54 protein-coding genes and 2 pseudogenes (2 of these 56 running past the window's edge) are annotated in these 56580 nt (G+C 62.7%); 35 read left to right on the top strand and 21 right to left on the bottom strand.

Annotation, left to right across the window (positions count from 1 at the left end; all coding sequences use genetic code 11):
* The 5 genes and pseudogenes from IFT75_RS04585 to gatC form a co-directional block, all read right to left on the bottom strand.
* On the bottom strand, window positions 1-940 hold the 5' portion of the coding sequence (locus IFT75_RS04585) for a calcium/sodium antiporter (protein WP_122479736.1). It extends 86 nt beyond the left edge of the window; the window shows 940 of its 1026 coding nt (coding positions 1-940); its start codon is at window positions 938-940; its stop codon lies off the left edge, out of view.
* A gap of 57 nt (window positions 941-997) precedes the next feature.
* A pseudogene (locus tag IFT75_RS04590) lies at window positions 998-1368 on the bottom strand (septal ring lytic transglycosylase RlpA family protein).
* 143 nt (window positions 1369-1511) lie between these two features.
* Window positions 1512-2957 (bottom strand): Asp-tRNA(Asn)/Glu-tRNA(Gln) amidotransferase subunit GatB, encoded by a 1446-nt coding sequence (gatB, locus tag IFT75_RS04595; protein ID WP_185794057.1) that lies wholly within the window; start codon window positions 2955-2957, stop codon window positions 1512-1514.
* Window positions 2958-2968: 11 nt separating this feature from the next.
* Entirely contained in the window at window positions 2969-4420 is a 1452-nt protein-coding gene (gene gatA / locus IFT75_RS04600; RefSeq protein ID WP_192053576.1) for an Asp-tRNA(Asn)/Glu-tRNA(Gln) amidotransferase subunit GatA, read from the bottom strand.
* A 16-nt stretch (window positions 4421-4436) separates the two neighbouring features.
* Window positions 4437-4724, bottom strand: coding sequence for an Asp-tRNA(Asn)/Glu-tRNA(Gln) amidotransferase subunit GatC (gatC, locus tag IFT75_RS04605; protein WP_122479517.1), 288 nt, complete (start codon window positions 4722-4724; stop codon window positions 4437-4439).
* 205 nt (window positions 4725-4929) lie between these two features.
* Between gatC and mreB the strand changes: the two genes are divergently transcribed.
* From mreB to tldD, 7 genes are all read left to right on the top strand, one after another.
* Entirely contained in the window at window positions 4930-5967 is a 1038-nt protein-coding gene (gene mreB, locus IFT75_RS04610; protein WP_008371426.1) for a rod shape-determining protein MreB, read from the top strand.
* A gap of 166 nt (window positions 5968-6133) precedes the next feature.
* Window positions 6134-7207 (top strand): rod shape-determining protein MreC, encoded by a 1074-nt coding sequence (gene mreC / locus IFT75_RS04615; RefSeq protein ID WP_199864051.1) that lies wholly within the window; start codon window positions 6134-6136, stop codon window positions 7205-7207.
* Window positions 7207-7695, top strand: coding sequence for a rod shape-determining protein MreD (gene mreD / locus IFT75_RS04620; RefSeq protein WP_192053578.1), 489 nt, complete (start codon window positions 7207-7209; stop codon window positions 7693-7695). Before mreC ends, mreD begins: the two co-directional genes overlap by 1 nt.
* Window positions 7696-7729: 34 nt before the next feature.
* Window positions 7730-8317, top strand: coding sequence for a Maf family protein (locus IFT75_RS04625; protein ID WP_122479514.1), 588 nt, complete (start codon window positions 7730-7732; stop codon window positions 8315-8317).
* A gap of 61 nt (window positions 8318-8378) precedes the next feature.
* Window positions 8379-9836, top strand: a complete 1458-nt coding sequence (rng, locus tag IFT75_RS04630; RefSeq protein WP_192053581.1) for a ribonuclease G — start codon at window positions 8379-8381, stop codon at window positions 9834-9836.
* Between the two features lie 94 nt (window positions 9837-9930).
* The gene (locus IFT75_RS04635; protein ID WP_192053582.1) at window positions 9931-13746 is read left to right on the top strand and encodes a YhdP family protein; all 3816 of its coding nucleotides are present in this window, start codon (window positions 9931-9933) and stop codon (window positions 13744-13746) included.
* A gap of 288 nt (window positions 13747-14034) precedes the next feature.
* The gene (tldD, locus tag IFT75_RS04640) at window positions 14035-15477 is read left to right on the top strand and encodes a metalloprotease TldD (RefSeq protein WP_122479511.1); all 1443 of its coding nucleotides are present in this window, start codon (window positions 14035-14037) and stop codon (window positions 15475-15477) included.
* A gap of 41 nt (window positions 15478-15518) precedes the next feature.
* On the opposite strand, the gene yjgA is transcribed toward tldD, so the two are convergent.
* Window positions 15519-16040: a ribosome biogenesis factor YjgA gene (gene yjgA / locus IFT75_RS04645; RefSeq protein WP_192053584.1), complete on the bottom strand. Its 522-nt coding sequence runs from the start codon at window positions 16038-16040 to the stop codon at window positions 15519-15521.
* 107 nt (window positions 16041-16147) lie between these two features.
* Between yjgA and pmbA the strand changes: the two genes are divergently transcribed.
* The 5 genes and pseudogenes from pmbA to IFT75_RS04670 all read left to right on the top strand — a co-directional run bounded on the left by pmbA (window position 16148) and on the right by IFT75_RS04670 (window position 19829).
* A complete protein-coding gene (gene pmbA / locus IFT75_RS04650; RefSeq protein WP_185794052.1) occupies window positions 16148-17494 on the top strand; it encodes a metalloprotease PmbA in 1347 nt (448 codons plus the stop codon).
* 114 nt (window positions 17495-17608) lie between these two features.
* Window positions 17609-17825: pseudogene (aspA, locus tag IFT75_RS04655) on the top strand (aspartate ammonia-lyase); the annotation flags it as partial.
* A 33-nt stretch (window positions 17826-17858) separates the two neighbouring features.
* Window positions 17859-18311 (top strand): hypothetical protein, encoded by a 453-nt coding sequence (locus IFT75_RS04660; protein ID WP_122479507.1) that lies wholly within the window; start codon window positions 17859-17861, stop codon window positions 18309-18311.
* Window positions 18312-18313: 2 nt separating this feature from the next.
* Window positions 18314-18925 carry a superoxide dismutase gene (locus IFT75_RS04665; RefSeq protein ID WP_192053586.1) on the top strand — a complete coding sequence of 204 codons (612 nt, stop codon included), beginning with the start codon at window positions 18314-18316 and terminating at the stop codon, window positions 18923-18925.
* Window positions 18926-18935: 10 nt separating this feature from the next.
* Window positions 18936-19829, top strand: a complete 894-nt coding sequence (locus tag IFT75_RS04670; protein WP_122479505.1) for a ZIP family metal transporter — start codon at window positions 18936-18938, stop codon at window positions 19827-19829.
* 77 nt (window positions 19830-19906) lie between these two features.
* Here IFT75_RS04670 and IFT75_RS04675 read toward each other — a convergent pair whose 3' ends face one another.
* The 10 genes from IFT75_RS04675 to IFT75_RS04720 form a co-directional block, all read right to left on the bottom strand.
* Complete coding sequence (locus IFT75_RS04675; RefSeq protein WP_122479504.1) at window positions 19907-20179, bottom strand: HPr family phosphocarrier protein; 273 nt, start codon at window positions 20177-20179, stop codon at window positions 19907-19909.
* Between the two features lie 16 nt (window positions 20180-20195).
* Entirely contained in the window at window positions 20196-21053 is an 858-nt protein-coding gene (gene rapZ / locus IFT75_RS04680; protein WP_122479503.1) for an RNase adapter RapZ, read from the bottom strand.
* Window positions 21054-21055: 2 nt separating this feature from the next.
* A complete protein-coding gene (gene ptsN / locus IFT75_RS04685; protein ID WP_122479502.1) occupies window positions 21056-21520 on the bottom strand; it encodes a PTS IIA-like nitrogen regulatory protein PtsN in 465 nt (154 codons plus the stop codon).
* A 12-nt stretch (window positions 21521-21532) separates the two neighbouring features.
* Window positions 21533-21841: a ribosome hibernation-promoting factor, HPF/YfiA family gene (hpf, locus tag IFT75_RS04690; RefSeq protein ID WP_049860579.1), complete on the bottom strand. Its 309-nt coding sequence runs from the start codon at window positions 21839-21841 to the stop codon at window positions 21533-21535.
* Window positions 21842-21919: 78 nt separating this feature from the next.
* Window positions 21920-23413: an RNA polymerase factor sigma-54 gene (locus IFT75_RS04695; protein WP_192053588.1), complete on the bottom strand. Its 1494-nt coding sequence runs from the start codon at window positions 23411-23413 to the stop codon at window positions 21920-21922.
* A gap of 163 nt (window positions 23414-23576) precedes the next feature.
* Window positions 23577-24302, bottom strand: a complete 726-nt coding sequence (gene lptB, locus IFT75_RS04700) for an LPS export ABC transporter ATP-binding protein (RefSeq protein ID WP_043186715.1) — start codon at window positions 24300-24302, stop codon at window positions 23577-23579.
* Window positions 24302-24847, bottom strand: coding sequence for a lipopolysaccharide transport periplasmic protein LptA (lptA, locus tag IFT75_RS04705; protein WP_043186718.1), 546 nt, complete (start codon window positions 24845-24847; stop codon window positions 24302-24304). The genes lptB and lptA overlap by 1 nt, the downstream gene beginning before the upstream one ends.
* Window positions 24834-25406 carry an LPS export ABC transporter periplasmic protein LptC gene (gene lptC / locus IFT75_RS04710; protein ID WP_185794047.1) on the bottom strand — a complete coding sequence of 191 codons (573 nt, stop codon included), beginning with the start codon at window positions 25404-25406 and terminating at the stop codon, window positions 24834-24836. The genes lptA and lptC overlap by 14 nt, the downstream gene beginning before the upstream one ends.
* A gap of 8 nt (window positions 25407-25414) precedes the next feature.
* A complete protein-coding gene (locus IFT75_RS04715) occupies window positions 25415-25951 on the bottom strand; it encodes a KdsC family phosphatase (protein WP_192053946.1) in 537 nt (178 codons plus the stop codon).
* A gap of 17 nt (window positions 25952-25968) precedes the next feature.
* Window positions 25969-26943 (bottom strand): KpsF/GutQ family sugar-phosphate isomerase, encoded by a 975-nt coding sequence (locus IFT75_RS04720; protein WP_122479499.1) that lies wholly within the window; start codon window positions 26941-26943, stop codon window positions 25969-25971.
* A 234-nt stretch (window positions 26944-27177) separates the two neighbouring features.
* Here IFT75_RS04720 and IFT75_RS04725 point away from each other — a divergent pair, with 234 nt between their 5' ends.
* The 10 genes from IFT75_RS04725 (at window position 27178) to hisC (ending at window position 35063) form a co-directional block, all read left to right on the top strand.
* Window positions 27178-27987 (top strand): ATP-binding cassette domain-containing protein, encoded by an 810-nt coding sequence (locus tag IFT75_RS04725; RefSeq protein WP_122479498.1) that lies wholly within the window; start codon window positions 27178-27180, stop codon window positions 27985-27987.
* Window positions 27987-28784, top strand: coding sequence for a lipid asymmetry maintenance ABC transporter permease subunit MlaE (mlaE, locus tag IFT75_RS04730; protein ID WP_043186730.1), 798 nt, complete (start codon window positions 27987-27989; stop codon window positions 28782-28784). The genes IFT75_RS04725 and mlaE overlap by 1 nt, the downstream gene beginning before the upstream one ends.
* Window positions 28784-29251: an outer membrane lipid asymmetry maintenance protein MlaD gene (mlaD, locus tag IFT75_RS04735; RefSeq protein ID WP_043186734.1), complete on the top strand. Its 468-nt coding sequence runs from the start codon at window positions 28784-28786 to the stop codon at window positions 29249-29251. The genes mlaE and mlaD overlap by 1 nt, the downstream gene beginning before the upstream one ends.
* A gap of 10 nt (window positions 29252-29261) precedes the next feature.
* Window positions 29262-29915: an MlaC/ttg2D family ABC transporter substrate-binding protein gene (locus IFT75_RS04740; protein WP_122479497.1), complete on the top strand. Its 654-nt coding sequence runs from the start codon at window positions 29262-29264 to the stop codon at window positions 29913-29915.
* Entirely contained in the window at window positions 29915-30217 is a 303-nt protein-coding gene (locus tag IFT75_RS04745; protein ID WP_185794045.1) for an STAS domain-containing protein, read from the top strand. The genes IFT75_RS04740 and IFT75_RS04745 overlap by 1 nt, the downstream gene beginning before the upstream one ends.
* Before the next feature lie 113 nt (window positions 30218-30330).
* Window positions 30331-30570: a BolA family protein gene (locus tag IFT75_RS04750; RefSeq protein WP_043186744.1), complete on the top strand. Its 240-nt coding sequence runs from the start codon at window positions 30331-30333 to the stop codon at window positions 30568-30570.
* A 22-nt stretch (window positions 30571-30592) separates the two neighbouring features.
* Complete coding sequence (gene murA / locus IFT75_RS04755; RefSeq protein ID WP_122479496.1) at window positions 30593-31858, top strand: UDP-N-acetylglucosamine 1-carboxyvinyltransferase; 1266 nt, start codon at window positions 30593-30595, stop codon at window positions 31856-31858.
* A gap of 69 nt (window positions 31859-31927) precedes the next feature.
* Window positions 31928-32563, top strand: coding sequence for an ATP phosphoribosyltransferase (gene hisG / locus IFT75_RS04760; protein ID WP_185794044.1), 636 nt, complete (start codon window positions 31928-31930; stop codon window positions 32561-32563).
* Between the two features lie 125 nt (window positions 32564-32688).
* Complete coding sequence (gene hisD / locus IFT75_RS04765) at window positions 32689-34017, top strand: histidinol dehydrogenase (RefSeq protein WP_122479494.1); 1329 nt, start codon at window positions 32689-32691, stop codon at window positions 34015-34017.
* Between the two features lie 2 nt (window positions 34018-34019).
* Window positions 34020-35063, top strand: coding sequence for a histidinol-phosphate transaminase (gene hisC / locus IFT75_RS04770; protein WP_192053589.1), 1044 nt, complete (start codon window positions 34020-34022; stop codon window positions 35061-35063).
* Between the two features lie 158 nt (window positions 35064-35221).
* On the opposite strand, the gene IFT75_RS04775 is transcribed toward hisC, so the two are convergent.
* On the bottom strand, window positions 35222-36046 hold the full coding sequence (locus IFT75_RS04775; protein ID WP_185794042.1) for a hypothetical protein: 825 nt from the start codon (window positions 36044-36046) through the stop codon (window positions 35222-35224).
* A gap of 301 nt (window positions 36047-36347) precedes the next feature.
* Entirely contained in the window at window positions 36348-37511 is a 1164-nt protein-coding gene (algW, locus tag IFT75_RS04780) for a Do family serine endopeptidase AlgW (protein ID WP_192053591.1), read from the bottom strand.
* A 114-nt stretch (window positions 37512-37625) separates the two neighbouring features.
* On the opposite strand from algW, the gene IFT75_RS04785 reads away from it, so the two are divergent.
* The 4 genes from IFT75_RS04785 to IFT75_RS04800 all read left to right on the top strand — a co-directional run bounded on the left by IFT75_RS04785 (window position 37626) and on the right by IFT75_RS04800 (window position 46244).
* Complete coding sequence (locus tag IFT75_RS04785; RefSeq protein ID WP_122479490.1) at window positions 37626-38384, top strand: Nif3-like dinuclear metal center hexameric protein; 759 nt, start codon at window positions 37626-37628, stop codon at window positions 38382-38384.
* A 259-nt stretch (window positions 38385-38643) separates the two neighbouring features.
* Window positions 38644-39561: a sulfate adenylyltransferase subunit CysD gene (cysD, locus tag IFT75_RS04790; RefSeq protein ID WP_122479489.1), complete on the top strand. Its 918-nt coding sequence runs from the start codon at window positions 38644-38646 to the stop codon at window positions 39559-39561.
* Between the two features lie 14 nt (window positions 39562-39575).
* Window positions 39576-41474 (top strand): sulfate adenylyltransferase subunit CysN, encoded by a 1899-nt coding sequence (gene cysN / locus IFT75_RS04795; RefSeq protein ID WP_192053593.1) that lies wholly within the window; start codon window positions 39576-39578, stop codon window positions 41472-41474.
* A gap of 147 nt (window positions 41475-41621) precedes the next feature.
* Window positions 41622-46244 (top strand): hypothetical protein, encoded by a 4623-nt coding sequence (locus IFT75_RS04800; protein ID WP_192053594.1) that lies wholly within the window; start codon window positions 41622-41624, stop codon window positions 46242-46244.
* 79 nt (window positions 46245-46323) lie between these two features.
* Here the strand turns inward: IFT75_RS04800 and IFT75_RS04805 are convergent, their stop codons facing one another.
* Window positions 46324-46761 carry a YhcB family protein gene (locus tag IFT75_RS04805; protein ID WP_049860598.1) on the bottom strand — a complete coding sequence of 146 codons (438 nt, stop codon included), beginning with the start codon at window positions 46759-46761 and terminating at the stop codon, window positions 46324-46326.
* A 140-nt stretch (window positions 46762-46901) separates the two neighbouring features.
* Between IFT75_RS04805 and IFT75_RS04810 the strand changes: the two genes are divergently transcribed.
* The 3 genes from IFT75_RS04810 to zapE all read left to right on the top strand — a co-directional run bounded on the left by IFT75_RS04810 (window position 46902) and on the right by zapE (window position 50095).
* The gene (locus IFT75_RS04810; protein ID WP_122479486.1) at window positions 46902-47531 is read left to right on the top strand and encodes an alpha/beta hydrolase; all 630 of its coding nucleotides are present in this window, start codon (window positions 46902-46904) and stop codon (window positions 47529-47531) included.
* Between the two features lie 34 nt (window positions 47532-47565).
* The gene (locus IFT75_RS04815; RefSeq protein WP_192053596.1) at window positions 47566-48915 is read left to right on the top strand and encodes a tryptophan--tRNA ligase; all 1350 of its coding nucleotides are present in this window, start codon (window positions 47566-47568) and stop codon (window positions 48913-48915) included.
* Between the two features lie 85 nt (window positions 48916-49000).
* Window positions 49001-50095: a cell division protein ZapE gene (zapE, locus tag IFT75_RS04820; RefSeq protein WP_122479484.1), complete on the top strand. Its 1095-nt coding sequence runs from the start codon at window positions 49001-49003 to the stop codon at window positions 50093-50095.
* Window positions 50096-50185: 90 nt separating this feature from the next.
* Here the strand turns inward: zapE and IFT75_RS04825 are convergent, their stop codons facing one another.
* Together IFT75_RS04825 and IFT75_RS04830 are read right to left on the bottom strand one after the other, a co-directional pair.
* A complete protein-coding gene (locus IFT75_RS04825; protein WP_192053948.1) occupies window positions 50186-51082 on the bottom strand; it encodes a helix-turn-helix domain-containing protein in 897 nt (298 codons plus the stop codon).
* Between the two features lie 289 nt (window positions 51083-51371).
* Window positions 51372-52412, bottom strand: a complete 1041-nt coding sequence (locus IFT75_RS04830; protein WP_192053598.1) for an NADP(H)-dependent aldo-keto reductase — start codon at window positions 52410-52412, stop codon at window positions 51372-51374.
* A gap of 251 nt (window positions 52413-52663) precedes the next feature.
* Between IFT75_RS04830 and rplM the strand changes: the two genes are divergently transcribed.
* The 6 genes from rplM to IFT75_RS04860 all read left to right on the top strand — a co-directional run.
* A complete protein-coding gene (gene rplM / locus IFT75_RS04835) occupies window positions 52664-53092 on the top strand; it encodes a 50S ribosomal protein L13 (protein ID WP_043186791.1) in 429 nt (142 codons plus the stop codon).
* A gap of 14 nt (window positions 53093-53106) precedes the next feature.
* The gene (gene rpsI / locus IFT75_RS04840; RefSeq protein WP_122479481.1) at window positions 53107-53499 is read left to right on the top strand and encodes a 30S ribosomal protein S9; all 393 of its coding nucleotides are present in this window, start codon (window positions 53107-53109) and stop codon (window positions 53497-53499) included.
* Window positions 53500-53631: 132 nt separating this feature from the next.
* Complete coding sequence (gene petA, locus IFT75_RS04845; RefSeq protein ID WP_122479732.1) at window positions 53632-54240, top strand: ubiquinol-cytochrome c reductase iron-sulfur subunit; 609 nt, start codon at window positions 53632-53634, stop codon at window positions 54238-54240.
* Entirely contained in the window at window positions 54240-55454 is a 1215-nt protein-coding gene (locus IFT75_RS04850) for a cytochrome b (protein ID WP_244652701.1), read from the top strand. The genes petA and IFT75_RS04850 overlap by 1 nt, the downstream gene beginning before the upstream one ends.
* Entirely contained in the window at window positions 55451-56173 is a 723-nt protein-coding gene (locus tag IFT75_RS04855) for a cytochrome c1 (protein ID WP_192053600.1), read from the top strand. The genes IFT75_RS04850 and IFT75_RS04855 overlap by 4 nt, the downstream gene beginning before the upstream one ends.
* A gap of 84 nt (window positions 56174-56257) precedes the next feature.
* Window positions 56258-56580 carry the 5' portion of a glutathione S-transferase N-terminal domain-containing protein gene (locus tag IFT75_RS04860; RefSeq protein WP_049860608.1) on the top strand. 295 nt of this gene lie beyond the right edge of the window, so the window shows 323 of its 618 coding nt (coding positions 1-323); its start codon is at window positions 56258-56260; its stop codon lies off the right edge, out of view.

Here is a 56580-nt window from a genome sequence, read left to right on the forward strand (position 1 = left end):
CCAGCCTGGCCGCCAATGGCATGCCCGTGGTGAACGCCACCACGTGCAGGCCATACGCGACGTACAACCCCAGCAGCACCAGCCCTTCGATCCGCGTGACCCGGTATCCGGAATAGAACAGCGGCAGGCACAGCAGGGTGACGCCGAGCATCACCGGCAGGTCGAAGTCCAGCGCGTTGGGTGACACGCTCAGGGGCGCGGGTGCCAGCACTGCGGTCAGGCCGAGCACACCGAGCAGGTTGAACAGGTTGCTGCCGATGACGTTGCCCACTGCGATCTCGCGGTGACCGCGAAAGGCGGCGACCAACGACGTCGCCAGTTCCGGCAGTGAGGTGCCGACGGCCACGATGGTCAACCCGATCACCCGGTCCGACAAGCCGAAATCGGTGGCCAGCTCCAGCGCCGCTTCCAGCAGCCAGTGGCTGCCCGCGCCCAGCAGCAGCAAGCCGCCGAGCATCATGCCCAGGCACTTGAGCCAGGGCGCTGTGCCTTGGGCTGTCGCCACCCGGCCCGGATGCCGAGACTGGCGCCACAGCACGCCTAGATAGCCGACCAGGGCCAGAAGCAGGACGCCGCCTTCCAGGCGCCCCAACTGCTCGTTCAGGGCCAGCCCGAACACCAGCGCACTGGCTGCGATCAACAGAGGAATATCGAGCCGCAGCAGTTGCCGCGAAACCCGTAGCGGAATGATCAGCGCGGACAGCCCCAGGGTCACCAGCAAACTGAAGATATTGCTGCCCACCAGGCTGCCGACGGCGATGTCCGGCGTACCGACGAACGTCGCCTGCAGGCTGACGGCCAGCTGCGGCACACTGCTGCCCAGCGCAACCACGCCCAGGCCCACTACCAGCGGCCTGATCTTGAGCGCGGCCGCCAGGCGCACGGCGCCGCGCACCAGGCACTCGGCGCCGGCAATCAGCAGCAGCAGCCCTGCGAACAATTGCAGCAAGGTCGGGCCGGGCAGGGTGGCAAGATCGGGGATAACGGTGGCTCCAGGTCAGTCTTGCAAGGTCTGCACGCGCACTCTGGCCGTGCCGCTGCGCAGCATGCCCAATTCTTCGGCAGCGCCTTTTGACACATCGATCAGGCGCCCGCGCGAGTGTGGGCCGCGATCGTTGATCCGCACCACTACATTGCGCTTGTTGGACAGATTGGTCACCACTACCCGGGTACCGAATGGAAGCTGGCGGTGGGCAGCGGTGAGACCGTGTGATCGAAGCGTTCGCCATTGGCGGTGCGAGCACCGTGATGGCGTGCGCCGTAGTAGGAAGCGACCCCCTCGCGGTTGTAGCCGCGCGGGTCGATGAGGTCGTTCTGGCCGGCGCAGCCCGCCAGCACGGCAATTGCACCGACACAGCACACACGCAGCGCCTGTAGCAGCGGCGCAAACCGCGTCGGCGGTATACGCGGTCCGTTTGCTTCACCGCGTTGAAGCCGGACGCGGCTCGCGCCGCTGCTACAACTGCGCCGGACGCGGCTCGCGCCGCTGCTACAGAAAAGGCGTCGGCGCATCAACCGGCCAGCTTGCTCTTGAGCAGCTCGTTGACCTGCTGCGGATTGGCCTTGCCCTTCGAGGCTTTCATTGCCTGGCCGACGAAGAAGCCGAACATCTTGCCGCGCTTGGCTTCGTCTGCCGCGCGGTACTGTTCGACCTGCTCGGCATTGGCAGCCAGCACTTCGTCGAGCACCTTCTCGATTGCCCCGCTGTCGGTGACCTGTTTCAGGCCACGCGCCTCGATGATCTGGTCCGCATCGCCTTCACCGTTGGCCATGGCTTCGAAAACCATCTTGGCGATCTTGCCGGAGATGGTGTTGTCCTTGATGCGCTGCAGCATGCCACCCAGTTGTGCGGCGCTGACCGGCGAATCCTCGATTTCCACCCCCTGCTTGTTCAACAGGCTGCCCAGCTCGACCATGACCCAGTTGGCGGCAAGCTTGGCATCGGCGCAGCTGGCCACCACCTGCTCGAAGAAGTCCGCCTGCTCACGGCTCGAAGCGAGGACGCTGGCATCGTAGGCAGACAAGCCGAACTCGTTCTTGAAGCGCTCGCGCTTGGCGGGCGGCAACTCGGGCAGGGTGGCCCGGGTGGTTTCCAGGAACGAATCCTCGATCACCACCGGCAGCAGATCGGGGTCGGGGAAGTAACGGTAGTCGTTGGCTTCCTCCTTGCTGCGCATGGCGCGTGTCTCGTCCTTGTTCGGATCGTACAGGCGGGTCTGCTGGATGACCTTGCCACCGTCTTCGATCAGTTCGATCTGGCGTGCGATCTCGCTGTTGATGGCGCGCTCGATGAAGCGGAACGAGTTGACGTTCTTGATCTCGCAGCGGGTGCCGAACTCGACCTGGCCCTTGGGCCGGATCGACACGTTGCAGTCACAGCGCAACGAGCCTTCGGCCATGTTGCCGTCACAGATGCCCAGGTAGCGGACCAGCGAATGCATAGCCTTGACGTAGGCCACGGCTTCCTTGGCACTGCGCATGTCGGGCTCGGAAACGATTTCCAGCAGCGGTGTGCCGGCACGGTTGAGGTCGATGCCGGTGCTGCCGCTGAAGTCCTCGTGCAGGCTCTTGCCGGCGTCTTCTTCCAGGTGCGCGCGTGTCACGCCGATACGCTTGACCGTGCCGTCTTCCAAGGTGATGTCCAGGTGGCCCTTGCCGACGATCGGCAGCTCCATCTGGCTGATCTGATAGCCTTTGGGCAGGTCGGGATAGAAGTAGTTCTTGCGCGCGAACACGTTGTGCTGGCCGATTTCGGCGTCGATTGCCAGGCCGAACATCACGGCCATGCGCACGGCTTCCTGGTTCAGCACCGGCAGTACGCCGGGCATGCCCAGGTCGACCAGGCTGGCCTGGGTGTTCGGCTCGGAGCCGAAGGTGGTGGAGCTGCCGGAGAAAATCTTCGACTGGGTGGCGAGCTGGGTATGAATCTCCAGCCCGATCACGACTTCCCATTGCATGATGTTTCTCCTTAGAAGCCTTCAGGCGCGCGAGTGTGCCAGTCGGTGACTTGCTGGTACTGGTGCGCCGCATTGAGCAGGCGGCCTTCCTGGAAATAGGGGGCCAGCAGCTGCACGCCGACCGGCAGGCCATCGACGAAACCGGCCGGCATAGACAGGCCCGGCAGGCCGGCCAGGTTGGCGGTGATCGTGTAGATGTCTTCGAGGTAGGCAGCAACCGGGTCGGCATTCTTGGCGCCCAGCTTCCAGGCCGGGTTCGGCGTGGTCGGGCTGAGGATCATGTCGACCTCTTCGAAGGCGGCCATGAAATCGTTCTTGATCAAGCGGCGGATCTTCTGCGCCTGCAGGTAATAGGCGTCGTAGTAGCCCGCCGAAAGTGCATAGGCCCCGACCATGATGCGGCGCTGTACTTCCGGGCCGAAGCCTTCGGCGCGTGAACGCTTGTACAGGTCGGTGAGATCCTTGGGGTGTTCGCAGCGATAGCCGAAGCGTACGCCGTCGAAGCGCGACAGGTTCGAAGAGGCCTCGGCCGGCGCGATCACATAGTAGGCGGCAATTGCCTGCTGCATGTTCGGCAGGCTGATGTCCTTGATGGTTGCGCCCAGCTTCTGCAGTTGCTCGATGCTGGCGTGAATCAGGTCGGCGATGCGCGGATCGAGGCCGGCACCGAAGTATTCCTTCGGTACGCCGATGCGCAGGCCTTGCAGCGAGCCGCCCAGGGTGGCGCTGTAGTCGGGCACGGGCTCATCGATGCTGGTGGAGTCCTGCGGGTCGAAGCCCGCCATGCCTTGCAGCAACAGGGCGCAGTCCTCGGCGTTGCGCGCCAGCACCCCGGCCTGGTCGAGGCTGGAAGCGTAGGCGATCATGCCCCAGCGAGACACGCGGCCGTAGGTCGGCTTGATGCCAGTGAGGTTGGTGAAGGCGGCCGGTTGACGGATCGAACCGCCGGTGTCGGTACCTGTTGCCACCGGCAACAAGCGCGCCGCCACGGCCGCCGCCGAGCCACCCGAGGAGCCGCCGGGCACGTGGGCCAGGTTCCAGGGATTCTTCACCGGGCCGTAGTGGCTGTTCTCGTTGGCCGAACCCATGGCGAATTCGTCCATGTTCAGCTTGCCCAAGGTCACCGCGCCCGCTGCATTGAGCCTGGCCACCACGGTGGCGTCATAGGGCGCCTGGAAGTTGTCGAGCATCCTCGACCCGCAACTGGTGCGGATGCCCTGGGTGCAGAACAGGTCCTTGTGGGCCAGCGGCGCGCCCAGCAGGGCGCCGCCCTCGCCATTGGCTCGGCGCGCATCGGCGGCCTGCGCCTGGGCGAGGGCGTGCTCGGGGGTGACGGTGATGAAGCTGTTGAGCTGCGGGTCCAGCTCGGCGATACGCGCCAGCAGGGTCCGGGTCAGTTCTTCGGCAGAAAATTTCTTGTCGGCGAGTCCGCGGGCGATCTCGGCCAGTGTCAGTTGATGCATGGCAGGCTCTTTCCCTTTACTCGATGACTTTCGGAACCAGATACAGGCCGTTCTCGACCGCCGGTGCGATGGCCTGGTAAGCCTCGCGCTGGTTGCGTTCGGTCACCTGGTCGGCGCGCAGCCGCTGGCTGGCTTCCAGTGGGTGGGCCAGGGGTTCGATGCCGCTGGTGTCGACCGCTTGCATCTGGTCGACGAGGCCCAGAATGCTGTTCAGTGCTTCGATGGTGCGTGGCATATCGGCTTCATTCAGGCCCAGGCGGGCCAGGTGAGCGATTTTTTCCACGTCGCAGCGTTCAAGCGCCATGGGGATCTCCAGTGGAAAATGAAATACGGCAAAGCCGTGGTTTTGGGGAACACTATCGCACTTCTGTGGTCATATGGCCGCGATCGAGTGCAGGCGTGCCCGGAAAAATAGCCAATTTAACATATTGGCGCCTTGCCCAAAATCCCCGCCGTTGTTAGAGTTTGCCGCACTTTTTTACCCACGCGTTGCCTAGGGTCCTTTTCCCATGTTCAAGAAACTGCGTGGCATGTTTTCCAGCGATCTTTCCATTGACCTGGGCACTGCCAACACCCTTATTTACGTGCGTGAGCGCGGTATTGTCCTGAATGAGCCATCAGTTGTGGCCATTCGGACCCACGGTAATCAGAAAAGTGTCGTTGCGGTCGGTACCGAAGCCAAGCGCATGCTCGGCCGTACTCCCGGCAACATCGCCGCCATTCGTCCGATGAAGGACGGCGTGATCGCCGACTTCAGCGTCTGCGAAAAGATGCTGCAATATTTCATCAACAAGGTGCACGAGAACAGCTTCCTGCAGCCCAGCCCGCGCGTGCTGATCTGCGTGCCTTGCAAATCCACCCAGGTGGAACGCCGTGCCATCCGTGAATCGGCGCTGGGCGCCGGTGCCCGCGAAGTGTTCCTGATCGAAGAGCCCATGGCGGCCGCCATCGGCGCCGGCCTGCCGGTCGAGGAAGCCCGCGGTTCGATGGTCGTCGACATCGGCGGTGGTACCACCGAAATCGCCCTGATCTCGCTCAATGGCGTGGTCTATGCCGAATCCGTGCGTGTGGGCGGCGACCGCTTCGACGAAGCCATCGTCACCTACGTGCGTCGCAACTACGGCAGCCTGATCGGCGAATCCACCGCCGAACGCATCAAGCAGGAAATCGGCACCGCCTACCCAGGCGGCGAAGTGCGTGAAGTCGACGTGCGTGGCCGCAACCTGGCCGAAGGCGTTCCACGCGCCTTCACCTTGAATTCCAACGAAGTGCTCGAAGCCCTGCAGGAGTCGCTCGCGACCATCGTGCAGGCCGTCAAGAGCGCGCTGGAACAGTCGCCTCCCGAGCTGGCGTCGGACATCGCCGAGCGCGGCCTGGTGCTGACTGGCGGTGGCGCGCTGCTGCGCGACCTCGACAAGCTGCTGGCCCAGGAAACCGGCCTGCCGGTGATCGTCGCCGAAGACCCGCTGACGTGCGTGGCTCGGGGTGGCGGTCGCGCCCTGGAAATGATGGACAAGCACACCATGGATCTGCTCTCCAGCGAATAACTTCGCGGGAAAGATTCCTGGGGTCGTTTACAGGTAGCGTCTTCGATGCTACCTGTATGCGTCCTGTACTTTCGATCCGGGCCGGTTTGCTGTCACATGAATGACCACATGAACATTTGCCTGGGAGGGGCGGCCTATTAAACCGCTTTTCACCAAGGGCCCCTCACTGGGCGTGCGCCTGTTGGTGCTGGTCGTGCTGTCGGTCGCGCTGATGGTCGTCGACGCGCGCTTCACCCTGCTCAAGCCCGTGCGCAGCGAAATGTCGCTGGTGCTGATGCGTGCCTATTGGGTCACCGACCTGCCGCAGCGCCTGTACGAAGGCGTTGCCAGCCAGTTCGGCAGCCGCACCGAGCTGCTGGCCGAAAACGAGAAACTCAAGACCGAAGGCCTGTTGCTGCAAGGGCGCCTGCAGAAGCTGGCGGCGCTGACCGAGCAGAACGTGCGCCTGCGCGAGTTGCTCAATTCTTCGGCGCTGGTGAACGAAAAGGTCGAGGTTGCCGAGCTGATCGGCATGGACCCGAACCCGTTCACCCATCGCATCCTGATCAACAAGGGCGAGCGCGATGGCGTGGTACTCGGCCAGCCGGTGCTCGACGCGCGTGGCCTTATGGGGCAGGTGGTCGAATTGATGCCCTACACCTCGCGTGTGCTGCTGCTCACCGACACCACCCACAGCATTCCAGTGCAGGTCAACCGCAACGGGCTGCGCGCCATCGCCAGCGGCACGGGCAATCCCGAGCGGCTCGAGCTGCGCCACGTGGCCGACACCGCCGACATCAAGGAAGGCGACCTGCTGGTCAGCTCTGGCTTGGGCCAGCGATTCCCGGCGGGTTACCCGGTGGCCACGGTCAAGGAAGTCATCCACGACTCCGGTCAACCCTTCGCCATCGTCCGCGCCGTGCCGACCGCCGCCCTGAACCGCAGCCGCTATCTGCTGCTGGTGTTCAGCGACAGTCGCTCGCCGGAGCAGCGGGCTACAGAAGCTGCGCAGGCGCAAGAGGCGGCCGACCGCCAGGGTGCCGCGCCACAGGACGGCACCCCGGCGACGCCGGTCCCTGCAGCAACCTCCGCGCCAGCCACTGCTGCGCCCGCTGCGGCACCGGCAACGCCTGCCCACACCACGACGCCGGCAGCCACCACGCCGGCGCGTGCCAGCTCGGCCCCGGCCGCCACCCCTGAGCGCACCCCGCCGGCGACACCTTCGCGCTCTGCGCCGGCCACCACACGGGAGAGGCAATAATGGTTGGTACGCGCTCGCGCAATGGCTGGGTGATCTGGCTGAGCTTCGTCGTCGGTCTGCTGCTGTGCGTGTCGCCCATGCCGCAGTTCATGGAAGTGTTGCGGCCGCTGTGGCTGGCCCTGCTGCTGGCCTACTGGACGCTCTCGGTGCCACACAAGGTGGGCATGACCACCGCCTGGATCCTCGGCCTGGCGCAAGACGTGCTGTTCGGCACCCTGCTTGGGCAGAACGCACTCATCCTCAGCCTCATCACCTTCCTTATCCTGTCCCTGGCCCAGCGCATGCGCATCTTTCCGATGTGGCAGCAGAGCCTGGTCATCCTCGTGGTCTTCGGTCTGGCGCAGCTGGTGCAGCTGTGGCTGAGCGCGTTGACCGGCAACCGCCAACCTACCCTGGCCCTGCTGTTGCCTGCCTTGATGAGCGCCTTGCTCTGGCCGTGGGTCAGCTACCTGCTGCGTGGCTTGCGCAAGCGCCTGGGCATCAACTGACGGGCCCGCGCGGCCCGACGCGGAGACGCCTTGCATGCCTACCCTGTACCTGGCTTCCAGCTCGCCCAGGCGTCGTGAACTGCTGACGCAGATCGGCGTACCCTTCACCGTGATCAACGCCGCCATCGACGAAACACCCAGGCCCGGCGAAGAAAGCCATGCATACGTGCAGCGCATGGCCGAAGAAAAGGCCCGCGCCGGCTGGCAGTCGCGGTCGCAGCCGGGGGCCGCTCACGTGCTGGGCGCGGACACTGCAGTGATCGCGCAAGGACGCATTCTCGGCAAGCCGCGCGACCAAGCCGATGCCCTGGCAATGCTGGCCCTGTTATCCGGCAGCACCCATGAAGTGCTCACCGCCGCGGCGCTGTTCGATGGCACGCAGATGGACATCGGCACGGCCTCGGCGCGGGTCACGTTTCGCCCGATAGACGAAGCCGAAGCCCGTGCCTACTGGGCCAGCGGCGAACCGGTGGACAAGGCAGGGGGCTACGGCATCCAGGGTCTGGGCGCAATATTCGTAGAAAAGCTCGAAGGCAGTTATTCTGCCGTCGTCGGCCTGGGTTTGTACGAAACCGCGGCGCTGCTGCAACGCAATGGCATCGCCTGCTGGCAAGTGTCCTGAAGAGGGCCGGCCGGGAGCGCCATCGCCATTACAATAAAGACACCAGGAACGAGACCCAGCCATGAGCGAAGAGATTCTGATCAACATCACGCCGATGGAATCGCGCGTGGCCGTGGTGGAAAACGGTGTCCTGCAAGAGGTCCACGTCGAGCGCACCCAGCGGCGCGGGATCGTCGGCAATATCTATAAAGGCAAGGTGGTGCGCGTGCTGCCCGGCATGCAGGCCGCCTTCATCGACATCGGCCTGGACCGCGCCGCGTTCATCCATGCTTCGGAAATCTCCCTGCGCGAAGGCTCGACCCTGGAAACCATCAGCGCGCTGGTCCATGAGGGGCAGAGCCTGGTGGTACAGGTCACCAAGGACCCGATCGGCTCCAAAGGCGCGCGCCTGACCACCCAGCTGTCGATTCCCTCACGCTACCTGGTATACATGCCGCGCACCCGGCACGTCGGCATTTCCCTGAAGATCGAGGATGAAGGCGAGCGTGAACGCTTGAAGAAGGTGGTGGCAGACTGCGTCGAGAAAGAGGGTATCCAGGAGGTTGGCGGGTTCATCCTGCGCACCGCCGCCGAGGGGGCGGGCGCCGAGGAAATCCTCATGGACATCCGCTACCTGCGCCGGCTGTGGGACCAGATCAACGTGCAGATCCAGACCGTCGGGGCGCCGACCGAGATCTACGAGGACCTGGACCTGGCGCTGCGTACCCTGCGCGATCTGGTCAACCCGAAGATCGAGAAGATCCGCATCGACTCGCGGGAGACCTTCCAGAAGACCACGCAGTTCGTGGCCGAATTGATGCCCGAAATTGCCGACCGCTTGGAGCACTACCCGGGCGAGCGGCCCATTTTCGATCTGTACGGTGTGGAAGACGAGATCCAGCGGGCGCTGGACCGCAAGGTGCCACTCAAGTCCGGCGGCTATCTGGTGGTCGATCCGGCCGAGGCGATGACCACCATCGACGTCAACACCGGGGCCTTCGTCGGCCACCGCAACCTCGAAGAGACCATCTTCAAGACCAACCTGGAAGCGGCCACCGCCATTGCCCGGCAGCTGCGTCTGCGCAACATCGGCGGAATCATCATCATCGACTTCATCGACATGGAAGATGAAGAACACCAGCGCCAGGTTCTGCGTACCCTGGAGAAGCAGCTCGAACGCGATCACGCCAAGACCAACATCATCGGCATCACCGAGCTGGGCCTGGTGCAGATGACCCGCAAGCGCACTCGCGAAAGCCTTGAACAGGTCCTGTGCGAGCCCTGCATCTGTTGCCAGGGCCGCGGCAAGCTGAAAACCCCGGAAACGGTGTGCTACGAGATTTTCCGCGAGATCCTGCGCGAGGCGCGGGCCTATCAGGCCGTGGGCTACCGCGTGCTGGCCAATCAAAAAGTGGTCGACCGGCTGCTCGATGAAGAATCAGGCAACGTGGCCGAACTGGAAGCCTTCATCGGACGAACCATTCGCTTCCAGGTCGAGTCCATGTATTCCCAGGAACAATATGATGTGGTGCTGCTCTGAAACGGCCAGTGAAACGATTTTCCAGTCTTCAGGCTTCCAGTCTTCAAGCTTCGGGCTTTCAGGCTGACGCGGCCTGTGGCGGGAGCATGCCTGCATGGTCCGCTTGAATGCCGTGCTCGCTGGCCTGACGCGTTGGGCGCTGACGCTGTGTGCGGTGCTGCTGGTGTTGCTGGCGCTGTACGTCAGCCTGGGCCGGCAGCTGGTGCCCCTGGTGGCCGAATACGACGCGCAGATCGAGGCACGTGCCAGCGAAGCGCTGGGCATGCCGGTGCGCATCGGCAGCCTGGAAGGGCGCTGGAGCCGTCTGGCACCGATACTGCTGGTTCACGATGTGCAAGTGGGCGAGGGCAGCAATGCGCTGCGCCTGGATCGAGTCAGGGTGGTGCCGGACCTGTGGGGCAGCCTGTTGGCGCGGTCGGTGCGCATTGCCCATCTCGAACTGGGCGGCGTACAGCTCAGCGCCGTCGAGGATGCTGCCGGCAAGTGGTCGATCAAGGGGCTGCCGCAGCAGCAGGACCAGGCCTTCGACATGCAGCGCACGCTGCAGCAGATGCAACAGGTCGGGCGGCTGTCGGTGCTCGACAGCCAACTGACCCTGCAACCGTTCGAGCACGACCCGCTGACCTTGACCTATGTGGGTCTGAGCCTGCGCACCAGCGAAGAGCGGCAGCGCCTGGATCTGCGCCTGCACTTGCCTGACGGCCAGCCGCTGGCGCTGAACGTGGAGGCACAGGTGCGCGCCGAACGATGGCGCCAGGGCCGTGCCCAGATCTATCTGAACCTGCCGCAAAGCGACTGGGCGCAATGGTTGCCGAGCCGCTACACCCAAGCCTGGAAACTCGAACAGTTCAAGGCGGGCGGCGAGTTCTGGCTGGACTGGGCGGATGCCAACGTCCAGCGAGCGGTGGTCAAGCTCGATGTGCCGACGTTCAAAGGTGCCCGCGCCGAGCACAAGCCCTACGCCATCGCCGATCTCAAGCTGCAGGCCTGGGCGCAACGCAGCGCCGAAGGCTTCGACCTGAACCTGGGCACCTTGGCCATGACCCTGGATGGCAAGCCCTGGCAGACCCACGTGGCGCTGCAGCAGCGCGCCGCGACGCCCGCGGCCGAGGAGCAGTGGCGCATCCAGGCCGATCGTCTCGACCTGACACCGATCACGCCGTTGCTGGACGCGCTGGTGCCCCTGCCCAAGCAGGTGGCAGCCATCGCCAACGGCCTGAACCTCACCGGTGTGCTGCGCAACGTCTCGCTCGACATCCGCCCCAAGGCCACCGGGGCCGAGCGCCTGAGCTACGCGGCCAACCTCGAGAACGTCGGCTTCGACGCCTATTCCGGCGCCCCGGCGGCGGACAATGTCAGCGGTAGCCTGATCGGCGATATCGGCCAGGGCGAGCTGCGCCTGGACAGTGAAAAGTTCATGCTGCACCTGAGCCCTATCTTCGAAAAGCCCTGGCATTACCTCAAGGCCAACGCTCGTCTGAATTTCAAGCTCGATGAACACGCGTTCACCCTGATCGCGCCGGCCATCAAGGTCCTGGGCGAAGAGGGCAATATTGCCGCCGACTTTCTCATTCGCCTGCCGTTGCACCGCGAGGCCGAACCCTACATGGACCTGCGGGTCGGCCTGGTCGATGGTGATGGCGCCTACACCAGCAAATACCTGCCCAAGGTGCTCAGCCCGTCGATCGACCAGTGGCTGCGTACGGCAATCAAGCGCGGCGCGGTCGATCAGGGCTACTTCCAGTACCAGGGTTCGCTGGCCAGCGCGGCCGAGGCGCATTCGCGCAGTATCACGCTGTTCTTCAAGGTCCACGACGTGACGCTGGCGTTCCAGCCCGGTTGGCCGGAGGCACGCAAGGTCGCCGGCAATGTCTATGTCCAGGACGGTGACGTGCGTATCCTCGCCGATCGCGGGCAGATCCTCGACACCAAGGTCAGCGATGTTTCCGTCACTGTGCCCCACGTGCCGCTGGGCGAGGACAGCCACCTGTACGTGAAGGGCAACTTCGACGGTGGTCTGGCCGACGGTTTGAAGATCCTGCAGACCGCGCCCATCGGCACCGCCGATATCTTCGCCGGCTGGCAGGGTGAAGGCCCGCTCAAGGGCAGGCTCGACCTCGACATTCCACTGGTCAAAGGCCATGAGCCCAAAGTCGTGGTGGATTTCAGCACCCGCGCGGCGCGCCTGAAGATCAAGTCCCCGGAGCTTGCGCTCAGCCAGTTGGGCGGGACGTTTCGCTTCGACTTCGACAAGGGCCTGAGCGGCGAGGGCATCACTGCCCAGGCTTTCGATCAGCCGGTAACGGCGCAGATTTCTGCCGAAGGCAAGCCAGGCGCGCCGTTGACGCGCATCGTCGCGCACAGCCAGATCCCGGTGAAGCGCCTGGCTGACTGGTTGCAGGTCAAGCAGGCTGTACCGGCGTCCGGTGATATTGCCTACCAGTTGCAGCTCAAGCTGGGTGCCGACAGCCAGCTTCGCGTCGATTCCGACCTCAAGGGTGTCGACATCGATCTGCCCGCGCCCTTTGGCAAGACACGGGCTGTGGCGCGCCCGACAGTATTCGTGATGAACCTGCAGGGTCAGGAGCGCCGCTTCGACGTCACCTATGCCGATCTGGCCAGCTTTGCCTATGCAGCCGCGGCCAATGACCTGGCCAGGGGGCGGGGCGAGTTGCTGATCGGCTCTGGTATGCCGCAACTTCCCACCACGCAGGGGCTGCGGGTCCGCGGCGCGTTGCAGGCACTGGATCTGGAACCGTGGCAGCAGCAGGCCGAGCAGTACACCGGCGGTGATCCGAGCGGCGCTGCCAGCCAGCTCGTCAATGCGGTCGACCTGCAGATCGGCACGCTCAAGGGCTTCGGTCAGCAACTCGACCAGGCGCATGTGCAGCTCAACCGCAGCCCGAGTGCCTGGCACCTTGCCCTGGCCAGCCAACAGATCACCGGCAAGGTCGATGTGCCCGATGGCAAGGCGACCCCGATCAACGTCGACCTCGATACCGTGCGCCTGCCGCCGGTCGATCCGAACGTGGTCAAGGCCGACAACCCGGTGGAAGCGCCGGACCCTTTGGCCAATGTCGATCCGCGCAAGATACCGGCGGTCAATGTCAGGATCCGCCAGTTGTTGCAGGGCGAAGAGTTGATCGGCAGCTGGTCGTTGAAGCTGCGCCCAACTTCCAAGGGTGTCGCCCTCAACGATCTCGACCTGGGTCTCAAGGGCTTGATGCTGCACGGCGCGGGCACATGGGAAGGCGCGCCGGGAGCCTCCAGCACGTGGTTCCGCGGGCGCTTGCAAGGCAAGAACCTGGCCGATGTGCTGCAGGCGTGGAAATTTGCCCCGACCGTGACCAGTGAGTCGTTCCACCTCGACGCCGATGGTCGCTGGCCGGGGTCGCCGGCCTGGGTCGGGCTCAAGCGTTTTTCCGGCAACCTGGACGCTACTTTGCGTGATGGCCAGTTCGTCGAGGTCGAGGGCGGCGCCCAGGCTCTGCGCGTGTTCGGCCTGCTCAACTTCAATGCCATCGGCCGTCGCCTGCGCCTGGATTTCTCCGATGTGCTGGGCAAGGGTTTGAGCTACGATCGAGTCAAAGGCCTGCTGGTGGCCAGCGAAGGGGTCTATGTGACGCGTACCCCGATCACCCTGCGCGGTCCCACTACCGACATCGATCTGGACGGTACCCTGGACATGGTCCGCGACGGCGTCAACGCCAAGGTGCAGGTTGCCCTGCCGATCACCAACAGCCTGCCGCTGGCGGCGGTTCTGGTCGGCGCGCCGGTGGTGGGTGGCGCCTTGTTCGTGGTGAACAAGCTGCTGGGCGACCGCGTGGCGCGCTTCGCCAGTGTGCAGTACCGCATCGAGGGTTCCTGGAAGGATCCGCAGATGACCCTGGTCAAGCCCTTCGGCGGCTGAGGGCGCGGTGGCCGTCGCCCGGTATCGGACTGTCGGCGGGGCTCCGGTATTGAAAAAGTGTCCGGGCGGACGCATGTATTGAGCATCCGTCACCGACACCCGAATTGCGCGGGCCGCTTCCGGCCACCCGCGCGCAGTCATTTGCGCAGGACGCCACGCGTCCTGCGAGCACTTTCCCACGCAGCACGCGAAGCGTCCTGCGAGCTTTTTCTACGCAGTACGTCGAGCGTCCTGCGAACACTTTCCCACGCAGTACGCGAAGCGTCCTGCGAACAGCGCGGAGTAAATATGAGCCAGATGTTATCCACCGTCAGCGAACACCTGCTGGCACCCGGCGGCCTCACGCTGGACAGCCTGCAGTCGGTGTTGGGCGAGTTGGCCGGCCCCGGTATAGACGCCGCCGACCTGTATTTCCAGGGTCAGATTTCCGAGTCCTGGGCGCTGGAAGACGGCATCGTCAAGGAAGGCAGCTTCAACCTCGATCAGGGCGTGGGCGTGCGCGCCCAGTCCGGTGAGAAGACCGGGTTCGCCTACAGCAACGCCATCACTCAGGACGCCCTGGTGCAGGCCGCACGTGCGGCCCGCTCGATTTCCCGCGCCGGCCAGAACGGCCGCGTGCAGGCGTTCAGCAGTCCTGTGGTAAGCCAGTTGTACGGTCCTGACAACCCACTGGAGGTCCTGACCCGCGCCGAGAAAGTCGACCTGCTCAAGCGTGTCGACGCCGCCACCCGCGCGCTGGACCCGCGTATCCAGCAAGTCACCGTCAGCATGGCCGGTGTCTGGGAAAGAATTCTCGTCGCTGCAGCCGATGGCAGCCTGGCCGCCGACGTGCGTCCGCTGGTGCGCTTCAACGTCAGTGTCATCGTCGAGCACAATGGGCGTCGCGAGCGCGGTGGCCACGGTGGCGGTGGCCGCACCGATTACCGTTACTTCCTGGCCGAAGACCGTGCCATGGGCTACGCCCGCGAAGCGCTGCGCCAGGCGCTGGTCAACGTCGAGGCGGTGGCGGCGCCGGCCGGTACCATGCCGGTGGTGATGGGTGCGGGCTGGTCCGGCGTGCTCCTGCACGAAGCGGTCGGGCACGGCCTGGAAGGCGATTTCAACCGCAAGGGCAGCTCGGCCTACAGCGGCCGCGTGGGCGAGAAGGTCGCCTCCAGCCTGTGCACCATCGTCGACGATGGCACCCTGGCCGGGCGTCGCGGTTCACTGAGCGTCGATGACGAAGGCACGCCTACGCAGTGCACCACCCTGATCGAAAACGGCGTGCTCAAGGGCTACATGCAGGACAAGCTCAATGCGCGTCTGATGGGCGTGGCCGCCACAGGCAACGGTCGTCGCGAATCCTATGCGCACCTGCCCATGCCGCGGATGACCAATACCTACATGCTGGCGGGCGAAAGCGACCCGGCCGAAATCATCGCCTCGGTGAAGAAGGGCATCTATTGCGCCAACCTGGGTGGCGGGCAGGTGGATATCACCAGCGGCAAGTTCGTCTTCTCGACCAGCGAAGCCTACCTTATCGAAGACGGCAAGATCACCACGCCGGTCAAGGGCGCTACGCTGATCGGCAACGGTCCGGAGGCAATGAGCAGGGTTTCCATGGTCGGCAACGACCTGTCGCTCGACAGCGGTGTGGGTACCTGCGGCAAGGATGGGCAGTCGCTGCCCGTGGGCGTAGGCCAGCCGACCTTGAAGATTGATGCGATCACCGTGGGCGGTACCGGCGCCTGAAGCGGATGACAGGCAGGCCGGGCGGCCTGCCTTCAGGCGTCTCAGCGCAAGCCGCGTTGAGTTTCGTCCAGCTCCCGGATGTACTTGAAGATCTTGCGCGTAGTGGCAGGCGGTTTGTTGTGCGCCGTCTCGTGCTGGGCCTGGCGAACCAGGTTGCGCAGATGCTGACGATCGGTTTCCGGGTAGTCGGCGAAAAACGCTTCCAGCACCTGGTCCGGGCCGGCTACCAGCCGATCACGCCAACGCTCCAGGTTGTGAAAGCGCTCGTTGTATTGCCGGGTGGAGGCGTCCACTTGGTCGAGCAGCACCAGAATGGCGTCGATGTCCTGGTCGCGCATCAGTTTGCCGATGAACTGGATGTGGCGTTTGCGCGCGATGTTCGCCGTGTGCTTGGAGGCATCGGCCAACGCCCGGCGCAGGCCATCGGTCAAGGGCAGGCGATTGAGCATGTCCGGCTTGAGCGTGATAAGGCGCTCGCCCAGATCGGTCAGCGCATGCAGCTCGCGTTTGACCTGAGTTTTGCTTTTTCCCTCATCGAGGGAGTCGTCGTAAGAATCAACCATGGGGGCCGTCCGCAAATAAACGCCGCCATGATAACCAGTCGGGGGCCGCTTGTCTGGCCCGGCCGTAGATCGGCCCGCCCCGAACCCGAATTTGATTGGAGAACACCATGAACGCACCCCAGAGCGTCGGCCCGCAGGCATTGCCAGTCCTGCAGGAGCAAGTGCAGCAGATCATCGATGAAGCCAAGCGTCAGGGGGCCAGCGCCTGTGAGGTGGCCGTGTCGCTGGAGCAGGGCTTGTCCACATCGGTGCGCCAGCGCGAAGTCGAGACCGTCGAATTCAACCGCGACCAGGGTTTCGGCATCACCCTGTACGTCGGCCAGCGCAAGGGCTCGGCCAGCACCTCGGCGAGCGGTCCGCAGGCCATTCGCGAAACCGTCGCTGCAGCCCTGGCGATCGCCAAGCACACCTCCGAGGATGAAAGCTCGGGCCTGGCCGACGCCGCTCTGATGGCCCGCGAGCAGCCCGATTTCGACCTTTACCACGCCTGGGACATCACGCCCGAGCAGGCCATCGAGAAAGCCCTGGCCTGCGAAGCCGCAGCCTTCGACGCCGAGCCCTTGATCAAGAACGCCGACGGCACCACGCTCAACACTCACCAGGGCTGCCGCGTGTATGGCAACAGCCACGGCTTCATCGGTGGCTATGCATCGACGCGACACAGCTTGAGCTGCGTGATGATCGCCGAAGCCAACGGGCAGATGCAGCGCGATTATTGGTACGACGTAAGTCGCCAGGGCGAGTTGCTGGCCGATGCCGCTTCCATCGGTCAGCGCGCCGCGCAACGCGCTGCCGCCCGCCTTGGCGCACGGCCGGTGCCGACGTGCGAGGTGCCGGTATTGTTTTCGGCCGAATTGGCCGGGGGGCTGTTCGGAAATTTCCTCGCGGCGATCTCCGGTGGCAACCTGTACCGCAAATCCTCGTTCCTGGAAGGGGCCATGGGCCAGCGGCTGTTCCCCGAGTGGCTGACACTGGACGAGCGTCCGCACCTGATGCGCGCCATGGGCAGCGCGGCATTCGACGGCGACGGCCTGGCAACCTACGCCAAGCCGTTCGTAGAGAATGGCGAGCTGGTGTCCTATGTGTTGAGTACCTATTCGGGCCGCAAACTCGGCTTGCCCAGTACGGCCAACTCCGGTGGCGTGCACAACCTGTTCGTAACCCATGGCGACGAAGACCAGAAAGCGCTGCTGCGCCGCATGGGCCGCGGCTTGCTGGTGACCGAACTGATGGGCCATGGCCTGAACATGGTGACCGGCGACTACTCGCGCGGAGCAGCCGGGTTCTGGGTCGAGAATGGCGAGATCCAGTTTCCGGTCCAGGAAGTGACCATCGCCGGCAACATGCGTGACATGTTCAAGCAGATCGTCGCCGTGGGCAACGATCTGGAACTGCGCAGCAACATCCGCACCGGCTCGGTGCTGATCGAGCGCATGACGGTCGCCGGGAGCTGATCCCGTTGCCCGGCCCTTCAGGTCGGGCAATCTGTGCTGCGATGCTTGTTTTGATTCTCAATATCAATCAATAATAAAACTCATTATCGCTGATGAGTGTCGATCATGCTCGGCAAGTTGAACGAGGCCAGGGTGAAGGGCGCTGGCCCGCCACCCGATCGAGGTGGCCGCGGCCAACCCGATCATCGGATATCGGCAAGCTGTCCAGATTGCCGAGCTAGCCTACAGGGAAGGTCGGCCGATGATTGATGTGGCGCTGGAACACATGGACGTGCGTCGCGAACAGCTCGGCGACGTGCTCGACCCGGAAAAGCTCACCGCTGGCGGTATCGGACCGCTGGGCAACCGCTGGGAGACATCCGCCATGCAGCACTGGAAACGAATCACGGAGACGGCCAACGCCAGCTTTGTCCGGGGCGAGCTGATCGAGGCGCGCGAGCATTACCTGCAGGCCCTGGCATGGGCCCAGGTGCTGTTCGAGCGCTGGGCGGATGTCGACGAAGCAGTGGCCGCATGCGTCATCTCCCACCACAACCTTGCCGACCTGCACCTGCAGTTGCATCAACCCGAAGAAAGCGCAGAGTACCTGTGCGCCATTCATGAACGCCTGTTGCACGCCGCCCAGGATTCCAGACTGCAGCCTGCGCTGCGCGATGCGGCCCTGCGCCATGCCAGCAAGACCTACGCCGAACTGCTCGGCTTCACTCGCCAGCATGGCGAATACCCCCGTACCCACCGGTTGCTGTGTGGTGCCGCCGACACCGACGTTGCGCCAGTCGTCACGCAACCCGATAACCTTCACTACGGAGTTCACTGAAAATGCCTTATACCTTGCCTGCCTTGTCGTATGCCTACGATGCCCTGGAGCCGCACATCGATGCTGCGACCATGGAAATCCACCACACCAAGCACCACCAGACCTACATTACCAACGTCAATGCCGCCATCGAGGGTACCGAATACGCCGAGTGGCCCGTTGAAAAGTTGGTCGCCTCGGTCAAGCAGCTGCCGGAAAACCTGCGCGGCGCCGTCACCAACCACGGTGGTGGCCATGCCAACCACAGCCTGTTCTGGGAAGTCATGTCGCCCAACGGCGGCGGCCAGCCGCAGGGCGGCGTGGCTCAGGCCATCGAAACCGAGCTGGGTGGGTTCGATGCCTTCAAGGAAGCGTTCACCAAAGCCGCGCTGAGCCGCTTCGGCAGTGGCTGGGCCTGGCTCAGCGTCACCCCGGAAAAGAAGCTGGTGGTGGAGAGCAGCGGCAACCAGGACAGCCCATTGATGAATGGCAACACGCCGATTCTGGGCCTGGACGTCTGGGAGCACGCCTACTACCTCAAGTACCAGAACCGTCGGCCTGAATACATCAACGCGTTCTACAACGTGGTCGACTGGGCCAACGTCGAGAAGCGCTACCAAGCCGCCGTGAACTGAGCCCCGCGCCATGGGATCGCAGGCCTTCGCGCTGGTCAGTGTTCGTCGCTTTCGCCTGGCGCTGGGCACGTTGCTGTTATTGGCAGGCGCGGCCCTGCTGGTAGGCGAGCTGCTGGCCTGGCTCGACCTCGAGCCGCGCATCCTGCGCGCGCTCGAAGGCGGGGCCATCTGCGCCCTGGGCACGGCTCTGGGCGCGGTTCCCGTACTGGTCATCCGCAGCATGCCAGTCGCCGTGGCTGATACATTGCTGGGCTTCGGCGCGGGCGTGATGCTGGCGGCCACTGCGTTCTCGCTGATCATTCCCGGCCTGGATGCGGCAGCGGCCATCGGTTTCTCACGCTGGGGCGCTGGTGGCCTGATGAGCCTGGGCATCATGTCCGGAGCGTTCTGCCTGTATCTGGTGGACCGGAGGGTTTCCGGAGTCACACCGGACTATCTGGTGGGCAGCACGCAGCAGCCTGTGATCCCTGCACGTATCTGGATCTTCGTGATCGCCATCATCGCTCACAACATCCCGGAGGGCATGGCCATCGGCGTGTCGGCTGGCGGCGGCATGCACGATGCCGACAGCCTGGCGATGGGCATTGCCCTGCAGGACGTCCCCGAGGGCCTGGTGATTGCGCTGGTACTGGCAGGTGCGGGAATGGCGCGCTACAAAGCTTTCCTGATTGGCGCCGCGTCTGGCCTGGTCGAGCCGGTATTCGCCGTGCTCTGTGCCTGGTTGGTGCGAATGGGTGAGCTGTTGCTGCCCTTGGGCCTGGCCTTCGCGGCCGGCGCGATGCTGCTGGTAGTGACCCACGAGATCATTCCCGAGTCACGCAGCAATGGTCATCACAAGTTGGCGAGCCTGGGCCTGTGTGTAGGGTTCTGCCTGATGATGGTCATGGACACTGCGCTGTCTTGACCCCTGAACCCAGAACCTGACGTAGCGCAGTACTCGACTGCCGCTACCGGGTTCTGCTTCTCGGCCGTTGGCTGGCTTTACTCGCCTTCGTCGAACTTGTCGTTGATCAGTTTGACGATGGCATCGAGCGCCTGCTGATCCTGCTCGCCTTCGGTGTGCAGGTGGATGGTGGTGCCTTTTCCGGCTGCCAACATCATTACACCCATGATGCTCTTGCCGTCGACCAAAGCTTCCGGCGTACGGCCAACACGTACCTGGCAGGGAAAGCGTCCCGCCACGCCGACGAATTTCGCTGCGGCGCGGGCGTGCAGGCCGAGCTTGTTGATGATTTCTACTTGGAGGGCGGGCATTGCGCGGGGGATCCTTTCAACTGAGGTCGCGATGGCGAACCTGGACGTTCTTGAGCGACTGCTGCAGCAATCGGCCCAGGCGCTCGGTCAAGTATACCGAGCGATGATGCCCGCCTGTACAGCCGATGGCGATGGTGACATAGGCACGGCTGCTGGCAGCGAAGCGCGGCAGCCATTTGAGCAGGTAGGAGGAGATGTCCTGATACATCTCTTCGACGTCCGGCTGGGCCGCCAGGTATTCGGCGACCGGGGCGTCGAGCCCGGACTGTTCTCGCAGCTCCGGCTTCCAGTAGGGGTTGGGCAGGCAGCGCACGTCGAACACAAGGTCGGCGTCTATGGGCATGCCGCGCTTGAACCCGAATGACTCCACTAGAAAGGCCGTACCAGGCTCTGGCTTGTTCAGCAGCCGGACCTTGATGGCATCGCGCAGCTGATAGAGGTTCAGGTTGGTCGTGTTGATCTTGAGGTCGGCCAGATCGACGATGGGCCCGAGCAGGTCGCTCTCGACGCGAATGGCCTCGGCCAGCGAGCGGCTCTCGTTGCTCAGTGGGTGGCGGCGACGGGTCTCGGAAAAACGCTTGAGCAGTGTTTCTTCGTCGGCGTCCAGGTACAGAACATCGCAGTTGATGTGCTTGGCCCGTACTTCGGCCAGCAGTTGGGGAAAACGTGATAAATGGCTGGGCAGGTTGCGCGCATCGATCGACACCGCTACCTGCGGCTGTGCCAGCTCGGTGTGGATCAGGGCACGCTCTGCCAGTTCGGGCAGCAAGCCGGCCGGCAGGTTGTCGATGCAATAGAAACCGTTGTCTTCGAGAACATCCAGGGCAGTGCTCTTGCCTGAGCCTGAGCGGCCACTGACGATGATCAAACGCATGGTTAATGACCGCTCTGTTCGTCCAGTACCACTTGGTACAAGGCTTGATTGCTGGGTGCCGAACGCAGTTTCTCACGCACTTCCTTGCGATCGAGCATGCTGGCGATCTGGCGGAGCAACTCCAGGTGGGCATCGGTGGCCGCTTCGGGTACCAGAAGCACGAACAGCAGGTCCACGGGAGCACCGTCGATGGCGTCGTAGTCGATTGGGGCGCTGAGGTGGATGAGGGCGCTGACGGGTGTATCGCACCCCTTCAGCCGACAATGCGGGATGGCAATGCCGTTGCCGAATCCGGTCGAGCCCAGTTTTTCACGGGCAACGAGCGCTTCGAATACCGTTTGGGTATCCAGCGTGGGCACTTCGCGACCGATCAGCTCGGCGATGTTTTCGAGTGCTTTCTTCTTGCTGCCGCCCGGCACGTTCACGCATGAACGGCCGGGGGTCAGGATGGTTTCTAGTCGGATCATGAGTGGGGAGTGTCAGCGAGCAGTCGCGCCTTGCAGCAGACTTTGCTGTTTTTCCTTATGCTTTTTGAGTTGGCGATCCAGCTTGTCGGTAAGCAGGTCGATGGCCGCGTACATGTCGTCATGTTCGGCGTTGGCAACCACCTCACCACCGGGTATGCGCAGGGTGGCTTCGATTTTCTGTTTGAGCTTCTCGACCTCCATGATCACCTGAACGTTGGTGATCTTGTCGAAATGACGTTCGAGCCGCTCGAGTTTTTCCCCGATGTAGGTTCGCAGGGGTTCGGTCACATCCAGTTGGTGTCCACTGATGTTGACTTGCATACCGCTTCTCCTTATTGCCATTGCATAAAGAAGCAGGCTTGGGTGCCTGCCACTGGAACGCTGTGGCACATCGCAGGGCTACATCAACCGCTTGCGTTCGCTGGACGGCGCAATCCCGAGGGATTCGCGATACTTGGCGACCGTTCGGCGGGCTACCTGGATGCCTTGTGCCTCCAGTAAACCAGCGATCTTGCTGTCACTCAACGGCTTTTTCTGATTTTCGGCCGCGACCAGTTTCTTGATGATCGCGCGGATCGCCGTGGAGGAGCATTCGCCACCTTCCGAGGTACTTACATGGCTCGAAAAAAAGTATTTCAGCTCGTATATGCCACGGGGTGTATGCATGTATTTCTGCGTGGTCACCCGTGAAATGGTCGATTCGTGCATGCCCACCGCCTCGGCGATGTCGTGCAGCACCAGAGGCTTCATGGCCTCGTCGCCATAGTCGAGGAAGCCGCGCTGATGCTCGACGATCTGCGTCGCCACCTTCATCAAGGTTTCGTTGCGGCTCTGCAGGCTCTTGATGAACCAGCGCGCTTCCTGCAGCTGGTTGCGCATGAAGGTGTTGTCGGCGCTGGTGTCGGCGCGCCGTACGAAACCGGCGTACTGCGGATTGACTCGCAGGCGTGGCACGGACTCCTGATTGAGCTCGACCAGCCAGCGGTCGCTGTCCTTGCGCACGATGACATCAGGCACGACGTATTCCGGCTCGCTGGATTCGATCTGCGAGCCGGGCCGCGGATTGAGGCTCTGCACCAGCTCGATGACCTGGCGCAGCTCGTCTTCCTTGAGCTTCATGCGGCGCATCAGCTGGCTGTAGTCGCGCGAGCCGAGCATGTCGATGAAGTCGCTGACCAGGCGCTGGGCTTCGGCCAGCCAACGGGTCTTGGGCGGCAGCTGGCGCAGCTGCAGCATCAGGCATTCGCTCAGGTTGCGGGCGCCAATGCCAGCGGGCTCGAACTGCTGGATGCGGTGCAGCACCGCTTCGATCTCATCCAGCTCGATGTCCAGTTCGGGATCGAAAGACTCGCAGATTTCCTGCAGCGTCTCGTCCAGGTAACCCTGGTTGTTGATGCAGTCGATGATGGTCACGGCGATCAGCCGATCGGTGTCGGACATGGGCGCCAGGTTCAGCTGCCACAACAGATGCGTCTGCAGGCTCTCGCCGACCGATGTGCGCGTGGTGAAGTCCCACTCGTCGTCATCGTTGCTCGGCAGGCTGCTGGCGCTGGTCTGGTAGATGTCTTCCCAGGCGGTGTCCACAGGCAGTTCGCTGGGGATGCGCTCGTTCCAGTCGCCTTCCTCGAGGTTGTCGACCGTAGGCGCGGATTCCTGGAAGCTCGGCTCCTGGATTTCCTGGGGCGGTGTCTGCTCGACCTTGTCGGCCAGCGGGTCGCTGTTGTCGAAGTCGTCGCCTTCTTCCTGGCGTTCGAGCATGGGATTGGATTCCAGCGCTTCCTGAATCTCCTGTTGGAGGTCCAGGGTCGATAGCTGGAGAAGGCGGATGGCCTGTTGCAACTGCGGTGTCATCGTCAGTTGCTGGCCCATACGTAGGACGAGCGATGGTTTCATGGCAGGAACTTAACACCTTGGTCGCCGGCGCGAAGCGCCTTCTACTACGGGTACCGAAGCACCCGGCTTATGTCGTAAGCAAATTATATGCCTGAAACCTGAGTGTTTGCCTAGGGCGCCATGAAAATTAATGCCCGTGGGAGGGCGCTGGCGCCCTCGGGCCTTACAAGCGGAACTCGTGGCCCAGGTAGACTTCGCGCACCAGATCGTTGGCCAGAATGGTCTGGGCATCGCCTTCGGCAATCAGCTGGCCGTCGTTGACGATGTAGGCCGTTTCGCAGATATCCAGGGTCTCGCGGACGTTGTGGTCGGTGATCAATACGCCGATGCCCTTGGTCTTGAGGTGGTGGATGATCTGCTTGATGTCGCCGACCGAAATCGGATCGACACCGGCGAAGGGTTCGTCGAGCAGGATGAACTTGGGTGCGGTGGCCAGGGCGCGGGCGATCTCCACGCGGCGACGTTCACCCCCCGAAAGGCTCATGCCCAGGTTGTCGCGGATGTGCGTGATGTGGAATTCCTGCAGCAGGCCTTCGAGTTCTGCAAGCCGAGCCGTGGCATCGAGTTCCTTGCGGGTTTCCAGAATGGCCATGATGTTGTCGGCCACCGACAGCTTGCGGAAGATCGAGGCCTCCTGCGGCAGGTAACCGATGCCGGAGCGGGCGCGGCCATGCATCGGCTGGTGACTGACGTCCAGGTCGTCGATGAGCACGCGGCCCTGATCGGCCTGCACCAGGCCGACGATCATGTAGAAACAGGTGGTCTTGCCGGCCCCGTTGGGGCCCAGCAGGCCGACGATCTGCCCGCTTTCGATGGACAGGCTGACGTCGCGTACGACTTGCCGGCTCTTGTAGCTCTTGGCCAGGTGCTGCGCTTTCAGAACTGCCATTACTGGGCCTTCTGCGGTGCGTCGGATTTCTTCTTCGGCTGGATCACCATGTCGATGCGCGGACGAGGCGTGGTGACCTTGCTGCCCGTGGCACGGCCGGCGTTGACCACCTGGCGCACGGTGTCGTAGACGATCTTCTCGCCTTCGGACGTGTTGCCGTCGTTGATGACCTTGGCCTTGTCGATCAGCACGATGCGGTTCTGCGCCGCGAAGTACTGGATGGTCATGCCGTAGGCCTGAACGATGGGCTTGTCGGCGGCGGGTTTCTGCTCGTAGTAGGCCAGGTTGCCGACAGCAGTGAACACGTCCACGTCGCCCGTGGCATTGCGGGTGATGGTCACGGTATTGCCGGTGATCTTCATCGACCCTTGGGTAATGATCACATTGCCCTTGTAGGTCGCCACACCCTGTTTGTCGTCGAGCTGGGCATCGTCGGACTGGATATGAATGGGCTGATCGCGGTCAGTGGGCAGTGCCCAGGCGCTCGCGCTTCCCAGTGCTGCGCTCAGGCTGAGCAAAAAGGGGAGGGTTTTAACGAGCCTCATACTGTCCTCTTACGTTGGACAGCAAGTTGATCTTGCTGTCATTCAGATACGCTTTCATGCCCTTGGCCGTCGACACGCCACCGGCGCCGTCGATTCTAACGTCTTGGTCGGTCTGCGCATATTGCTTCTGTGGGAAAACGGTCATGCGCGAGCTGGTGATCAGCGTAGCGCGGCTTTTCTGATCGGTACGCGCGATGCGCACCGAATCGATCAGCTCGACTTCGCTGCCATCGGGATTCACTTCGCCGCGATCGCTCGTCACGTGCCACGGATAGACGGTTCCGCGGTACAGCTGCATGTCGGGCTTGGTCAGCAAGGTGACCTGCGACGTCTTCACGTGCTCGACCTTGTCGGCAGTCATGTCGTACTGCACGCCGCCATCGGGCAGGTATTGCCGAGCCTTCGCGTTGATAGCGTAGTAATCGATCTGGGTTTCGTCGACGGCTGCCGTGGGCTGGTCGAGGAAGCGCTCCGGGCTGATGTCCCAGTAGCCGATGGCGGCGAACAGCAGCCCCAGCACACCCAGGATGACGATATTGCGGATTTTCTTGTTCAGCATGTCAGGCCCTACAAGTAGGCGGCGCGGGCCGCTTCGAGATTGCCTTGGGCATCGAGGATCAGCTCGCAGAACTCGCGTGCCGCCCCGAAGCCGCCACTGGCCTGGGTCACACCGTCGGCATGCTGGCGCACGAAGGCATTGGCATTGGCCACTGCCATGCCCAGGCCCACCCGGCGAATCACCGGCAGGTCAGGCAGGTCGTCGCCCAGGTAAGCCACGTGTTCATAGCTCAGGCCGAGTTCGGCGAGCAGTCCGTCGAGCACCACGAGTTTGTCTTCACGGCCCTGAAAGAGGTGGGCGATGCCCAGGTTTCTGGCACGCCGCTCCACCACCGGGCTCTTGCGACCGGTGATGATGGCCGTGGTCACGCCACTGTTGATGAGCATCTTGATGCCCTGACCATCCAGCGTGCTGAAGCTTTTGAACTCGCTGCCGTCTTCGAGGAAATACAGGCGGCCATCGGTCAGTACGCCGTCGACGTCGAATACGGCCAGCTTGATGGCCTTGCCTCGCTGCAGGAGGTCGTTGCTGCCAGTCTCGGGCATTGCACCATTCTCGGTCATTACATGACTCCCGCGCGCAGCAGGTCGCCAAGGTTGAAGGCGCCTACCGGACAGTCTTGATCGTCAACCACGATCAGTGAGTTGATCTTGTTGTCTTCCATGATCTTCAGCGCCTCGGCAGCCAGCATGTCGGCGCGAGCCGTCTTGCCGTGGGAAGTCATGACGTCTTCGATTCGAGTGCTGTGGACATCGATGGTGCGATCCAATGTGCGCCGCAGATCGCCGTCGGTGAAGATCCCGGCGAGGCGGCCATCGGCTTCCAGAATGGCGGTCATGCCCAGGCCCTTGCGGGTCATTTCCATCAGCGCATCGCGCAGCAGTGTACCGCGCGCCACCTGTGGCAGCGCAGTGCCGGTGTGCATCACGTGCTCCACCTTGAGCAGCAGGCGTCGGCCCAGTGCTCCGCCGGGATGGGAGAAGGCGAAGTCTTCGGCCGTGAAGCCGCGCGCCTCGAGCAGGGCAATGGCCAGCGCATCGCCCAGCACCAGGGTAGCGGTGGTGGAGGAGGTCGGCGCCAGGTTCAGCGGGCAGGCCTCCTGAGCGACGCGCGCGTCGAGATTGACCTCGGCAGCCTGGGCCAGGGGTGAGTCGGGGTTGCCGGTCATGCTGATCAGCGGAATGCCCATGCGTTTTATCAAAGGCAGCAAAGTGACGATCTCCGCTGTCGAACCGGAGTTGGACAGGGCCAGGATGATGTCCTGGCGGGTGATCATGCCCATGTCGCCATGGCTGGCCTCGGCAGGATGCACGAAAAACGCCGGGGTGCCGGTGCTGGCCAGGGTCGCGGCGATCTTGTTGCCGATATGGCCGGACTTGCCCATGCCCAGCACGATCACGCGGCCGTTGCTTTCGAGGATCAATTCGCAGGCGCGCACGAAATCGGCGTCGATGTGGGCAAGCAGGCCCTCTACCGCTTCGATTTCGAGACGTATGGTGCGGTGCGCGGATTGGATCAGGTCGCTGGTCTGGCTCATGGCGAAAATCGGTAGGCCCGGTGAAAAGGCGGCGATTATAGCGGGAATGGACGTGCGACTCACCTGCCTATTTCGCGGCCCCGGTAAATCGATGGTACGTTTCGCCAATGGATCAATCTTGGGCGGCACGTGTCTGCAATGCTATAGTTCGCCGCTTGTTCGGCCTGTCCGCGCCAAGTGTCTTCGGTCAGAAGATGAGCGTCCGAGGGTAAGGTTGCACTGCAAGGAGTTTAAATGAGTGCCGATAGCGCCTACGCGGTCGAGCTGAAAGGGGTTTCCTTCAAGCGCGGTGCGCGGAGCATTTTCAACGACGTCGATATCCGCATTCCTCGCGGCAAGGTCACCGGTATCATGGGGCCTTCAGGTAGCGGCAAGACCACGCTCCTGCGTTTGATGGGCGCGCAACTGCGGCCCAGCGGCGGCGAAGTGTGGGTCAATGGCCAGAACCTGCCCAAACTCTCGCGCAGCGATCTGTTCGATGCGCGCAAGCACATGGGCGTGCTGTTCCAGAGCGGCGCGCTGTTCACCGACCTGGACGTGTTCGAAAACGTGGCCTTCCCGCTGCGCGTGCACACCGACCTGCCCGAAGACATGATCCGCGACATCGTTCTGATGAAGTTGCAGGCCGTTGGCCTGCGCGGTGCCATCGAACTGATGCCGGACGAACTGTCCGGCGGCATGAAGCGCCGGGTCGCGCTGGCCCGCGCCATCGCCATGGATCCGCAGATATTGATGTACGACGAGCCGTTCGTCGGTCAGGACCCGATCGCCATGGGCGTACTGGTGCGGCTGATCCGCCTGCTCAACGACGCCCTGGGTATCACCAGCATCGTGGTGTCCCACGACCTGGCGGAAACCGCGAGCATCGCCGACTACATCTATGTCGTAGGTGATGGCCAGGTGCTTGGTCATGGCACGCCAGAAGCGTTGATGGGGTCGGACAATCCGCGCGTCCGCCAATTCATGAAGGGCGATCCCGACGGCCCCGTGCCTTTTCATTTTTCCGCGCCCGACTACCGCGCCGATCTGCTGGGGAAGCGTTGATGCGCAAGAAATCAATCATGGAGCGCGTGCGCCTGTTTGGCCGCTCGGCCATCGACATGGTCGGCATCCTGGGTCGTTCCGGGCTGTTCCTCGGCCACGCGCTGGTGGGCCGCGGCGGCATCGGTGGCGGCTTCCAGCTGCTGATCAAGCAATTGTATTCAGTGGGCGTCATGTCCCTGCTGATCATCGTCGTGTCCGGCGTGTTCATCGGCATGGTGCTGGCGCTGCAGGGCTTCAGCATCCTGGCCAAGTACGGGTCGGAGCAGGCGGTTGGGCAAATGGTCGCACTGACACTGCTGCGTGAACTCGGACCTGTGGTCACCGCTCTATTGTTCGCCGGTCGTGCAGGTTCTGCACTGACGGCCGAGATCGGCAACATGAAGTCGACCGAGCAGTTGTCGAGCCTGGAGATGATCGGCGTCGACCCGCTCAAGTACATCGTTGCGCCAAGGCTGTGGGCCGGTTTCATTTCCCTGCCGTTGCTGGCGATGATTTTCAGCGTCGTCGGTATCTGGGGTGGCTCCTGGGTTGCCGTCGACTGGCTGGGCGTCTATGAAGGATCGTTCTGGGCCAACATGCAGAACAGCGTGAGCTTCACCGATGACGTGCTCAACGGTGTGATCAAGAGCCTGGTATTCGCTTTCGTCGTCACCTGGATCGCCGTGTTCCAGGGTTATGACTGTGAACCCACGTCCGAGGGCATCAGTCGCGCTACCACCAAGACCGTGGTCTACGCGTCGCTGGCCGTTCTGGGCCTGGACTTTATTCTGACCGCCCTGATGTTTGGAGATTTCTGATGCAAAACCGATCAATGGAAGTCGGAGTTGGCCTGTTCCTTCTGGCCGGCATCCTGGCTTTGCTGCTGTTGGCCTTGCGTGTCAGTGGTCTGTCCACCAGCGCGAACACCGAGAGCTACAAACTCTATGCCTATTTCGACAATATCGCCGGTTTGACTGTCAGAGCGAAGGTGACCATGGCCGGTGTGACCATCGGCAAGGTCACGGCTATCGATCTGGATCGCGACACCTTCACGGGCCGGGTGACCCTGCAGCTGGACAAGAAAGTGGACAATCTGCCCACTGACTCCACTGCTTCCATCCTGACCGCGGGCCTGCTGGGCGAGAAGTACATTGGTATCAGCGTGGGTGGCGAGGAAGCCTTGCTCACCGACGGCGGTACCATCCACGACACCCAGTCGTCCCTGGTGCTCGAAGACCTGATCGGCAAGTTCCTGCTCAACACAGTCAGCAAAGATGCCAAATAAGGAGTTATCCATGTTTTCGATCATGCGACGCAGCCTGCTGGTTCTGGTGGCTCTGCTACCGATGTGGGCCAACGCAGCCCCTGCGGTATCCGCACATCAGGTTGTACAGGGCGTCACCGACCGGCTGCTGTCGGATCTGGAAAAGAACCGTGAAACCTACCGCAGCAACCCTCAGGCTTTCTACGACGCGTTGAATTCCATCGTCGGTCCAGTCGTCGATGCCGAAGGCATATCGCGCAGCATCATGACCGTGAAGTACGCGAACCGGGCAACACCGGCGCAGAAAACGCGTTTCCAGGAAAATTTCAAGCGCAGCCTGATGCAGTTCTATGGCAACGCGTTGCTCGAATACAACAACCAGGGCATCACCGTTGGCCCGGCCAAGGATGAAAGTGGCACTCGTACCAGCGTCGACATGCAGGTCAAGGGCACTGGCGGAGCGGTGTATCCGGTTTCCTACACCCTGGAAAACCTGAACAACGAGTGGAAGGTACGTAACGTCATCATCAATGGCATCAACATCGGCAAGCTGTTCCGCGACCAGTTCGCCGACAGCATGCAGCGCAACGGCAACGACCTGGACAAGACCATTGATGGTTGGGCGGGCGAAGTCGCCAAGGCCAAGGAAGTCACCGACAAAGCTGCCCCGACGAGCGCCCAGTGATGGATCAGGCTCGCGTCGAACTGGCCGGCGACCAGCTCCGCCTGGCCGGCGTGCTGGACTACCGCTCCGGCGCCGCACTGCGCAAGCAGGGGCAGGCATTGATCCAGTCCAGCCCGGCCACGGCGCTGGTCATCGACTGCACTGCGGTCGAGAAATCCAGCAGCGTCGGCTTGTCCCTGCTGCTGGGCTTCATGCGCGATGCCGAGGCGGCCGGCAAGACCGTGCGGGTCCAGGCACTGCCCCACGATATGCGTCAGATCGCTCAGGTCACCGGCATGAGCGAATTCTTTTCACAGATTTGAGCGGCCCTCATCGAGGTCCTCTGGCCTGATCCCGTCGATACGGGGTTCGCAGTCGGGGGGCTTTTTTGTATGATGGCCGACCCGCGCGCACAGGGCGCCGATCGAGGTTGAGCATGCAGGCTGTAGAAGTGAAGGGTTTCCTTGAGTCCAAGCTGCCGGGAGTGCAGGTGGAAGTCGAGGGCGAAGGCTGCAATTTCCAGCTGAACGTGATCAGTGACGAGCTGACCGCGCTTAGCCCGGTCAAGCGCCAGCAACAGATCTATGCTCATTTGAACCCATGGATCGCCGATGGCAGCATCCATGCGATCACCATGAAATTCTTCAGCAGCGCAGCCTGGGCTGAGCGTTCCTGAGCCATTCCGCGTCGAGACTCCAATGGACAAACTGATTATTACTGGCGGCGTTCGCCTTGATGGCGAAATCCGCATTTCCGGAGCGAAAAACTCCGCTCTGCCGATTCTGGCTGCCACCCTGCTGGCCGATGGGCCGGTAACGGTTGCCAACCTGCCGCACCTGCACGACATCACCACCATGATCGAGCTGTTCGGTCGCATGGGCATCGAGCCGGTGATCGACGAGAAGCTGGCGGTCGAGATCGATCCGCGCACCATCAAGACACTGGTTGCACCGTACGAGCTGGTCAAGACCATGCGCGCCTCGATCCTGGTGCTGGGCCCGATGGTCGCTCGCTTCGGCGAAGCGGAAGTGGCGCTGCCCGGTGGTTGCGCGATCGGCTCGCGTCCGGTCGACCTGCACATCCGCGGCCTCGAAGCCATGGGTGCGGTCATCGACGTGGAAGCCGGCTACATCAAGGCCAAGGCGCCGGAAGGTGGCCTGCGCGGTGCCAACTTCTTCTTCGACACGGTCAGTGTGACCGGTACCGAGAACATCATGATGGCCGCAGCTTTGGCCAACGGCCGCAGCGTCCTGCAGAACGCCGCGCGCGAGCCGGAAGTGGTCGATCTGGCCAACTTCATCAATGCCATGGGCGGCAATGTCCAGGGCGCCGGCACCGACACCATCACCATCGATGGTGTGAAGCGCCTGCACTCGGCGACCTACAAGGTCATGCCCGATCGCATCGAGACCGGTACCTACCTGGTGGCCGCCGCCTGCACAGGCGGCCGGGTCAAGGTCAAGGACACCGATCCGACCATTCTCGAAGCCGTGCTGGAAAAGCTTCGCGAGGCGGGCGCCGAGATCACCACCGGCGCCGACTGGATCGAACTGAACATGCATGGCAAGCGGCCCAAGGCGGTCAACGTGCGGACCGCGCCGTACCCGGCGTTCCCCACCGACATGCAGGCGCAGTTCATTTCGCTCAATGCCATTGCCGAAGGCACCGGCGCGGTCATCGAGACGATCTTCGAAAACCGTTTCATGCACGTCTACGAGATGCACCGCATGGGCGCGCAGATCCAGGTCGAGGGCAACACGGCCATTGTCACCGGCACCGAGAAGCTCAAGGGCGCACCGGTCATGGCGACCGACCTGCGGGCGTCGGCGAGCCTGGTGATTTCGGCGCTTACCGCCGAAGGCGACACCTTGATCGACCGCATCTACCACATCGACCGTGGCTACGAGTGCATCGAAGAAAAACTGCAGATGCTGGGCGCCAAGATCCGTCGCGTACCGGGCTGATGTGCGTGCAGGGCGCAGGGATGCGCCCGGTCGTTGCCAGAAACTTTCCTGTAAGGACTGACGTTTCCCATGTTGACCATTGCGCTGTCCAAAGGCCGCATTCTTGACGATACATTGCCGCTCCTGGCCGAGGCGGGCATCGTGCCCACCGAGAACCCGGACAAGAGCCGCAAGCTGATCATTCCCACGACCCAGGACGATGTGCGCCTCCTGATCGTGCGCGCCACCGACGTGCCGACCTACGTCGAGCATGGTGCCGCCGACCTGGGTGTCGCCGGCAAGGACGTCCTGCTCGAATACAGTGGCCAGGGCCTGTACGAGCCCCTCGATCTGCAGATCGCCCAGTGCAAGCTCATGACGGCCGGCGCCATCGGCGCGGCCGAGCCAACCGGTCGGCTGCGTGTGGCCACCAAGTTCGTCAACGTTGCCAAGCGCTACTACGCCGAGCAGGGCCGCCAGGTCGATATCATCAAGCTCTACGGTTCCATGGAACTGGCGCCACTGGTGGGCCTGGCCGACAAGATCATCGACGTGGTCGACACCGGCAATACCCTGCGTGCCAACGGCCTGGAGCCCCAGGAACTGATCGCCCACATCAGCTCCCGGCTGGTGGTGAACAAAGCCTCCATGAAGATGCAGCACGCCCGCATCCAGGCGTTGATCGACACCCTGCGCAAGGCAGTGGAGTCGCGACACCGCGACTGATGCACCTGCGCAGGTCTGCAACCTGCGCCCGTCTATCCGCATCATAGCCAAATAACTCAAGTGCCCATGTGGATCGATTGGTAATCTATCGGCGCTTGAGCAATTGCCATTATTTGAGGCCCGCCATGACCGTTTCCACTGCTATTCGCCGACTCGATGCCACTGATCCGGACTTCGCCCGCCATCTGGACCATCTGTTGAGCTGGGAAAGTGTGTCAGATGACTCGGTCAATCAGCGCGTGCTGGACATCATCAAGGCCGTGCGCGAGCGGGGCGACGCCGCGCTGGTCGAATTCACCGAGCGCTTCGATGGCCTGCAGGTCGCCTCGATGGCCGACCTGATCCTGCCGCGCGAGCGTCTCGAACTGGCCCTCACACGCATTACCGATGTGCAGCGCAACGCTCTGGAAACCGCCGCCGAGCGGGTGCGTCTCTACCATGAGAAGCAGAAGCAGGATTCCTGGAGCTACACCGAAGCCGACGGCACGGTGCTCGGCCAGAAGGTCACGCCACTGGACCGCGCCGGGCTGTACGTGCCCGGCGGCAAGGCCTCCTACCCGTCATCGGTATTGATGAACGCCATTCCGGCAAAAGTGGCGGGCGTTACCGAGGTGGTCATGGTCGTGCCCACGCCCCGAGGCGAGGTCAACGAGCTGGTGTTGGCAGCGGCCTGCATTGCCGGCGTCGACCGAGTGTTCACTATCGGCGGCGCCCAGGCCGTTGCGGCCCTGGCCTATGGCACCGAAAGCGTGCCGCGCGTGGACAAGGTCGTGGGCCCCGGCAATATCTACGTGGCGACTGCCAAGCGCCATGTGTTCGGCCAGGTCGGTATCGACATGATCGCTGGCCCCTCGGAAATTCTGGTGGTCTGCGACGGTGGCACCGATCCGGACTGGATCGCCATGGACCTGTTCTCCCAGGCCGAACATGACGAAGACGCCCAGGCCATTCTGGTCAGCCCCGATGCCGAGTTCCTCGACAAGGTCGCGGCCAGTATCGACAAGTTGCTACCGACCATGGAACGCGCCGAGATCATCAATACCTCGATCAATGGCCGGGGCGCGCTGATCAAGGTCCGGGACATGCAGCAGGCCATTGAGGTGGCCAACCGAATTGCCCCGGAACACCTGGAGTTGTCGGTCGAAGACCCGCAGGCCTGGCTGCCGCAGATCCGCCATGCGGGTGCCATCTTCATGGGGCGTCACACCAGCGAAGCGCTGGGCGACTACTGCGCCGGCCCCAACCACGTGCTGCCGACTTCGGGCACCGCGCGTTTTTCGTCGCCCTTGGGTGTCTACGATTTCCAGAAGCGTTCGTCGATCATCTTCTGCTCGGAGCAGGGCGCTTCCGAGCTGGGCAAGACCGCTTCCGTGCTGGCTCGCGGCGAGTCCCTGAGCGCACACGCCCGCAGCGCCGAATACCGTATCCAACCCGATCTGGCAAAAGGGGAATGAGCATGAGCAGATTCTGGAGTCCCTTCGTCAAGAACCTGGTGCCCTATGTGCCCGGCGAGCAGCCCAAGGTTGCCAACCTGGTCAAGCTCAACACCAACGAGAACCCCTACGGCCCATCGCCCAAGGCGATCGAGGCCATGCGCGCCGAGCTGTGTGACGCCCTGCGTTTGTACCCGGATCCCAACAGCGACCTGCTCAAGCAAGCCGTGGCGGACTATTACGGGGTGCAAACCAACCAGGTGTTCCTGGGCAACGGCTCGGACGAAGTGCTGGCGCACATCTTCCACGGCCTGTTCCAGCATGACCAGCCGCTGTTGTTCCCGGACATCAGCTACAGCTTCTATCCGGTCTATTGCGGCTTGTACGGTATTGCCTTCGAGGCCGTGCCGCTGGACGAGCAATTCCAGATCCGGCCACAAGACTACGCCAGGCCCAACGCCGGGATCATCTTCCCCAACCCGAACGCACCCACTGGCTGCCTGTTGCCGCTCGAAGCGGTCGAGCAGATTGTTCAGGCCAGCCCGGACTCGGTGGTGGTGGTAGATGAAGCCTACGTCGATTTCGGCGGTGAAACCGCGATCACCCTGGTCGACCGCTATCCAAACCTGCTCGTCACCCAGACTGTCTCCAAATCCCGTTCGCTGGCCGGCCTGCGGGTAGGGCTCGCGGTCGGCCACCCGGACCTGATCGAAGCGTTGGAGCGCATCAAGAACAGCTTCAACTCCTATCCGATCGACCGAGTGGCAATCGCCGGCGCCGCCGCAGCGTTTGCCGACAAGGCCTACTTCGAAGACACCTGCGCCAAGGTGATCGCCAGTCGCGAAAAACTGGTGCAAGGGCTGAATGAACATGGATTCGAGGTACTGCCCTCGGCAGCCAACTTCATCTTCGCCCGCCACCCCGATCAGGACGCTGCAGCCATCGCCGCCCGCTTGCGCGAAAAGGGCGTGATCGTGCGCCATTTCAAGCAGGAACGCATCGCGCAATTCCTGCGCATCAGCATCGGTACTCCGGAACAGAACCAGGCGTTGCTGGATGCCCTGTGAGCAAGAAGATAAAAGCGGCTGGGCTGAACAAGCCGCTTGACCGGCAGACTTCCCAGGTCGGTTAGGCTGCCGGTATAGGGCGCGGGACAGCAGGATAAGTTGTCAGCCGGCTAATGCTTCGCACAAGACCTGAGTGCTGCCGGCAGTGTGTTCATCGCCTAGCGTTTTTTCAAGGAGAATGACCCGAAACGGATACGAGGCCCGTCAAGTGTGATTGACAAGGTGTTCTGAGTAGCCGTGAAGGGTATTGGCGCTATCGACTCACTGGACGTGATATCTGTGTAGGGGACCCCACCACTGCCCGATATCCTGCCGAAGGCGAAGTTTTCCTCCTCGCCTATAGGATTGATGAAGGGCATCACCGTATAGGTAATCACGTAATGACTGCCAGGTTCGATGCGAGTGACCAACTGGCTGACGCGTTGGCCGTTGGCCAGTTGCACGCCGCCGTGCTGCCACTCGCCTCCTCCTCTCCAGTCCGTATTTGGACGCTCGAACTGGCTATCCTTGATGAGTTCGTCGGGATTGGGAAAGTCATCGACGAGGCTGGGACTCCAGAACTGTACAGGGGTGCTTGCTTCAGAGCTGATTACGACTTCCAGATGAGTCGTCGCCGGTTGGGTTACATGTTCGAGCTCGTATATGAACGCGCCTGTCTTCAGGTAGAAACTTGCTACCTCTGTATTATTTTCCTTGATGACGACACGGCCGACTTCAGCCAATGCATGGTTAGCCTTTGATGAGCTATTGAACCCCAAGGCGATCATTCTGAACGTGTACTGTTTGGCTCTCGCTTCTATGGTCACTCCCTGCCTGATGCTGGCCTGATTGACCAGAGTCGCGCCAGGCGGTGAAGAGGTGCAGTTGGCGGGGTCCCCTTTGTCGTCCGTGATCCAGTGGGTGAAACCTTGTTCGAACTCTGCGTTCTGGAACAGATTCCCTGGCAGCGCCAGAGGTGTGGTCGTAGGCGTTATGTTAGTCATGATCCATTTTCTCCGTGTGTGTGGCAAGAAAACAGGCTAGCTACGATTGCATGTTCCTGGGTAACTATCTTTTTACACGCGAAACAGGGGTGATCTTATATTTTCAGACCGCAGTGCGCTTTTCGCTAAACGCCGGGCGGCCAAGATAATTATCAGGTGAGCGTAATAATCATGAGTATGACGGTCGATACTTCTGTGCGAATAAAAACTTCGAGCGTGTATAGGTGTGTTACATCCGATAGAAATGACGTGACCGAGCTTGCATGCGATAGCCAACCGCCATCCGTTTTTCACTACATCCCTACTTCTCCTCCTTCTTCACCGCCGCCGGCGCTGGCGGGGGGCGCAGGCCCACTTCGGCGTTGAGGGTGAGTTCCTTGCCCTTGCGCATCACCTGGATGGCGATCCGGTCGCCGGGCTTGGTGCGGGCGACCTGGTTCATCGAGCGGCGACCATCGCCGGCCGGCTCGCCATTGATGCTGAGGATGACATCGCCCAACTGCAGGCCGGCCTTGTGGGCCGGGCCGCCCTGAAACACTCCGGCGACGACGATGCCTGGCCGATCCTTGATGCCGAACGACTCCGCCAGCTCCTCGGTCATCGGTTGTACTTCGATGCCTAGCCAGCCGCGGATCACCTGGCCATGTTCGATGATCGACTTCATCACCTCCAGCGCCAGCTTGGTCGGGATGGCGAAGCCGATGCCTTGCGAACCGCCGGACTTGGAGAAGATGGCCGTGTTGATGCCGGTCAGGTTGCCGTTGGCATCCACCAGCGCGCCGCCGGAGTTGCCGGGGTTGATCGCCGCATCGGTCTGGATGAAGTCTTCGTAGGTATTGAGGCCCAGCTGGTTGCGGCCGGTGGCACTGATGATGCCCATGGTGACGGTCTGGCCGACGCCGAACGGGTTGCCGATGGCCAAGGCGACGTCGCCGATACGGATGCCGTCGGAGCGGCCGATGGTGATTGCCGGAACGTTCTTCAGATCGATCTTGAGCACCGCCAGGTCGGTTTCCGGATCGCTGCCGATTACCCGTGCCAGGGTTTCCCGGCCGTCTTTCAGGGCCACCACGATCTGGTCGGCGCCGGCGATCACATGGTTGTTGGTAAGCAGGTAGCCTTCGGGGCTCATGATCACCGCCGAGCCCAGGCTCGACTCCCAGCGCCGCTGCTTGGGCAGGTTGTCGCCGAAGAACCGGCGGAACTGTGGATCTTCGAACAGCGGGTGGGCCCCTTTGTTGACCGCCTTGGTGGTGTACAGGTTGGCCACGGCGGGCGCTGCGATGGCTACGGCGTCGGCGTAGGACACCGGGCCCTGGATGACGCTGGCGCTTTGCGGCGCCTGCTGCAGGTTGACGTCCTGGCTGGGCAGGCCGACCCATTGCGGAAAGCGCAGGATCACCAGCAGGGCGATCAATATGCCGGTTAACAGTGGCCAACCGAAGAAGCGCAAGGCCTTGAACATGGGAACGATCCTGAAGGGTAGCGGGGGGCTGTTTCTTCGGCGCGCAGGGGCGCCATAATGGCCGGCATTATACGGGCGCTCGCGCCGCGCTGAACTGCCTTTGTGGAGACTTTCATGGCTGTGGCACTGAACACGTTGGTCGAAGAAGCCGACCGTTATCTGAGCAGCACGAAGATCCAGGATTACTGCCCCAATGGCTTGCAGGTGGAAGGTCGCCCGCAGGTCATGCGCATCGTCAGTGGCGTGACGGCAAGCCAGGCGTTGCTCGATGCCGCGGTGGACGCCAGGGCCGATCTGGTGCTGGTGCACCATGGTTATTTCTGGAAGGGCGAGAACCCCTGCGTGGTCGGCATGAAACAGCGGCGCCTGAAGACCTTGCTCAAACACGATATCAGCTTGCTGGCTTACCACCTGCCGCTGGATCTGCACGCCGAAGTGGGCAACAACGTGCAGCTGGCGCGGCAGTTGGAAATCACCGTGGAAGGGCCGCTGGATCCGGCGGACAGCCGGGTCGTGGGGCTGATCGGTTCATTGCCCGAGCCCATGCATCCGCGCGACTTCGCCCGTCGCGTGCAGGAAGTGCTGGGCCGCGAACCGTTGCTGATCGAAGGCAGCGAAAAGATTCGCCGCGTCGGCTGGTGCACCGGCGGCGGCCAGGGTTACATCGACCGGGCGATCGCGGCCGGTGTGGACCTGTTCATCAGCGGCGAGGCTTCCGAACAGACCGTTCACAGTGCCCGCGAGAACGACATCAGCTTCATCGCCGCCGGCCATCACGCCACCGAACGCTACGGTGTGCAGGCGCTGGGTGAGTACCTGGCGCGGCGCTTCGCGCTCGAGCATGTGTTCATCGACTGCCCCAATCCTGTCTGATCGGTGGACGATGGTGCCTGATTCGCGGGCAGAGCCCGCTCCCACAGTGCTCATAGTGATCTTGTAGGAGCTGGGCCGGTGGGATCGAGTCGGCTGGCAAGCCTCCGCCCGCCAAACACGAACCCTCCAAACCATGAGGCATATTGATATACCCCTTCGATCTAACCACTCTCGATGACCAAACCGGACGCCGTGTTAAAGTGCCCGGCTCGAACACGGCCCGCAGGCCGTCCATAAAGACTGTATTCCGTGAGTAGCCATGGTCGACAAACTGACGCATCTGAAACAGCTGGAGGCGGAAAGCATCCACATCATTCGTGAGGTGGCCGCTGAGTTCGATAACCCGGTGATGTTGTATTCCATCGGCAAGGACTCGGCCGTGATGCTGCATCTGGCGCGCAAGGCCTTCTTCCCCGGCAAGCTGCCGTTCCCGGTGATGCACGTCGACACCCAGTGGAAGTTCCAGGAGATGTACAAGTTCCGCGACCGCATGGTCGAGGAGCTGGGCCTGGACCTGCTGGTACACGTCAACCCCGAGGGCGTGGCGCAGGGCATCAACCCCTTCACCCACGGCAGTTCCAAGCACACCGACATCATGAAGACCCAGGGCCTCAAGCAGGCGCTGGACAAGTATGGCTTCGACGCCGCCTTCGGCGGTGCGCGCCGTGACGAAGAGAAGTCGCGGGCCAAGGAGCGGGTCTACTCGTTCCGTGACAGCAAGCATCGCTGGGACCCGAAGAACCAGCGTCCGGAGTTGTGGAACGTCTACAACGGCAAGGTCAACAAGGGCGAATCGATCCGCGTATTCCCCTTGTCGAACTGGACCGAGCTCGACATCTGGCAGTACATCTACCTGGAAGGCATCCCGATCGTGCCGCTGTACTTCGCCGCCGAACGCGAAGTGATCGAGAAGAACGGCACGCTGATCATGATCGACGACGAGCGCATTCTCGAGCACCTCAGCGAGGAAGAGAAGGCCAGCATCGTCAAGAAGAAAGTACGTTTCCGTACCCTTGGCTGCTACCCGTTGACGGGCGCGGTGGAGTCCGAGGCGCAGAGCCTCACCGACATCATTCAGGAAATGCTCCTGACGCGAACGTCCGAGCGCCAGGGCCGTGTCATCGATCATGATGGCGCCGGTTCCATGGAAGACAAGAAACGTCAGGGCTACTTCTAGAGCAGGGTCAGAACATGTCGCACCAATCCGAATTGATCAGCGAGGACATCCTCGCCTACCTGGCCCAGCACGAACGCAAGGAACTGCTGCGCTTCCTCACCTGCGGCAACGTCGACGACGGCAAGAGCACCCTGATCGGGCGCCTGCTGCACGACTCCAAGATGATCTACGAAGATCACCTGGAAGCCATCACCCGCGACTCGAAGAAATCCGGCACTACAGGCGAAGAAGTCGACCTGGCGTTGCTGGTCGACGGCCTGCAGGCCGAGCGCGAGCAGGGCATCACCATCGATGTCGCCTACCGTTATTTTTCCACGGCCAAGCGCAAGTTCATCATTGCCGATACCCCGGGCCACGAGCAGTACACGCGCAACATGGCCACGGGTGCGTCCACCTGCGACCTGGCGATCATCCTCGTCGATGCCCGCTACGGTGTGCAGACCCAGACTCGTCGGCACAGCTACATCGCGTCCCTGCTGGGCATCAAGCACATCGTCGTGGCCATCAACAAGATGGACCTCAAGGGCTTCGATGAGGGCGTGTTCGAGCAGATCAAGGCCGACTACCTGAAGTTCGCCGAGGCCATCAGCCTGCAGCCGACCACCTTGGCCTTCGTGCCGATGTCGGCGCTCAAGGGCGACAACGTGGTCAACCGCAGCGAACAGTCGCCGTGGTACAGCGGCCAGACCCTGATGGAAATCCTCGAAACCGTGGAGGTGGCAGCCGATCGCAACTTCAACGACCTGCGCTTCCCGGTGCAGTACGTCAACCGGCCGAACCTGAACTTCCGCGGCTTCGCCGGTACCCTGGCCAGCGGTATCGTGCACAAGGGCGATGAAGTGGTCGTCCTGCCGTCGGGCAAAAGCAGCCGGGTGAAGTCCATCGTCACCTTCGAAGGTGAGCTGGAACACGCCGGCCCTGGCCAAGCAGTCACCCTGACCATGGAAGACGAGATCGACATCTCTCGCGGCGATCTGCTGGTGCATGCCGCCAATGTGCCGACCGTCTCCGACAGCTTCGAGGCCATGCTGGTGTGGATGGCCGAAGAGCCGATGCTGCCCGGCAAGAAATACGACATCAAGCGGGCCACCAGCTACGTGCCGGGCTCGATCGCCAGCATCGTCCACAAGGTCGACGTGAACACCCTGGCCGAAGGGCCGGGCAGCGCGCTGCAGCTCAACGAAATCGGCAAGGTGAAGGTGTCGCTGGACAGCGCCATCGCTCTGGACGGTTACGACAGCAACCGCACCACCGGTGCGTTCATCATCATCGACCGTCTCACCAACGGCACCGTCGGCGCCGGCATGATCATCGCGCCGGCCGCCGTCAGCCAGGGTGGCAAGGTTCATGGTCGCTCCGCCCATGTGACCACCGACGAGCGCGCCCAGCGCTTCGGCCAGCAACCGGCGACCGTGCTGTTCAGCGGTCTTTCGGGTGCGGGCAAGAGCACCTTGGCCTACGCCGTGGAACGCAGACTGTTCGACATGGGCCGTGCGGTATTCGTGCTCGATGGGCAGAACCTGCGACATGACCTGAACAAGGGCCTGCCACAGGACCGCGCCGGGCGCACCGAGAACTGGCGCCGTGCCGCTCACGTGGCGCGGCAGTTCAACGAAGCGGGCCTGGTGACTCTGGCCGCCTTCGTTGCGCCGGACGCCGCCGGCCGCGAGCAGGCACGCGACCTGATCGGTGCCGATCGGCTGGTGACCGTCTACGTCCAGGCCTCGCCTCTGGTCTGCCGCGAACGCGATCCACAGGGCCTGTACGCCGCCGACCAGGACAACATCCCCGGCGAGTCCTTCCCGTATGACGTGCCGCTGAATGCCGATCTGGTGATCGACACCCAGGCCTCGTCGGTCGATGAAGGCGTCAAGCAGGTGCTCGATCTGCTGCGCAGCCGCGGCGCGATCTAAGCCCTCGGCCTTCTGGAACCGCAGGAGCGGACAGCGTCCGCTCCTGCATCCGGGTTCCGGTCTTTTCAGCCTGCCTTATTTGTCTACCACCCTTCGAGGCCAAGGGTAGCGCCTGCTAGGCGCTCATTTGTCTCGAAGGACCGACCCATGCTTGAACTCCTTTCCCTGAGTGGCGAAGTGGCCAAGGCTGCGCCACTGGCCAGCAGCGTGAGCAAACATTTCTGCTCTCGGCCGACCCTGCGCCAGGTCGCCAGCAATATCCTCGCCAGCGAGCTGTCGGCGCGATACCCCGACCTGGCGCTGGACGTCGACTGCCTGCAGCTGCTCGAACCGCTGGCCGCCCAGGCCAGGCCCGATGTCCCGGCTGTGCATGAGGCCCAGCGCTACCGTCGGCTGGCGCTTATCGATGTGCTGATCGACCGTTACATCCATACCGAGCAGCTCCGGCTGATTCAAGGCTATCACCTGCTCGCACATGAGCCGCTGGGCTCGCCTCCGTCGGCCCTGCCGGTGGCGTTGGTGCAGGTGCAGGGCATCGTCAACGAGTGGGGCCCGCAGATCATTACCGCCTACAGCCAGGCACTGTGCGATTACTGGGACCAGGTCCAGGCAGACGGCAGCGATCGCTGGCACTGGCTGGCCTTGGCGCTGCAGTCGCGTCTGAAGGCCAGTATCGAGCGGGACAAAGCTGCCGGACGCCTGGACAGCGAGCAACTGGCGGCGGCCTCGTTGCTGGCGGCGATGCCCACCGCCAGCCTGCGCGCCAGGCATGAAGGTGACCCGATCCAGGCCAGCCTGATCCGCGTGCATGCGACGGGTGCCGGCCTGCAGCGGGAAGCCGAGCTGACCCACGCGCTGGTCATCCGCCGTCGCCTCGGCCTGCAGGGGCGCGAGGTCGTGCTGCTCTACACCCCCGTCAACGGCTTGGAGGGCTTTGCCAACCTGCAGGCGCTGGCGGATGCCTTCGCGGGTCACATGGGCCGCGAATTCACCGGCTCGGCCTTGGAATTGGCCCTGTATACACCTGACGGCGATATCTTCGAAGCTCAGGCGCAGGCGATTCTCGAGCAGCAACTCAATGCCTTGCAGACCCTGGGCGTCTATTGCCAGCAACAACGCCTGGGCACTCGAGCGCTGACGGAGGGCTGCGAAAGCATCACCAGCCTGTTCGACCTCGACACAGCCCAGGAACGCGCCCGGCTCCAGGCGCTTCACAGTGCACTGCCGCAGTGGCTCCGAGCTGCCAGTCTGACCCAGCGTCGCGCGTTCTCCCTGTACCTGGCGGCGTTGGCGATGGTGCGCGATGAGCAGAAAGGCGCATCGTTCCTCGATGCCATACCCACGCTTGAATCCTTTGCCCGGACGACCCTGGTCGAACAGATAGAAGCCGACCATCCCGGCCAGCCGCTGGCCGACCTCGACGACGTTCAAGTGCACATTCTCACCGTGCCCAATGCGCAATTGAGTCTGGTCAATGCCGGCGACATGGCCCTGGAAGATCAACAGATCAGCCTCGCCGAACTGGCTCTGTTCAACCTGTCGGGCCGCCCCCGCGGGCACCTGCTGATCAAGCCGCGCGCGGGTGCGTTGCTGCCGGACTGGGTCGATACTGCCACCATCGAAGCCCTGGTAACCCGCGCCGATGTAGGCGGGCGTTACCTGAAGCTGCTGAATCGGCAACTGCTCGAAGACCCCGTGCAGGCCCCACGTCGCCAAGAGCTGTTCACCCGGCAACTGGCCTATCAGTTGCCGTTGCTGGCGTTGGAGAACACCATCCGCGGTGAGCACGGCTTTACCGAACGGGGATGGCTGTATGTCGAACAGGTCATGAATGGCTTGGGTGACCTGGATGTCGACGGGCATCGTATCGGCCTTCGCAGCCTGGGTTTCCTGCCGGCACCGGGCATGAACGTCGATGCCGTGTGCAACATGTATGTATTCGGTGCATTGGACGGCAGCGGAGTGCAGGTGCTCTACCGACCCTTGTTCAAACCTTGCTTGAGCCAATACACCAGCGCTGCCGCGCTCATGGCAGCGATCAGCGAACCGGGCGATCTGCAGCGCAGCGTACTGGACTGGTTGGGCGAGGGCGCCCGTGCGCGCTATGCCAGCGGCGGCTTTCGCGAGCCGCATCTGCTGCGTTTCGCGCAGGGTTCGGATTTCGCCCCGATCAGCACGCCGGCCCCTGCAGCGCTGCAACTCACAGACATCGCCCCTCCGTTGCTCGAGCACCTGTACCGCAGCAACGTACAGGCCTTGATCAACGTCGCGGACCGTCGATCGGTATCCAGCGAGGAAAGTCGCTGGATCGGGTTTCAGGCGCTCGGCTGGACGCTGTTCAACGCCCTGTTGCCGGTCCTCCCCGGACCGCTGGCCACGGCAGGCTGGCTGGTGCAGGCGATGGCCGCGACGAACGTCACGCTGATTGCGCAGGCTGCGGGGGATCCTGCCGCGGTCGATGATCAGATGTTCGACCTGCTGTTCAACATCGCCTTGGTCCTGCTGGCCCATGACGCTGGGCAGACGCCGACCGGTCGAGGTTTCGGCCAGCCTGCGGCAGGCCGGCAGAACACTGCGCCGGTCCGCAGTACCTGGGCGGCACCGCGCGATGCCATCGCCCACTCCGAAGGCACGCTGAGCTTTTCCTGGACGAGTGCGCAACATCGGCTCGGCACTGATCAGATCAAGGCTCTGGCGGCCTATCGCACCACACCGGGGCCAAGCATGACGCCGCCATTGGCGCACGGTCGCTATCAAGGCCTGCAGTTGGACGGCGAGCGTTGGTTGCTGGCCCTGGACGGCCACTTCTATGAGGTGGCTGCCGACGAAGACCAGTTGCGCATAGTCGACGGCAAACGCCCGCAGCGGCCGGGGCCCTGGCTGGCGCGAGACGAAGTGGGACGCTGGCGCCTGGACCTGCGCCTGCGTTTGCGCGGCGGCGGGCCCAAGCGTCGCATCGCGGCCTTGCGTGCCAGCAACCAGGCGCTGATGGTGTCCTACAACGCTGAAGTCGTGGCTTTCAACCAGCAGCGTGCAGGCTTGCACCAACGTGTCGACCGGGTGCTCGGCAAGCTTGGACGTGCCATGCAGGCCGGGGACAGCGAACGTCTGACCGGTCTGCGCGAGGCCCTGAGCGAGGCCACCGAAAGCTACCTCGGGGCCTTGCGCACGGTGCTGCGTGCCAGCAAGAAACTCAGTGAACTGGACCCCTATGCCGATCGTTCGAAGGAGCAGGCCGGGGCGCTGTTCCAACTGTGCGAACTGGCCCAGGAGGAGATCGTCAATCTGCGCTACAAGAGCATCGCGTATCGGGACCAGGCCGACCGGCTGCCGGCGACACTCGACGCCTCGGATCTCGATACCGCGCAGTCCGCCGCGTTCTTCGACTTCGTGGCCGACAGCACCGAGGTGATGGATAAACAGATACAGCTGAGCAAGGAGCTGGCCGATTGGAAACGCCAGCTTCAGCGTATGCCCCTCGAAGGCGAGGCCGCCCTGAAAAAGCTCAAGGTGGACTGGATACAGGAGTTGTCGATACAGCGCTGGATCGGTCTGCTGGTCGACGGTCTGGCACTGACCTGCATCCGCAAGATCCCTGCGTTGCAGGAAGCCGAGCGGATCATGGAGTCGGTGGCCGGGCCCGTGCGGTTGGCCGCGCAAACCCATGCAGCCCTCGAGGAGAGCGCCAGCTACAACCTCAATGACCGCGTCGAAGTGCTCAACAGCCTGGACTTGCAGTATGAAGCGGCCCAGCAGGCACTGACCCTGCATGGCGAGCTGCTGGGAGAGCAGTTGCATCGTCCGGCGTTCGACCGCCTGACCGCGCTGATCGCCGAGCTGCGCGACGATGCGCAGGCGTCGCTGGTGCCATTGGTTCGCGAGCAGCTCAGGATGACCCGCAAGCAGCGCCAGCAGGTGCGCCACAAAAACCTGTACATGACCCACCGTCGAGGCTTGGTGGTCGGCCAGCGACGGCCCAAGCTCAAACCCTCGGACAGCGACATCATCGATGTCATCGATCCAATCGAGAAAAAGGTCGTCGCCTCCTTCGGCAAGGATCTGGCCGAAGGCAACTGGCGTCAGCTTGATGTGGCGCCTGCGCCCCGGCCACGTGCAGTGGCGACGTCGGTCAATGCCGCGGTTCGTCGCGGCAACCGGTTGCTCCAGGGCGCCGACAGTGCGCTGAAGCAAGCCTGGAAACAGGCCGAAAAAGACTACCTGCCGGGCGAGGTCGAAGATCAACTCACCCTCTATGCTCGCCAGCTTGACGACAGCGCCGACGCCGTCGAGCAGCAGCTCACCCGGCACAATGCGGTAGACCAGGCCACCAGCCAGCACGCGTCGGCCCATGGCCGCGCCCAGTTGTTCCGCGACAAGGCCGGGCAACTCGTCAAGGACGGCAGGCTGATTCGTATCCACATGATCAAGCGCCAGGCGCCCACGGCTGCGCGGGTCGACTACCTCTACCGCGAGCAGGCCGTGCGCATCAGCCGCGTGGGCGGGCGCAGCAAGCTCAAGCGCTCGTCGGGTTTCCTCGAGGAATACCTGATTGCCGACACCACGGGAACGCCGTTGTGGTACGCGCATTTTCACTACCGAGAGCTTCGCTCGCCCCGCGATCAATACACCACGGCGCACCTGAAAACCGTCGAGCAGCGCTTCGATGGCGTGGACCGGCAGAAGGCCGATGAAGCTGCCGGACGCGAGGTGATCGGCATTCTGCGTCGGGAGATCAAGGCGCCTTGCGACGAGGTGTACCTGAGCCTGTAGGAGCATGAGGCCCTGCAGCGGGCATAAAAAAAGCGGGACCTGAAAACAGGGCCCGCTTCTTGATCGGCGCCAGTGAAACCTACTTGCGCTTCAACCCATACTGCTCGTCCAGCATGCCAGGCGAGTTCGCTGCCTTGGGTGCGTAGTCGCGAGGCGGCTCGGCGTCGCGTGGTGGCGTGAGGCGCTCGCGGTGAGGCTGCGGGGCGTCCGAGTGCAGGGCGGCCAGCAGGCGCTGACGGGTAAGCTCGTCCAGGGCCAGACGGTCGGCGCCTTCGGCCAGGTGATCCTGCACTTCCTGATAGCTCTGGGTCAGTTTCTTGACCAGGATCGCGGTGCTGTTGAAGTGGGTGACCACTTCGTTCTGATAGGTGTCGAAACGTTCCTGGATGTCATCGAGCTGACGCTGCGTGCCATTGGGTACGGCGCGAGGCGCCAGGCGTGCGACGGCAAAACCGATGACCACACCGACCACCAGGGCCAGGGTCGGCAACAACCAAACTAAGAGCGAGAGTTCCACGAGTCCTTCCTCTATAAACGGCTTTGCTTTACGTTAACGGCTCGGACCTGCGCTGTATACCGCGCGCTTGCGCAAATTCGCAGGACGCAATCTTTCCAGCTAGACGAGTCGACCCTTCTTGAGGTCACGGAGTTCATCACTTGCTCATCCGCGAAACCGCAGTTTTCATCGACGGCCCCTCGGGCTCACTCGAAGCGTTGTACCTCGACACCGCCGATGCCACCGGCATCGCGTTGATCTGCCATCCCAATCCGGTACAGGGCGGGACCATGCTCAACAAGGTGGTGTCCACCTTGCAACGCACCGCGCGCGACGTCGGTCTGTCGACCCTGCGCTTCAACTACCGGGGCGTGGGCGCCAGCGCAGGCAGCCATGACATGGGCACGGGGGAGGTCGACGATGCCCAGGCCGTGGCTGCCTGGCTGCGAGCGAAACACCCCGAGCTGCCGCTGACGATTCTGGGCTTTTCATTTGGCGGTTTCGTTGCAGCCACCCTGGCAGGTCGTCTGGAAGCCCAGGGCGAGGCGGTGAAGCATCTGTTCATGGTCGCTCCTGCGGTGATGCGGATGACTGAAAGCCTGCCGCAACAGGCCACGTTGACCGTGATCCAGCCGGACGCCGACGAAGTGGTCGATCCGCAGCTGGTCTACGACTGGTCCGACAACCTCGATCGTCCCCATGAGCTGCTGAAAGTGGCAGAATGCGGGCACTTTTTCCACGGCAAGTTGACCGACCTCAAAGATCTGCTGCTGCCGCGCCTTTCGAACTGATGCCTGTCCACGGCCCCTGAACAAGAACCGACCCATGACCACTCGTATCCTGACCGGTATCACCACCACTGGCACGCCTCACCTGGGCAACTACGCCGGGGCCATTCGCCCGGCGATCGTCGCCAGTCGGCAGAGTGACGCCGACTCGTTCTATTTCCTGGCCGACTACCACGCCCTGATCAAATGCGATGACCCGCTGCGCATTCAGCGTTCGCGTCTGGAAATCGCCGCCACCTGGCTGGCGTCGGGCCTGGACGTGGAGCGGGTGACGTTCTACCGGCAGTCCGATATTCCGGAAATCCCCGAGCTGACCTGGTTGTTGACCTGCGTTGCTGCCAAGGGCCTGCTCAACCGTGCCCACGCCTACAAGGCCTCGGTCGACCACAACGTCGCCGCCGGGGAAGACCCGGATGCCGGCATTTCCATGGGTTTGTACAGCTATCCGGTGCTGATGGCCGCCGACATCCTGATGTTCAACGCGCACAAGGTGCCGGTCGGTCGCGACCAGATCCAGCACGTGGAAATGGCCCGCGACATTGGCCAGCGCTTCAACCATTTGTTCGGCAAGGGCCGCGAGTTCTTCGTCATGCCCCAGGCCTTGATCGAGGAAAGCGTCGCCACCTTGCCAGGCCTGGACGGGCGCAAGATGTCCAAGAGCTACGACAACACCATTCCGTTGTTCACCAGCGCCAGGGACATGAAGGATGCGATCTCGCGCATCGTCACCGACTCGCGCGCCCCAGGCGAGGCGAAGGATCCGGACAACTCGCACCTGTTTACCCTGTTTCAGGCGTTCGCCACGCCCGAGCAGAGCGCCGAGTTCCATGCCGCGCTGCGTGAAGGGCTGGGCTGGGGCGAAGCCAAGGCGCGTCTGCTCAGCCTGCTCGATGCCGAGCTGGGCGAGGCGCGCGAACGCTATCACCACTTCATCGAACGCCCGGCCGAACTGGAGGACATTCTCCTGGCGGGCGCTGCGAAAGCGCGTGCCGTCGCCACGCCGTTCCTGGGTGAGCTGCGTGAAGCGGTGGGGCTGCGCTCTTTCCGCGAGCAGGTCCAGGTGACCACGGCAGGCAAGAAGAAAGCCGCCAAGACCGCACGTTTCGTCAGCTTTCGTGACGACGATGGCAGCTTCCGCTTCCGCCTGCTCGATGCCGGCGGCGAACAACTGCTGCTGTCGCGCAGCTTCCCCGACGGCAAGGCAGCCGGGCAGGTCAGCAAGCAACTGCAACAGGGTAATGAACTGGACATCCGCAGCGATGCCGAAAGCTTCACGCTGTGGCTGGACGACACCTGCGTGGCCGACGGCCCATCGTTCACCACGGCAGAAGCGCGCGATACCGCCGTCCAGGCATTGCGCCAGGCGCTGCAACCTCAAGGGGAGTGATGCGACACCCTGTCGCAAAGCTCATTGCCATTATCCTGGGCCGTCGCTACAGTGACGGCCCGTTTTTGTTGCCTTGCTAACGAATATGACGCCCCTAGAACGATACCAAGCCGATCTCAAACGTCCCGAATTCTTCCACGACGCCGCCCAGGAAAATGCCGTCCGCCACCTGCAGCGTCTGTACGACGACCTGGTCGCTGCCGGCACCAGCAAGCCAGGCGTGTTCGGCAAGCTGTTCGGCAAGAAGGAACCCAAGCTGGTCAAGGGGATTTACTTCTGGGGCGGCGTTGGCCGTGGCAAGACCTACCTGGTCGACACCTTTTTCGATGCCTTGCCGTTCGAGCAGAAGGTGCGCACGCACTTTCACCGTTTCATGAAGCGCGTGCACGAGGAACTGAAAACCCTCAAGGATGTGAAAAACCCGCTGACGGTCATCGCCAAGCGCTTCTCCGACGAGGCGCGGGTGATCTGCTTCGATGAATTCTTCGTTTCGGACATCACCGATGCAATGATTCTCGGCACCCTGATGGAAGAGCTGTTCAAGAACGGCGTGACGCTGGTGGCGACTTCCAACATCGTGCCCGATGGCTTGTACAAGGATGGTCTGCAGCGAGCGCGTTTCCTGCCGGCGATCGCGCTGATCAAGGAGCATACCGAGATCGTCAACGTCGACAGCGGCGTCGACTATCGCCTGCGCCACCTGGAACAGGCCGAGCTGTTCCATTCGCCGCTCGATGAGGCCGCTCAGGCCAGCATGCGCGAAAGCTTCAAGGCGCTGACGCACAACAGCACCAAGGTGGTCGAGAACGATCCCTTGATGATCGAGAACCGCGAGATCCGTGCGCTGCGCACCTGTGATGACGTGGCCTGGTTCGAATTCCGCGAGCTGTGCGATGGCCCGCGTAGCCAGAACGACTACATCGAGTTGGGCAAGATCTTCAACGCCGTGCTGCTCAGCGGTGTCGAGCAGATGAGCGTGACCACCGACGATATCGCTCGCCGCTTCATCAACATGGTCGACGAGTTCTACGATCGCAACGTGAAGCTGATCATCTCGGCCGAAGTGGAACTCAAGGACCTGTACACCGGTGGGCGTTTGAACTTCGAGTTCCAGCGCACCTTGAGCCGACTGTTGGAGATGCAGTCCCACGAGTTCCTGTCGCGCGCGCACAAGCCCTGACATACCGCAGCGTCTGGTTCGCGGCCGCTGACCGCTCCAACAATTACCTGTAGGAGCGGTCAGCGGCCGCGAAGGGCACGACGCTGTCGTTCAGGCCTCCTGCATGAACTGCTGGCGATAGCCGTTGGGCGACAGTTCGGTGTGCTGGCGGAACAGCCTGGCGAAGAAACTGGCATCGTCGTAGCCCACCTCGTAACTGATGGTCTTGACGCTCTTGCGGGTACCCGACAACAGCCCCTTGGCGGTTTCGATGCGCAATCGCTGCAGGTAGTGCAGCGGCTTGTCACCAGTGGCGGCATGGAAGCGACGCATGAAGTTGCGAATGCTCATGCCGCGTTCGCGTGCGACATCTTCGAAGCGGAATTTCTCGGCGAAATGCTCTTCCAGCCATTGCTGTATATGCAGGATCGGCACGTCGCGATGCAGCTTCTGCCCGCCGAAGCCGATGCGTCCAGGTGTATAGCTGCGCTGCACCTCGTACAGGGTATCGCGCGAGACCGCCTGAGCCACGTGGGCGCCACAGAACCGCTCGATCAGGTGAATGTACAGGTCACAGGCCGATACCGGTCCGCCGGCGCAGAACAGGTTGTCGGCGTCGGTCAGGTGCTTGTCCTGATTGAGCCGAACGCTTGGAAAGCGCTGTCTGAATTCCTCGAATAAACGCCAGTAGGTGGTTGCCTCCTTGCCGTCCAGCAAGCCACTGGCGGCCAGCCAGAACACGCCGCTCGCCTCACCGCACAGCACAGCGCCGCGCGCGTGTTGAGCGCATAGCCAGGGCAGCACCTGGGGGTAGCGCGCGGCAGCGCTGTCGAAGTCGCCCCAGCAGGCAGGCAGGATGATCAGGTCGGCATCTTCGAGGCCACCGTCCACGGGCAGCATGACGTCACTGAAACTGCGCACCGGTAGCGCGTCCGGGCTGACCAGGCGTGTTTCAAAGAGGGCGTGGCGTTCCAGGCCCATCTGCTTGCCATAACGCAGGCTGGCCATGTGGAAGAAGTCCTTGGCCTGCATCAGGGTCGAGGCCATGACCTGGTCGGTGGCCAGAATGCAGACGCGCCGCAGCGCGGGCGTGTGGGGCGTGAAGATCATGATTTTATTCTTGTGGGGTGAAAGCGGTCAGGATATGGCCGAAGCGTCGTTGGGTTCAAGCGAGGTCGAGAATGGGGCGGCGTTGATTGCTTCGCGGCCGCTGACCGCTCCTACGAAAGATCCATACGATCCGGTAGGAGCGGCCAGTGGCCGCGAAGAGGTCATCACGAACGGCAACGATCGAACATCAGGGCGCCGGATTCGGCTGCGCCTTATGGATCGCCTCGATACCCGCCAGCACGTCTTCGGACAGCACCAGGTCGATGCTCGCCAGGTTGCTGTCCAATTGCTCCAGCGAGGTCGCGCCAATGATGTTGCTGGTCACGAACGGCTGCGCGGTGACGAAGGCCAGAGCCATCTGCGCCGGGTCCAGGCCATGTTCGCGGGCTAGGTCCACGTAGCGGCTGGTGGCAGCGACCGCCTGCTCATTGGCATAGCGGGTAAAGCGGCTGAACAGCGCCAGACGACTGCCAGCCGGCCGCGCGCCGTTCTCGAACTTGCCCGAGAGCATGCCGAACGCCAGGGGCGAGTAGGCCAGCAGCCCGCACTGCTCGCGGATCGCCACTTCGGCCAGGCCTACTTCGAACGTGCGGTTGAGCAGGTTGTAGGGGTTCTGGATGGACACCGGGCGGGGCAGGTTGCCGCTGTCGGCCAGGCCCAGGAACTTCATCGTGCCCCATGGGGTTTCGTTGGACAGCCCGACATGCCTGATCTTGCCGGCCTTGACCTGCTCGTCGAGCACCTGCAGGGTTTCCTGCAGCGGGGTATCGAGCTGATCCTGGGTGTGCTGGTAGCCCAGCTTGCCGAAGAAATTGGTGCTGCGCTCCGGCCAGTGCAACTGATAGAGATCGATCCAGTCGGTCTGCAACCGCTGCAGGCTGGCGTCCAGCGCCGCAACGATATGCGCGCGGTCGAACTTCAGCTGGCCATCGCGGATGTGGCTGATGCCATTGCCGGGGCCTGCGATCTTGCTGGCCAGGATCCAGTCGGCGCGGTCGCCCTGGCGCTTGAACCAGTTGCCGATCACCCGCTCGGTGGCGGCATAGGTTTCCGGGCGCGGGGGCACCGGGTACATTTCTGCGGTGTCGATGAAATTGATGCCGGCCGCCTTGGCCCTTTCTATCTGCGCGAAGCCTTGCTCCTCGGTGTTCTGCTCGCCCCAGGTCATGGTGCCCAGGCACAGCGCGCTCACGTTCAGATCGGTACGTCCCAGCTGGCGATAGTGCATCGGTGACTCCTCTTGGCAAAGGAATCATAAAAGCAGGTTGATATTTTTTTCGCAATCTGGATAATTCGGCCCCTCTCTGCGAAGTGGAAGTGATGCCCCGCCTCCCGGAAGAATTTTGCCGTGTATGTGACGCGAAGACCCGAGCCCCCCAAAAGTGTCCCGTGCCCGGCTGCCTTTGACTTGTCAAAGTAAGCACTATTCAGTAAGATCCGCCGTCTCTTTTTGCTGGGCGGCCCCTGAGGCTATAAAGAATGAAAACTTTTACTGCTAAACCGGAAACAGTAAAGCGCGACTGGTTCGTCGTTGATGCTGCTGGTCAGACCCTGGGTCGTCTGGCTACAGAAATCGCGAGCCGTCTGCGTGGCAAGCACAAGCCTGAGTACACTCCTCACGTTGACACCGGCGACTACATCGTCGTCATCAACGCCGAGCAGGTGCGTGTCACTGGTGCCAAGACCACTGACAAGATCTACTACTCCCACTCCGGTTTCCCGGGCGGTATCAAGTCGATCAACTTTGAAAAGCTGATCGCCAAGGCGCCTGAGCGCGTGCTCGAGACCGCGGTCAAGGGCATGCTGCCCAAGAACCCGCTGGGTCGCGACATGTACCGTAAGCTGAAAGTCTATGCGGGCGCTGCTCACCCTCATACTGCTCAGCAGCCCCAAGAACTGAAGTTTTAACGGAATAGTTCATTATGTCGGCGACTCAAAATTACGGCACTGGCCGTCGCAAGACCGCAACCGCTCGCGTTTTCCTGCGTCCGGGCACCGGTAAGATCTCCATCAACAATCGCACTCTGGAAACCTTCTTCGGTCGCGAAACTGCCCGCATGGTAGTTCGTCAACCGCTGGAGCTGACCGAGAACACCGAGAAGTTCGACATCTACGTCACCGTTATCGGTGGTGGTGTCAGCGGTCAGGCCGGTGCGATCCGTCACGGTATCACTCGTGCACTGATGGACTACGACGAAGCACTGCGTCCGGCCCTGCGTAAAGCAGGCTTCGTGACTCGCGATGCTCGTGAAGTTGAACGTAAGAAAGTCGGTCTGCGTAAAGCGCGTAAGCGTCCGCAGTACTCGAAGCGTTAATTCGCGTCTTCGTTCCAGAAAAAACCCGGTTCTCGCGAGCCGGGTTTTTTTTCGCCCGTCAATCCTTGGGAGGCGCTGGTACACTGCGCGCAAGACAATGCACACGCCTGTTGCAGCAGGCTAAGGTAAATGATGGCAGATGAGCAGGGCGGCGCGTGTGACATCGACCAGGGTCGCCGACGCTTTCTGGTCGGCACCACGACGCTGGTAGGCGCTGCCGGCGCAGTGGCTGCAGCAGTGCCCTTCGTGGCGTCATGGCAGCCCAGTGCGAAAGCCCGCGCAGCAGCCGCGCCGGTGAAGGTGAACATCGCCAAGATCGAGCCGGGGCAGCAGATGGTTGTCCAGTGGCGCGGCCAACCCGTGTTCATCTGCCGACGCACGCCGCAGATCCTCGAACGCCTGGCCCAGAACACCGAGCATCTGGCCGATCCCCAATCACGCGATTCCGATCAGCCAGGCTATGTCGACCCAGCCCTGCGAGCCATCAAGCCCGAAGTGCTGGTGGTGGTGGGTATCTGTACGCACCTGGGGTGCTCGCCGACCTTTCGTCCCGAGGTCGCCGCCGCCGACCTCGGGACGGACTGGCAGGGCGGGTATTTCTGCCCGTGTCACGGCTCGCACTACGATCTTGCCGGACGGGTCTTCAAGGCACAGCCCGCGCCGTTGAACCTGGCCGTGCCCGCGCATCACTACGAAAGTGCCGAGGTACTGGTGCTGGGTGTCGACGGGGAGGGCGCCTGATGCGTGGCCTGCTGCAGTGGATCGAGGCGCGTCTGCCGGTGGGCAGGGTATGGCGTGATCATCTGAGCCGTTACTACGTCCCCAAGAACCTGAATTTTTTCTATATCTTCGGCTCGCTCGCCCTGTTGATGCTGCTCAACCAGTTGCTTACCGGCATCTGGTTGACCATGAACTACACAGCCACCGCCGAAGGCGCCTTCGCCTCCATCGAATACATCATGCGCGACGTCGAATATGGCTGGCTCCTGCGCTACCTGCATTCGACCGGTGCGTCGGCATTTTTCATCGTGATCTACCTGCACATGTTCCGCGGGCTGCTGTATGGCTCCTATCAAAAGCCGCGCGAGCTGGTGTGGGTCTTCGGCATGTCGCTCTACCTGCTGCTGATGGCGGAAGCGTTCATGGGCTACCTGCTGCCGTGGGGGCAGATGTCGTATTGGGGCGCGCAGGTGATCATTTCCCTGTTCGGAGCGATTCCGATCGTGGGCGCTGACCTGGCTCAGTGGATCCGCGGTGACTATCTGGTTTCGGGTATCACCTTGAACCGTTTCTTCGCGCTGCACGTGGTGGCATTGCCGCTGCTGATCGTGGGGCTGGTGATGCTGCACATTCTCGCGTTGCACGAAGTAGGCTCGAACAACCCCGACGGCATCGATATCAAGCAGCTTCGGGATGCCGACGGCAAGCCGCTGGATGGCATTGCCTTCCATCCGTACTACACGGTCAAGGACCTGCTCGGGGTGGCGATCTTTCTCTTTGTGTTCAGCGCCGTGGTGTTCTTCTTTCCGCAGATGGGCGGCTATTTCCTGGAGCCGGCCAACTTCGAGCCTGCCAACGTGCTCAAGACGCCCGAACATATCGCGCCGGTCTGGTACTTCACCCCGTTCTACGCCATCTTGCGCGCCGTTCCCGACAAGCTCATGGGGGTGCTGGCCATGGCTTTCGCGATTGCCATCCTGTTCGTGCTGCCATGGCTGGACCGCAGCCCGGTCAAGTCGATGCGCTACAAAGGCTGGTTCAGTCGCGCGGCGCTGGCGCTGTTCTGCGTGGCGTTCGTGACGCTGGGCTACGTCGGCATGCAACCGGCCACGGTCATCACCACCTGGATAGCGCGGGGGGGCGTGGTGCTGTACTTCGGCTATTTCCTGGCCATGCCGCTGTACACGCGGCGGGAGATCACCCGGGCGGTACCCGATCGGATCCCTCGCCGATGAAATTCATGATTGCCGTCTTGCTGTTGCTGGCCCTGCCGCGGGCCTGGGCGGACCCGGTGGCGCCGCTGGTGCGCCCGGTGGCGATCGAGGTGACCGACAAGGCGGCCTTGCGAGACGGTGCAAGCACCTTCGTCGGCTATTGCATGGGCTGCCACGGGGCCAGGTTTCAGCGTTACCAGACAGTGGCCGACGACCTGGGCATACCCTATGAGCAAATGCTGCAGACCTTGGCCCCAGCCGGCGCAGCCATTGCCGATCACATGCAGACGCGCCTGCAGCCGGCCGATGCCAAAGCCTGGTTCGGCGCCGAGGTGCCCGACCTGACCTTGGTGGCTCGTGTGCGCGGCACGGACTGGCTGCACGCCTACCTGCTCGGCTTTCACGCCGACCCCCAGCGCCCCTGGGGTGTGAACAATGTCGTCTACCCCAACGTCGGCATGCCCAACGTGCTGGAAAGCCTGCAGGGCCGCCAGGTGCTCGACTGCCCCGAACCCACGGGCCAGCCGTGTACGCAGCTGCGGGTGATACCTGGTACCGGCAGCCTCGATGCGCAGCAATTCGACGCCAAGGTACGAAATCTGGTGGCCTTCCTGGCGTACTCGGCCGATCCGGCAGAGGCACAGAGCCGGCAGATCGGTGTGTACGTGCTGCTGTACCTGGCGCTGCTGATCATCCTTGCTTACTTGCTGAAACGCGAATACTGGAAGGACGTGCGTTGAAAGTGCGGTAAACTGCGCGGCTTGCTTGCGCCCCCTGCCGGTGGCGCTCGTTTTTGCATTCATACATTCGCGAGGAGGACCGCCATGGGCGTGACCAATCGGTTGGCCTGTTACTCCGACCCCGCCGACCACTATTCTCATCGGGTGCGTATCGTTCTCGCCGAGAAAGGCGTCAGCGCAGAGATCATCAACGTGGAGGGCGGTCGCCTGCCACCCAGGCTGATCGAAGTGAACCCCTACGGCAGCACGCCGACACTGGTCGATCGCGATCTGGCCCTGTTCGAATCGACCGTGGTGATGGAATACCTCGACGAACGCTATCCGCATCCGCCACTGCTGCCGGTGTACCCGGTGGCACGTGCCAACAGCCGGTTGCTGATCCATCGTATCCAGCGCGACTGGTGCGG

The sequence above is a fragment of the Pseudomonas sp. CFBP 8758 genome (assembly GCF_014841725.1).
Taxonomy (GTDB): Bacteria; Pseudomonadota; Gammaproteobacteria; order Pseudomonadales; family Pseudomonadaceae; genus Aquipseudomonas; species Aquipseudomonas baltica.

Coding starts and splice junctions, on each gene's coding strand:
- gatB (WP_185794057.1), bottom strand. CDS start 2,957: ATGCAATGGGAAGTCGTGATCGGGCTGGAGATTCATACCCAGCTCGCC.
- gatA (WP_192053576.1), bottom strand. CDS start 4,420: ATGCATCAACTGACACTGGCCGAGATCGCCCGCGGACTCGCCGACAAG.
- gatC (WP_122479517.1), bottom strand. CDS start 4,724: ATGGCGCTTGAACGCTGCGACGTGGAAAAAATCGCTCACCTGGCCCGC.
- mreB (WP_008371426.1), top strand. CDS start 4,930: ATGTTCAAGAAACTGCGTGGCATGTTTTCCAGCGATCTTTCCATTGAC.
- mreD (WP_192053578.1), top strand. CDS start 7,207: ATGGTTGGTACGCGCTCGCGCAATGGCTGGGTGATCTGGCTGAGCTTC.
- IFT75_RS04625 (WP_122479514.1), top strand. CDS start 7,730: ATGCCTACCCTGTACCTGGCTTCCAGCTCGCCCAGGCGTCGTGAACTG.
- rng (WP_192053581.1), top strand. CDS start 8,379: ATGAGCGAAGAGATTCTGATCAACATCACGCCGATGGAATCGCGCGTG.
- IFT75_RS04635 (WP_192053582.1), top strand. CDS start 9,931: ATGGTCCGCTTGAATGCCGTGCTCGCTGGCCTGACGCGTTGGGCGCTG.
- tldD (WP_122479511.1), top strand. CDS start 14,035: ATGAGCCAGATGTTATCCACCGTCAGCGAACACCTGCTGGCACCCGGC.
- yjgA (WP_192053584.1), bottom strand. CDS start 16,040: ATGGTTGATTCTTACGACGACTCCCTCGATGAGGGAAAAAGCAAAACT.
- pmbA (WP_185794052.1), top strand. CDS start 16,148: ATGAACGCACCCCAGAGCGTCGGCCCGCAGGCATTGCCAGTCCTGCAG.
- IFT75_RS04660 (WP_122479507.1), top strand. CDS start 17,859: ATGCAGCACTGGAAACGAATCACGGAGACGGCCAACGCCAGCTTTGTC.
- IFT75_RS04665 (WP_192053586.1), top strand. CDS start 18,314: ATGCCTTATACCTTGCCTGCCTTGTCGTATGCCTACGATGCCCTGGAG.
- IFT75_RS04670 (WP_122479505.1), top strand. CDS start 18,936: ATGGGATCGCAGGCCTTCGCGCTGGTCAGTGTTCGTCGCTTTCGCCTG.
- IFT75_RS04675 (WP_122479504.1), bottom strand. CDS start 20,179: ATGCCCGCCCTCCAAGTAGAAATCATCAACAAGCTCGGCCTGCACGCC.
- rapZ (WP_122479503.1), bottom strand. CDS start 21,053: ATGCGTTTGATCATCGTCAGTGGCCGCTCAGGCTCAGGCAAGAGCACT.
- ptsN (WP_122479502.1), bottom strand. CDS start 21,520: ATGATCCGACTAGAAACCATCCTGACCCCCGGCCGTTCATGCGTGAAC.
- hpf (WP_049860579.1), bottom strand. CDS start 21,841: ATGCAAGTCAACATCAGTGGACACCAACTGGATGTGACCGAACCCCTG.
- IFT75_RS04695 (WP_192053588.1), bottom strand. CDS start 23,413: ATGAAACCATCGCTCGTCCTACGTATGGGCCAGCAACTGACGATGACA.
- lptB (WP_043186715.1), bottom strand. CDS start 24,302: ATGGCAGTTCTGAAAGCGCAGCACCTGGCCAAGAGCTACAAGAGCCGG.
- lptA (WP_043186718.1), bottom strand. CDS start 24,847: ATGAGGCTCGTTAAAACCCTCCCCTTTTTGCTCAGCCTGAGCGCAGCA.
- lptC (WP_185794047.1), bottom strand. CDS start 25,406: ATGCTGAACAAGAAAATCCGCAATATCGTCATCCTGGGTGTGCTGGGG.
- IFT75_RS04715 (WP_192053946.1), bottom strand. CDS start 25,951: ATGCCCGAGACTGGCAGCAACGACCTCCTGCAGCGAGGCAAGGCCATC.
- IFT75_RS04720 (WP_122479499.1), bottom strand. CDS start 26,943: ATGAGCCAGACCAGCGACCTGATCCAATCCGCGCACCGCACCATACGT.
- IFT75_RS04725 (WP_122479498.1), top strand. CDS start 27,178: ATGAGTGCCGATAGCGCCTACGCGGTCGAGCTGAAAGGGGTTTCCTTC.
- mlaE (WP_043186730.1), top strand. CDS start 27,987: ATGCGCAAGAAATCAATCATGGAGCGCGTGCGCCTGTTTGGCCGCTCG.
- mlaD (WP_043186734.1), top strand. CDS start 28,784: ATGCAAAACCGATCAATGGAAGTCGGAGTTGGCCTGTTCCTTCTGGCC.
- IFT75_RS04740 (WP_122479497.1), top strand. CDS start 29,262: ATGTTTTCGATCATGCGACGCAGCCTGCTGGTTCTGGTGGCTCTGCTA.
- IFT75_RS04745 (WP_185794045.1), top strand. CDS start 29,915: ATGGATCAGGCTCGCGTCGAACTGGCCGGCGACCAGCTCCGCCTGGCC.
- IFT75_RS04750 (WP_043186744.1), top strand. CDS start 30,331: ATGCAGGCTGTAGAAGTGAAGGGTTTCCTTGAGTCCAAGCTGCCGGGA.
- murA (WP_122479496.1), top strand. CDS start 30,593: ATGGACAAACTGATTATTACTGGCGGCGTTCGCCTTGATGGCGAAATC.
- hisG (WP_185794044.1), top strand. CDS start 31,928: ATGTTGACCATTGCGCTGTCCAAAGGCCGCATTCTTGACGATACATTG.
- hisD (WP_122479494.1), top strand. CDS start 32,689: ATGACCGTTTCCACTGCTATTCGCCGACTCGATGCCACTGATCCGGAC.
- hisC (WP_192053589.1), top strand. CDS start 34,020: ATGAGCAGATTCTGGAGTCCCTTCGTCAAGAACCTGGTGCCCTATGTG.
- IFT75_RS04775 (WP_185794042.1), bottom strand. CDS start 36,046: ATGACTAACATAACGCCTACGACCACACCTCTGGCGCTGCCAGGGAAT.
- algW (WP_192053591.1), bottom strand. CDS start 37,511: ATGTTCAAGGCCTTGCGCTTCTTCGGTTGGCCACTGTTAACCGGCATA.
- IFT75_RS04785 (WP_122479490.1), top strand. CDS start 37,626: ATGGCTGTGGCACTGAACACGTTGGTCGAAGAAGCCGACCGTTATCTG.
- cysD (WP_122479489.1), top strand. CDS start 38,644: ATGGTCGACAAACTGACGCATCTGAAACAGCTGGAGGCGGAAAGCATC.
- cysN (WP_192053593.1), top strand. CDS start 39,576: ATGTCGCACCAATCCGAATTGATCAGCGAGGACATCCTCGCCTACCTG.
- IFT75_RS04800 (WP_192053594.1), top strand. CDS start 41,622: ATGCTTGAACTCCTTTCCCTGAGTGGCGAAGTGGCCAAGGCTGCGCCA.
- IFT75_RS04815 (WP_192053596.1), top strand. CDS start 47,566: ATGACCACTCGTATCCTGACCGGTATCACCACCACTGGCACGCCTCAC.
- zapE (WP_122479484.1), top strand. CDS start 49,001: ATGACGCCCCTAGAACGATACCAAGCCGATCTCAAACGTCCCGAATTC.
- IFT75_RS04825 (WP_192053948.1), bottom strand. CDS start 51,082: ATGGCCAGCCTGCGTTATGGCAAGCAGATGGGCCTGGAACGCCACGCC.
- IFT75_RS04830 (WP_192053598.1), bottom strand. CDS start 52,412: ATGCACTATCGCCAGCTGGGACGTACCGATCTGAACGTGAGCGCGCTG.
- rplM (WP_043186791.1), top strand. CDS start 52,664: ATGAAAACTTTTACTGCTAAACCGGAAACAGTAAAGCGCGACTGGTTC.
- rpsI (WP_122479481.1), top strand. CDS start 53,107: ATGTCGGCGACTCAAAATTACGGCACTGGCCGTCGCAAGACCGCAACC.
- petA (WP_122479732.1), top strand. CDS start 53,632: ATGGCAGATGAGCAGGGCGGCGCGTGTGACATCGACCAGGGTCGCCGA.
- IFT75_RS04850 (WP_244652701.1), top strand. CDS start 54,240: ATGCGTGGCCTGCTGCAGTGGATCGAGGCGCGTCTGCCGGTGGGCAGG.
- IFT75_RS04855 (WP_192053600.1), top strand. CDS start 55,451: ATGAAATTCATGATTGCCGTCTTGCTGTTGCTGGCCCTGCCGCGGGCC.